This window comes from Paenibacillus sp. J23TS9, assembly GCF_018403225.1.
In the GTDB taxonomy this organism is placed as follows: domain Bacteria; phylum Bacillota; class Bacilli; order Paenibacillales; family Paenibacillaceae; genus Paenibacillus_AQ.
The window spans coordinates 57672-115342 of sequence record NZ_BOSG01000005.1; the positions used below are offsets into that span (position 1 = coordinate 57672).

The window sequence follows — 57671 nt, forward strand, 5'->3', positions numbered from 1 at the left end:
TTAACACGCTGCAGGGCATTCAGGGACAGCTCCACATCTTCTTTAGGAAACCAGCCAAGCATGGTGCGGAGCGTGGAATGATAGCCGACCCTGCCGGATAGTACATTGCGCATAACGGTCGAACGTTTAATCAGATTGAAGCTCTGGAAAATCATGCCGATATCACGCCGGATATGGCGGAGCTGGCTGCCGGAGGCATGGGTCACGGATTTGCCGCCGACTCTGATCTCTCCGTTGGAAATATCGGTTAAACGGTTGATGCTTCGTAAAAAGGTGGATTTCCCTGCACCGGATAGACCGACGATGACGACAAGCTCCCCTTCCTTAATCGTGAGATTAATGTTGCGTAGTCCGACCGTTCCGTTCGGATAGACCTTGGATACTTTATCGAATTCAATCATGATCGAGCCCACTTTCTGTGAATGGTTTCCAAAGGAATATTTTTCCGTGTCACCCGCAATGGGAAACAACACCGCCATAAAATATCATGGACGGTGCTGCCCCGGTTACTGCTTGGATTGTCAGGAGTGTATGATTACTTGATTTCTTGGCCTACAGCTTCCGCATATTCACGAACCGGATCGAAATTTTTGTCGTCACCGGCAACATAACCTACATGCGTGTAAATGTCTTTGATGATTGTCGCGCCTTCAGTATCATTGGTGATATCGATGAAAGCTTGGCTGATCTTGTCTCTCCAGCTTTGGTCCATATCATTGCGTACACTGACGGTGTCATTCGGGATTTTAGCGGTATAGTGAAGAACACGGGTCTTTTCAAATACGTCTGGAACGTCTTTTTTAACGGTATTACGGGCATCTTGGAAAACGGCGACAGCATCTACTTGACCGTTCAACAGTGCCATAATGGCGGCATCATGTCCCTTGAGCGTTACGCCTTGTACGTCCTTGTCCGGATCAATACCTTCTTTTTTCAGCTCAGCAGCCGGGAAAACATAGCCAGCTGAGGAAGTCACGTTCTGCCAGCCGATTTTTTTGCCCTTCAGATCCTTCAGGCTTTGAATCGGAGAGTCTTTTTTCACCACGATCATCGCTTTGTAGAAATCGACCTTGTCCGTTGTATCTTCGCCGGTTTCATCCTTCACGCCATAGCGCTGTGCCTGAAGAAGCAAGTCGGCTGCTTTTTTCTTATCATGAGCCAGTACATAAGCATTTGGCGGCAGGAAGCCAACATCAACCTGTTTGGAAGCCATGGCTTCAACGATCGTGTTATAGTCCGGCGATACGGTCACATGAACCGGAATGCCAAGCTTGTCTCCGAGCAGCTTTTCAAGCGGCTTGGTTTTGGCTTCGAGCGTATCCGCATTCTGGGAAGGTACAAACTGTACATTAAGCTCTTTCGGCACATATGCCGAAGATGCTGCTTCTGCGGTTCCGGATGCTGTGTCCCCGCCGCTCGTGCCGGCATTCTTGGATCCGCAAGCTGCAAGACTGGCTGCGAGCGCTAAGGTCATACTGATCGTGAGTACTTTTTTAAACATGATGGTCCCCTCCACGTACTTTTCTTTTTTTGGTCAGAGCACACTTGCCTGACAGGAATGAGCGTAACATAGGCTTGAGAGACAAGGGTCAACGGAAAGGGTTACTTTTGTTGATTCTACGTTAATTTTGTGGAGGTCTTAAATTGAGAATAAGCATTCAGAAGATGAAATATCACATCCTTATATATGGAAGAAAAGCGATTATCAGGATTTTACGCCGGTTTAATGTTTGAGCGGTATAATGGGCGTAATCATGATACATCGAGGAAAAAAAGGGAGTGGTTTCAGGTGAATGGCAGTCAAAATGAATCATTGGTGAATAAGCAAGCAGATGCTGACCCTACCATAATGCTGCGGATTATGTCGACGACGGATGTGCATGCATGTCTGATGGATTACGATTATTACCGGGATCAGCAGGATCCTTCCCTGGGATTGGTCCGTACGGCTTCTCTGGTAAAACAGGCAAGGGCTGAAGCGGAAAACAGCCTGCTCGTGGATAATGGGGATTTGATACAAGGCACCCCGCTGGGGACATTTGCTGCACGTATAGCTCCCTCCCGCGATTCCGAAGGAGAGCCATTCATTCACCCTGCCGTTCAAATGATGAATGCGATGGGCTATGATGCGGCGACGTTTGGAAATCATGAATTCAATTATGGACTGGACTATTTGGATAAGGTTATCGAAGGTGCCGATTTTCCTTATGTCAACGCGAATGTGTATATAGATGAAAAAGGAAGTGACGGCGGATATACGGTAAACCGTTATTTGCCTTATGTGATTTTGACCAAAGCCTGTACGGATAGCTCCGGAATGCCGCATGATGTTCGCATTGGCTTCTTCGGATTGGTGCCCCCGCAGATTCTGGACTGGGATCAGACGCATTTGAAAGGCAGGGTGCAGGTGAAAGATATGGTGCTATCCGCACTGGAATGGGTTCCGCGGATGAAAGAGGAAGGTGCGGATATTATCATTGCTCTTGCCCATACGGGATTTGATGGCAACGTATCGCTGGTGGATCATAACGCTGAAAACGCGGTGCTGCCCCTCAGCCTGGTACCGGGCATTGATGCCATCACCTTTTCCCACACGCATCAAATTTTTCCGGCTGCGGATTTTGCGTCCCTGAATCCAGCCTTTAAAGGAGAGCATGAGAGTCCGCTGCCCGCCATTCGTCTGGAGGATGGGACGATCAACGGATTGCCGGCCGTGCAGGCCGGGTACGGCGGTTCAATGCTTGGAATCATTGATTTGTCGCTACAGCAGCTGGATGGAAGATGGCAGGTGATTCATGGAAAGTCCATGATCCGAGATGTGTATGATCGTCTTCAAGGGAGGGAGCTTGCCGAGGCTGATCGGGAAATGGGGCAAATACTGCAAGAGATACATCAAAATACGATCATGTACGCGAATGCCCCCATTGGCCGGGTCGAAGCTCCTTTGCACAGCTATTTTTCCCTGGTACAGGAGGATGCCTCCGTTCAGCTTTTGAACCATGCCCAGTGTGCTTATGCCCGCCGCTGGCTGGCTTCTTCGGCACCGCATTTGCAGCATCTTCCCGTGCTCTCCGTCGGTTCACCGTTTAAGGCGGGACGGAACGGACCTAAGGAGTATGCGGATATTCCTGCAGGTCCTGTCGCCATCAAAAGCGCAACGGAGCTGTATTTGTTCGACAATACCGTCAAGGGCGTTAAAATGACTGGTGCTGCAGTGAAGGAATGGTTAGAGATGAGTGCCGGCATATATAATCATATTGATCCGGATGAAACGCAGGAGCAGCCGCTGCTGAATCCGCTGTTTGCGGTTTTTAATTTTGATGTGATCGGCGGAATCACGTATCAGGTAGACATTACCCGGCCTGCAAGATACAATCCGGACGGTACTCTGCATGACCCTTGCGTGAACAGAATTGTAAACCTTTGTTACCAGGGGGAACCGGTTGATCCACAGCAGGAATTTATCCTGGTATCGAGCAATTACCGCATATTCGGAGGCGGCAACTTCCCGGGTCTCCGGGAGGCAGAACTGGTACTGGACTCAGCCGATGAAAACCGCCAGGTACTAATTGATTATATTGCGGAGCAGGGATGTCTTGATGGACTTGCGGAGGAAAATTGGAGCTTCGTTCCTATTGCCAATCCGGTGAATATCACTTTCACCTCTTCTCCGGATGCAGTTAAATATATAAAAGACTTCCCGCAGCTTGAGTATACAGGGCGGGTCAACACGCAGGGCTACGGCATTTACAGGATCGATCTGTGTAGACAGGGAACAGAAGCCGCAGCATCTTCCAGAGAAAAGGTGTATCCATATTAAAATCCAAGAACTGACAGGTTGGACTGTAAGTCATATATACAATAGTTAACATATCCCATTTTATAAAGAAAAGCAGAGGCTCAGGATGACCTGAGACCTCTGTATTTTTTTTACAAATATAAGGAAAAAGGCGCTTATATGATCTCATTTTCTATTATAAAATCCTACTACTATAGCGCTGGAGGCGGTCTTATGAAAGTATTATAAGATTTTACAGATTCAGCTAATTGCAATAATAGAGGGATGCTACCTTTAAGGGGATCGTGACTTTTAAAAGAATGAAGGAGGAAGTGAAAGGAATGAATATGGCCAATCATTTGAAAACCCGTAACAGGAAGCTTGCTGGTTCCTTATTCGCACTCATTTTGATTTTATCCAGCGCATTTGGCTACATACCGGCCCAAGCTGCGGCTTCTGCGCTTACTGTCGCAGAGGCTCTTGCCAAGAACAACAGCGGAGAGGCAGCTACGGTTGAAGGCTATATTGTCGGTGAGGTATACAATTCCAAGCTCATCTTCTCAGGTTTTCAGGATGACTTAAACGTATTGATCGCGGATTCATCGAGTGAAACCGATAAAAACAAGCTAATTGATGTTCAAGTGTCCGCTTCCTATCGCCCTTCAATTGGGCTGAAGGCGAACCCTGCTAATCTGGGCAAAAAGCTTCAGGTCACGGGAACGTTGGCTACATACAGCGGCATGTCGGGCATCAAGACGCCAACGGCGATGTCCGTATCTGGTGAGTCTGGCGGAGAAGATCCAGGCACCGGCGGCGGTACTCCGAATCCGGCAGATCCTGGCAGCGAAAATATCGGCGTTCCAACAACGCTTCCAGACGGCAGCGGCAAAAAGGTACTCTTTGACGAGACTCATGGCCAGACGGCAGGTGCTGCGGATTGGGTCATTGATGGTGCCTTTTCCGATTTTGCGGATGGTCTGAAAAAAGCGAATTTCCAGGTGGACGCGCTGCAAAGAACGCTTCCGATGAATGCACAATCCTATGATAATCCGACCATAACGCTCAGCAAGCTGAAGCAGTATGACGTGTTTATCATTGGCGAAGCTAATATTCCTTTTAAAGCCTCCGAACAGGACGCGATGCTGCAATATGTTAAGGAAGGCGGCAGTATCTTCTTTATCTCGGACCATTATAATTCCGACCGGAATCTTAACCGCTGGGATTCCTCGGAGGTTATGAACGGCTACCGCCGCGGGGCTTTCGGTGATCCAGCCAAAGGCATGTCGACGGCAGAGGCAGCTTCCGGTGCAATGCAGGGCGTAACCAGCACGGATTGGCTGGGACAAAACTTCGGCGTCCGTTTCCGTTACAACTCTGTGGGTGATGTGACGAAGACGGATGCCGTGAAATATGATCAAACCTTCGGTATCACGGCAGGTGTTAATGACGTTGAAATGCACAGCGGCTCGACTATGGTGATTCTTGATCCAAAGCGGGTCAAGGGTGTAGTCTACCTGCCGAAAAACGTTCCCGGCTGGAGTAATGCCGTCGAAGCCAGCGATAAGAAAAACTTTCCGAAAGGCGGCGTATACCAGAACGGCGGTGTTGAAGAAGGACCATACGCAGCTATATCCAAACTGGAAAAAGGCAAGGCGGCTTTCATCGGAGATTCTTCGCCGGTAGAAGATTCAAGCCCTGCTTATGTACGTGAAGATAACGGCGGTAAGAAAACCACATTCGATGGATTTAAGGATGAGGGGCAGGATGGGGTTTTCCTGGTCCAAACCGTAGAATGGCTGGCTCAGCATGAGGATTACACGACTTTTGAAAATAAAGGCATCACGCTCGATTCGCCAACGCCGCTGCTCGGTACGCTTGAGGATCCGGCGACTTCGGCTGAAATTCCGGGTACGGAGCCATGGACAACACCGGCAGCCGGATACAAATGGTACGACCCTTCCACGTATAAAGCCGGATCCTATGGATCAGGTCAATCGGGTCCGGTCGTAACCATTCCCGAATTGACCACGATTGCCAGCGCCAGAACGGCGGCAGATAGCAGTTATGTAACGGTACAAGGCGTTATTACATCCGAACCGGGCGCATTTGGCGGAAACGGATTTTACCTGCAGGACGCTACTGCCGGTGTCTATGTATACCCGGGCAAGGCTACGGGTTACCATGTCGGCGACAAGATCAAAATCACAGCCCAGAAAACCGTCTACAACTCTGAGGTGGAGCTGATGAGTGAAGTACAGGTCTCCAAGCTGGATAACGGGGCAGACATTCCGGCACCGACACCTGTCGTTCAAGACGCTGTCAATGACAGCAACCAGGGCAAGCTGATTACCCTTAAGAACGTTACGGTTCGCAATTTTGCGACTGTGACCGGATCGCTTGAATTTGATCTGGTGAACGGAAGCACAACAAGCCGTGTGCGTGTGGACAGCCGTACAGGCGTGAATGCGGACACATTAAAGCAGTCGTTTCCGGAAGGAACGAATGTCGATATTACCGGTATTTCGTCTATCTTTAAAACAGCATATCAACTTAAGCTGCTAAATCTGAGTGATATCCGCGTGGCTGCGACAGGATCAGAGAACCATCCTCCTGTTTTCACTGCAGTTAATCCTCAAACGGTGCAAGCGGGATCGGTTTTATCTTTTACAATCCATGCCGCGGATGCGGATCAGGATAGTCTTGTCTATTCAGCAGTTACGCTGCCTGAAGGGGCAAGCTTCAATGCTGCAATTCACAGCTTCTCATGGACACCGCAAGTGGAGGGCAGCTATACGGCTTCCTTCAAGGTTGAGGATGGCAAGGGCGGCAGCGACCTGTTGAATGTCGGGATTACTGTAACGGCAGCGACAGGCGGAGAAGCTGACAATACGGCGACGCTGACAGGCCCTGCTTCCGCATATGCCGGCTCACCGGTGGATCTGTCTGTAGGTACAGGCAAACTGACCAATGCCTCCACAGCCTTGGATGTTACGATCCAATATGATCCTTCCAAATTTACCTTTGATACGGAAACGGATCAGGAAGGGAACCTTGCCCTGGCTGAAAATGCGGTGACTACGTCCCGGGAGGGGCTGAACCTGCTGGCTACAGGCATCAAGCAGGAAGAAGGCCAGATTCGCCTCTTGCTGGCTACGACAGGAGAAGAACATGCGGTAAAGGACAGCGGAGAGCTGTTTAAGTTTCATGGCAAGCTCAAGACGGATGCATCCGGAACCGCGGATATGTCCTTTGTTTCATTCAAGGCGTCTTCGGAAAGCTCCTCGCAGGAGATTGCCGGCGGAGCAGATGCCGTTCATATTGAGGTCATATCCGCTGACCGAAGCGCACTTCTCACAGCCATTCAGGATGCGCAGAAGCTGGCCGATCAATCGGTTACCGGAACAGAGCCGGGACAATACCCTGCTGCAGCGAAGACTGACCTGCTGGCAGCCATTCAAGCGGCAAATGGGGTATACGGCAATGCATCCTCATCCCAGGAACAGATCAATTCGGCGCTGGCGGCTTTGACACAAGCGGTGAATACGTTTAGAAACGCCGTCATTCCGGTTCCATCCGTTCCAACGGACAAAACAGCATTAACGTCCACGATCACCACTGCCCAAAGCCTGTATGACAAGGCAGTCGCGGGTGACAAGATCGGGCAATATCCGGCCGCAGCCAAGTCAGCACTGCAAACTGTGATTCAGTCGGCCGTATCGGTTAAAAACGATGCTTCCGCTACCCAGTCACAGGTGGATACGGCGGTTTCCGCGCTGAGCAGCGCAGTGGCAAGCTTCCAGTCCAAGCTGATTACGCTGGTGCCGGGCGCAGGTAAAATCTCGGTTCAGGACCTCTCCATCCTGGCTAAATATTTTGGCATTAAATCGACCGATAGCAACTGGAGCCGGGTAGCACAGGCTGATCTCTTCAATGAGGGTGAAGTCTCAATACGTGCACTGGCTGCTGTAGCTCAAATGATTATCGGAGACTGGTATACCAAATAAGCATGGATTAACATGTTCTGAAAAAATGGATCGCAGGACGCAGCTTAAGGCTGTTTCCTGCGATTTGCATTCTGAAAGGAAGAGTACTAATGCTGAAAAAATTCGCCGCAATATTCGGTTTAGTGATGTTACTCGGATGGCTCGCTTCAGGAACGCCTGCATTGGCAGCTGATGCTGATCCTTCCATCTCTTTAAAGTCTACTTCCAGCGGAAGCGAAGTTAAGATCGTTGTGACCGGTGAGCATCTTAAAGATTTATACGCCTACGACCTCATGCTGACTTATGATGCAAAGAAGCTTGCCTATCAAAGCGCCACTTCAGGAGCTAGCGGCTTTTCCATTGATCCGATCGTCAAAAATAGCGACATCCGGATTGCTCATACCAAGGTTGGCAAAACCGCTGGGGATAACGGTACGCTTCAATTGGCTGTCGTCAAGTTTAAGAGGCTGCAGACCGGAGCTGCGCAGCTGTCCATCCATGATGTCAAGCTGGTGGATTCCAAGCTGAACACAGCAGGAACGAATGTCAAAGCCTCGTATACCGTCGAAGAAGGCTCAACATCCACCGAAGTCACTCTGAAAGATATCAACGGTCATTGGGCACAAGATGCTATCATTCAAGCGGTGCAGCAGGGCTGGATTACTGGATATTCGAATGGCATATTCCTTCCGAACAAGGAAGTCACGCGGGCTGAGTTTGCAGCGATGCTGATCCGGGCCATAGGAACCGACGGGGGCGCCCATCAGCCGGTACAGTTTACGGATGCGAAACAGATTCCGGCTTGGGCGCTCGCATATGTAGAAGAGGCAGTCAGCCGCAGCATCATGAACGGTTATGAAAATGGTGCATTTGGGCCCAACAAGCTTATTACTCGCGCTGAAATGGCAGCCATGGCCATCCGTTCGCTGAATGCGGCTGAAGTCGCAAAAGACTCCAGTAAGCTGAGATTTGCTGACAGCAGCCTCATCCCTGACTGGGCCAAGCCATATGCTGCGGAGGCGGCGAAGAAAGGCATTATGAACGGAAGAAGCGGCAATCTGTTTGCGCCTAGTGCCCACGCGACCCGCGCGGAAGCGGTTGTAGTTATTCTGGCTTTGCTGCAGCAAAAATAAGTTTGATCGAATGTTTCTATAAGATGGAAAAAAATCCTTATTGAAATAATCCGACACCGGAGCTATGATATGTGCTATACTATCGTAAGTAACCAATGTGATGGCTTTAACATACGATGATGTGAAATCATGGTATGATCTGTTTAACAAATACTAAAAATATGAATATGGATCTTCGGGGTAAGGTGAAATTCCTGACCGGCGGTGAACGTCCTTTGCGATTAAAGCAGACAGACGTCAAGCCCGCGACTCGCTGTTTTGTGGTTTGAAGCAGCGACTGACCTGGTGAGATTCCAGGGCCGACGGTAAAGTCCGGATGGGAGAAGATCAAAAAGATAGGTTTGTTCGAAATTTTACAATTTCGACAGGCTTATTTGATCAACCCCCGCCTTTGTCGATGTATGTCGATGAGCGGGGGTTTTCCAATGTTGACTCCGTATTCAGGCAAGGGGATCAAGAAAATGGAAAACGTAGGCAGCAAGATTAAGTTGAATCCCGCAGCGAGCAAGCAGGCGGATCGGCCGAGAACCGGCTTTTGGCTGGTAGTTCTCGGTGCGGCGTTATGGGGAGCAGATCCGCTCTTTCGCATTATTTTGCTTCGGGAGCATATCACTCCGACGCAGATTGTATTACTGGAGCATGTGGTGATTGCTTTGTTTGTCTTCCCTGTTCTCTGGAAACATCGTTCCGAAATGAGAGGTCTCAAGCTGCGCCATATCGGTGCTCTGCTGTTCCTGTCATGGGGTGGCTCGGCCATTGCAACGATACTTTTCACCTTGGGGTTGACCCACGGGAATTTGAATGCCGTATTGCTGCTTCAAAAGCTGCAGCCGATATTCGCCATTCTGATGGCACGCATGCTGCTGAAGGAAAAGCTGCCGAATCAATTCGGATGGCTGCTGGTTTTGGCTTTGGGAGGCACATACCTGCTGACCTTCGGATTTACATTCCCATTCGGACATTTGAATGAATTCGTGAAAGTGGGAAGCCTGCTCTCCCTTGGTGCTGCGGCACTCTGGGGCGGCTCTACAGTAATGGGAAGATTGATGGTGGGTAAAATGGAGTACGAGACTGTAACCTCCCTCCGGTTTATTCTGGCTTTGCCGCTGCTGATCGGTATTACCCTCAACCAAGGCGATCCTTGGCAGATTCCAACGGGTGCTGGACCGCTTGCGGCAGTATCAATCAATCTGCTGGGTCAGGCGCTGCTTCCGGGACTGTTTAGCCTGCTCGTCTATTATAAAGGTTTGACTACGACCAAAGCATCGGTAGCCACACTCGCGGAACTGAGCTTCCCGATGGTGGGCGTGCTCATTAACTGGATTGTATTTAATGAAGTTGTGACCATAGCCCAGGCTTGCGGGTTTGTGCTGATCTGGGCCGCATTGTTCGCTATTTCGCGCAGAAGCGCAGCGTAAAACCGTCTATATCTATTCTTGCTTAAAAAGGTCGCCCTTACTGATGGGGCGGCCTTTTCTGCGCTTGCTCAAACCATGGAAATGCTAGATCACGAGACTTGCTGGAATGCTAAAAATATTTCAGTCATGATTTACAGGAGGCGACATACATTTTTACAAGAAAGCGCTTGCAGAATACGTTTTAGGTTCTGCACAACTTCCAATATGAGGTTGTGAATGTGATGAATGGAGGAATTCACATGAAGCTGAAAATTGCTTCCAAGCCGCTGGTCGCATTGTTTATGGCAGCGGTTCTCATCGCAGGCTGTGAAAGCGTGCAGCCGCCATCGGCAACGGAAACACCGAAGACGCAGGATGAGAACAAGACACCGGCAGATACGACAACGAAAGAACCGGCCAAGGAGCCTGCGGCTGAACCGGCCAAGGGAGACGCTAAGGAAACTCCGAGAAATGAAACGCTATACATTAATGGCCTGCAGTGGGGAGCACCAACGAACTTCAATCTGCTGAGCGGCAACCCGGCATTCCCGATTAACTACGGCAACTCCAGAGAACTTGTGTATGAGACCCTCTTTATGATCAACGAGCTGGATGGCGCGCTTGAGCCGCTGCTCGGCAGCAAGTATGAATGGAAGGACGATACGCTGCATGTAGAGCTGAACAAGGATGCCAAGTGGAGTGACGGTCAGCCGTTTTCTGCGGATGATGTTGTGTACACTTATCAGCTCGGCAAGAAATATGACATCAACTGGAGCAGCTACTGGACCTATATTTCCGATGTCACGGCTGATGGTGCAAATGCTGTCAATATTAAGCTGAACAAGGATAACCCGAATAAACTGACCGTTCTGGACAGCATTGAGCTTATTCCCATGCTGCCGAAGCATATCTGGGAGGAAATCGAAAAGAAATCGAATAATGATCTAACTGCCATCCGCAAGGAAGTGAATGCGGATCCGGTCGGCACAGGTCCGTATAAAATGTACTTCTACAACGATCAGAAGATCACCATTGCCAGAGACGACAATTATTGGGGCAAATCGCTGTTTGGCAAACTGCCGGCTCCTAAATATATTACGCATGTGATTTATAAGGATAACGCGGCCGGAGACCTGGCATTCAAGAGCGGTCAGGTGGATGTGTCGCAGCAGTTCATTCCGCAGGTGTGGAATATGTGGAAGAATGGGGCGCCGATCAAGACTTACCTGAAGGATGCTCCGTACTATGTACCGGGCTCCATGCCATCCATCTTCTTTAATCTGTCCCAGAAAGGACTCGATAACGCCGATGTCCGCCGCGCGATTGCGATGAGCATCGATTACAAGAAAATTTCAGATCTCGCGATGAGCGGTTATTCGGCAGCCATGGAGCCTTCACTGACGCTGAATACCGATGCGGAATCGAAATATGTGGATAAGGATGCCATCAAATCGCTTCAATGGACCACCGATGTGAAAGCGGCAAACGAGCTGCTCGACAAAATTGGAGCGAAGAAGGGCAAGGATGGCATTCGTGTGCTGAACGGCACCCGGCTCGGGCCATTTGAAGTGGAATGTCCTTACGGATGGTCCGACTGGAACGCGGCACTGGAAATCGTCGCTCAAAGCGCCAAAGCAATCGGCATCGAGATCCGCACCAAATTCCCTGAAGCTCCGGTATGGACCAATGATCTGCAAACCGGCAAATTCGATATTATCATGAACACGCCTGCGGGCAGCGTTAACCCAAGCCAGCCTTGGAACCGTGCCATGACCATCATGTACTCCAAGGGCGTTGCCCCTATGGGCGAGATGGCTTTCTGGAACTGGGGACGTTATAAAAATGAAAAGGCCGATCAAATTATTGATAAAATTCCGACCGTCACGGATGAGACGGAGCTGAAATCCCTCTATACCGATCTGACGAAAATCTGGCTGACGGATATTCCTTCTGTACCGTTGATGTACCGCCCGTGGGTATTCCATACCGTGAATGAGTCCGTATGGAAAGGCTTCCCTGTTGATGGGGACGGCAGTAATATTCCTCCGCAAATTGCCATGGATGGTGCGGGCGTTCGGGCATTGTACCAAATCCATAACTAATTGCTGTCAGCCTGCATAAGGGAAGCATACAACTGCCGCCCCTTATGCAGGCTCTCTTTCACGGGCTGCATGATTATACTAATTCTGCCGGATTGTCCGAAGGGGGGAGCTTCTTGAACGCCTATTCGAGATATTTTATCAAAAAGCTGTTTTGGTATCTGTTGACGCTGGTGATCGCCATCGCGCTTAACTTCTTCTTGCCCCGCATGATTCAAGGAAATCCAGTAAGTATTATTGTGTCACAAATGTCCCAAGGCATGACGGACAGCGACACCATTAAGCGTGTATATGAGACCTTTATGAAGGAGTTCGGCATCGACAAGCCGCTGTGGCAGCAGTTTGTGATCTATATTAAGAACCTGTTTACAGGTGACCTCGGAACTTCCTTTGGCCTTTATCCGAAAAAAGTAACGGACATATTGGCTTCCGCCATACCCTGGACTATTGGTCTGCAGCTGCCTGCCATCCTGGTTGGCTGGATTCTGGGGAATGTTCTCGGAGCGGTTGCCGCTTACAAAAAAGGTGTATTTGATAAAGCTATCTTTCCTGTGGCACTGTTTATCAACTCGATTCCCTTTTTTACGCTCGCGATTATTATGCTGTATCTGTTTGCGCTCTCACTGGGCTGGTTTCCGCTGTCTGGAGGGTATGATTTTCAGAAGATTCCAAGCCTCAGCTTCGACTTTATCGGCTCGGTCATCCGGCATCATACGCTGCCGTTTCTATCTATCGTGCTCGTGACGATCGGCGGGCAGGCCATCGGGATGCGTGAAATGTCCATCTATGAGCTGAATGCTGATTATGTATTGTACGCGAAGCTGCTCGGCATTCGGGATTCGAAGATCGCAAGATATGTGTTCCGCAATGCCATGCTTCCGCAAATCACGGGACTGGCTCTCTCCATCGGCACCATGGTGGGCGGGTCGCTCATCTGTGAAATTGTCTTCAGCTATCCGGGGCTTGGCACCTGGATGTTTACGGCGATCCGCCAGCTGGATTATCCGTTGATCTCCGGCTGTACACTTTTGATTGCCGTGACTGTACTTCTGGCCAATTTCACCATCGATATGATCTATGGCCTGATTGATCCAAGAATTAAAGCTGCGCAAATGGAGGAAGAGTAAGATGAAAAATTCCTTCGTTATTCTCCTCAAATCGCCCAAGTTCATGATCGGAGCACTTCTGTTCCTGCTCATGCTGGCTCTCGTGCTGATCTATCCCCAAATCAACCGGAAGGATCCGCTGGAGATGATGGCTCTTGCTTTCCAGCCGCCGGATGCGAATCTATGGCTTGGCTCAGATAACTTCGGACGCGATCTGTTTCTGGAGCTGATGTACGGCATTCAGACCTCCATCCGGGTAGGATTGATCGCAGGGGTGTTCGCAACAGTCATCGGTCTCATCATCGGTCTTGCTTCGGGATACATCGGCGGCATGGTCGATAATATTCTGACAGCCATCACCAATATTTTTATCGTCATACCATCCTTTGTCATTCTGATTCTAATATCGGTAAGTATCAATTCGCGCAGCTCACTGGTGACGGCGATTATTATCGGCATTACCAGCTGGCCGTGGACCGCGAGGGCCGTGAGGGCACAAACCACGTCACTCCGGGGACGCGACCATGTTCATATCGCCAAAATTTCCGGCCACAGCACACCAAAAATTATCGTGTTTGAAATTCTTCCTTATATTGCATCATATGTCGTTATGGCCTTTGTTCTACAGACGGCATCAGGCATCCTGTCGGAGGCGTCGATTTCCATGCTGGGCCTTGGTCCTTACAATACCATTTCGCTTGGCATCATTATGAACTGGGCACTGGTGTTTGAAGCGCCGGTGGCAGGGGCATGGTGGGCATTTATTCCTGCGGCGCTGTCGATCGCGCTGATCACGTTCTCCCTGTATATGATGAATACGGGCATGGATGAAATATTCAATCCGAAGATAAGGAGTTAGGCGTATGAGCACTCATATTCTGGAAGTCAGCGGCCTCAAAACATACTATAAAACCAGACTCAAGGAAAAGGTATTCGCTGTAGATGGTGTCGATTTTGAGCTGGAGGAAGGAAAAACGCTGGGGATCGCAGGCGAGTCGGGATGCGGGAAATCCACGCTGGCTCTCAGCCTGATGGGCTTTTATTTCCCGCCACTGCATTACGGAAGCGGGTCCATCCGAATCCACGGAAACGACATTATGAAGCTCAGTAAAGAGCAGCTCCGCTCGCAGGTGTCAGGCCGCGAAATCGCATATATTCCACAGGCAGCCATGAATGCGCTGAATCCGACGCTGCGGATTATCCGCTTTATCGAGGATATTTTGAAGGAGCATCGCCCTGAATTATCCAAAAAGCAGGTGTGGGAGCTGGCGGCAGAGCGCTTCAAGACACTCAATTTACCCGAAAAGGTGCTGAAGTCGTATCCGAATGAGCTATCCGGCGGGATGAAGCAGCGGACCGTCATCGCGATTTCGACCATTTTGAATCCCAAGGTATTGATTGCGGATGAGCCGACCTCTGCTCTTGATGTTACTTCGCAAAAGGCGGTCATCAAGCTGATGAAGGATTTGCTGGATAAAAAGTATATCCGTTCGCTGGTCTTTATCACGCATGAGCTGCCGCTTTTATATCATGTCACGGACGACATTATGGTCATGTATGCGGGTGAAATCGTCGAGAGAGGGACGGCGGAGCAGATGATTTTTGATCCGGTCCATCCCTATACGAAAAAATTAATGGGCTCCATTCTCGTACCGGAGGAAGGCATGAAGGGGCAGAAGCTGGCGGCGATTCCCGGTGCTCCTCCGAACTTGAAGCAGGTCCCCCCAGGCTGCCGCTTTGCGGAGCGCTGCACGTATGCACAAGATGAATGCCGTGTCGGAAAAGTACCGGTTCATACGAACGGAAGCAACCAATACCGCTGCCATTTTGAAACGGAAATTCTGAAGGAGTGGTATGCGCATGAGCAATCGTGAGCTATTGATCCGGGGTAAGGACCTGACCAAGGTGTTTGGTTACGGAACTCAGAAGACAACGGCCGTTGATGCGGTGGACTTTGACTTTCATAAGGGGGAGATCATTTCCCTTGTTGGGGAGAGCGGAAGCGGCAAAACCACCTTGGCAAAAATGATGATGGGACTCCTTAAGGAATCAGGCGGCAGCATCGAGTATAAGGGAAAGCCTCGACGCTTGAAATCCCATTCCGACCGGAAACGGTACTGGAAGGATATCCAGGCGATTTTTCAGGACCCGTTCTCGTCCTTTAATCTCTTTTACAGAGTAGAGAAGCTGCTGATAGACTGCATCAAGCTGCAGGGACTGAAGCTCAGCAAGGAGGAGCAGTACCTCAAAATGAAGGAGGCTTGCTCCTTCGTCAATCTCAAATTTGAGGAACTGCACAACAAGTATCCGTTCGAGTTGTCCGGCGGACAGATGCAGCGGCTGATGATTGCCCGTATCTTTATGCTGCATCCCAAGGTACTCATCGCTGACGAACCGACCTCCATGGTCGATGCCTGTTCCAGATCTACGATTCTCGATATGCTGCTGAAGCTGAGGGATGAGAATGAGATGACGATTATTTTTATCACTCATGATGTGGGTCTGGCCTACTATGTGAGTGATACGATTTATATTATGGAAAAGGGGAAAATCGTAGAGAGCGGTCCCGCGGAGGAAATCATTCTGAACCCGCAGCACAGCTATACGCGGCAGCTGATCAGCGACGTGCCCAAAATCCACTCGGCCTGGGACCTGGGCTCATAGGATGCTGACCCGTAGCACGGAACATGTAAAAAAGGATAGAGCCGGAAGGAATCCGGACCCTATCCTTTTTATCATTTTGCAGAAACCGATGCTGCAGATTATGGCGCCATATAGCGGCCGTTTTCCTGTACAACCCGGAACTTTGCGCCCTTTTGCTGGATAACGGTCAGGTTACTGCCTTCTGCACCGTACCATTCCACACCGAGTGCATAACCGGCCTTACTGTATGATACGAACAGCAGATTGAAATCATCCGCGCTAATTTGGCCGCCGTCATCCACACGCCATGTCGACTGCGAATCATTGTTTCCAACGAAGTCCTCGAATACCATTCCACCTTTATCGACAAGCACGAGGCTGGCGAGCGGTTTGCCGCTTCCTTTCACAAATTTCACGAGACCGATCTGGATACCGGAGGTGGTCGTAGCGATCAGGCCTTGACTGGCAACCTTGCGGTTTTTCGTTTTTTCGATAGCCTGGATTGTTTTTTGGCTGAACTTGCCTTTTTGGACCGACTTAAGAGCCAGGAAGGTATGACCCTGGAATGCGTTTTTTGCAGCGAGAAGAACACTGTCATTGCTGTTGAGCTTGTTTGACGCGTAGGTCAGCTTAAACAGCTCGCCTTCATCGTTTTTAAAATTGTTGGCGTTTTGTCTGCCGTCACTTTTGCTGGACATTTTTTGATGCTTCAAGTAACTCACGTTAAACTGCTTCCCGGGAGCATACAGCACAGAGGTGAGCGTTTTAGGACTTGGATGGCTTTTGCCGGGATCTCCGATGAGTCCGAGGATTTGTTTACCCGTTTGATCTGTATATCCAAACATCAGCTGGTCAGCGCGCAGTTCACCGACAGGGGCCTTGATCGGGTTGGCTTTACTTTTTGCGGTTGCGGGCGCCGCAGAGGCTCCGGCGAAGGAGGCAAATACAGCCACACTTAATAATAGGCTCAATAGCATGGCGGAAATATGTTTTTTCATTTCATTGATCTCCTTTGAGGGAAATTTTTACTGTAGTGTTCTTTTATTCAGACGCTTAAAATTCCAATTTGTTTCATTAATTCCATGGAATTGACTGTATCTTGCGGGTGTTTTTCTTTTTCGAAAAAAATTTATTGAGTGTCTCCAGACTATTAAAATCCAGTATATCCCATTATATATTACTCCTCGCCGGAAACATGTTATCTCCCGAAAGGCGGTATAAAAGAAAAAAGGCTGCAGGGAAACGGTGAGGGGGGCTGGTAATTATTGCTGTGCAGCGCTTACAAAGCGTATATTTACAGATGGCAGGTTCTGATTTAAAATAATGAAGTCCGAAAGTTGTCGACAAGTATACCTGCATGCAGCCATGAATGATTGGAGGACTTAAACTTTTTCCGGGATGTTGGTATGTCATTGCATCGATATGATAAAATCCTATTATAAAACAGGATTTGCAAAATTCGATTATTAGCCGCTCCGGCTGCATTACATAGACGAATGAACTCGTTTCGATCTATCTACTGCTGAAGACAAGCTGCTATTTGGTGTTTTTGCAAAATCTTCAAATAGGAGAGTTGAGTCATGTTGCAGTATCCTTCAGCCTGGTTGCAAAATGCGTCTCTGGGAGAAACGATTGCCTGTGAACTCAGGCTGCGAATAATAAATGGAACGATTAAGCACGGCGAGGTCATATCGGAGAACTGGGTGGCTTCAGAGTTCGGAACGAGCAGGTCCCCTGTCCGGGAAGCGTTAAAAACGCTCTCCAGCGAAGGACTGATCCGTCTCGAACGGATGGGGGCTGTTGTGATCGGTCTGAATATTACGGATGTGGAAGAACTGTATGATGTCCGATTTTTAATTGAAAGCTTTGTTCAGCAGCGGTTGACCCAAACGGATGTCGAAGGGCTGCTCGAGAATCTTCGGCGGATTGTCGACAAAATGGAACTGGCGATGAGGCATAATGACGCTGTAGAGTTTTCATATCAGGATCTGTCATTCCATGAAGCCATCATTATGGCAGTTGATCATAACCGCATTTTGCATTTGTGGAAAAGCATACGCCCGATCGTCATGACCGTGATGCTGATTACGACGGAAGAGGTTTTTTCCAAAGGCGAAAAAAAGCTGCATACGGTTATTGATAAACACCGTACGATTATGAAGGGACTGGAATCCCGGAATAGAGATGTGGTGAAGCAGGTCGTTCAGGATTATTTTGCTGACTCTAGGAAAACGCTTCATAGCAGTATCTCCAGTCAATAATGCTGCCTGCAGCGCATGTTCAAGGGAACATGCAGCTTGAAGTTGTCGACAAGTATACCACGAAAAATCAAATGCTGGATAAATGGGTATGATATTCATAATTAAACCAGACAAAGAATAAGGGAGGAAATTTAGATGTCCAGTATATTCGGCATGAGCCACAATTGGACGCTTCTCATTTGGACTCTGATAGCAATTGTATTTCTGATTGTATTTATCGCTAAATTCAAATGGAATCCGTTTGTTACACTGCTGTTGTCAGCTTTGATTCTCGGTTTTTTGACTGGCATGAAACCGCTTGATATTGTTGACTCGGTGACCAAAGGCCTGGGTGGAACGCTGGGCACCATTGCCATCGTTATTGCTCTCGGTACGATGCTCGGCAAAATGATGGCCGAATCCGGTGGCGCGGAGCAAATCGCTACAACCCTCGTGGACCGCTTCGGCGAAAAACGGGTTCACTGGGCTATGATGATCGTCGGTTTTATCGTCGGCATTCCCGTATTTTTTGAAGTGGGCGTTATTTTGTTGATTCCTATTATTTTTACCGTGGCGCGCAAAACAAAGATGTCTCTTCTCCAGATCGGCATTCCGATTTTGGCTGGCTTGTCTACCGTGCACGGCTTGGTTCCCCCGCATCCGGCGCCAATGATCGCGATTGATGCTTATAAGGCAGATTTGGGTAAAACAATCCTATATTCCCTGATTGTGGGACTACCTGCTGCCATCGTGGCGGGACCATTGTTCGGCAAATGGATCGGCAAACGGATTCAGGTCGAACCGCCTGCACAGCTAGCCGACCAGTTCTCGGCAACCAGTACACGCAAGCTGCCGGGCTTCGGGATTACGTTGTTTACGATTTTGCTTCCGGTTATCCTGATGTTAATCGGTTCGATCGCCAAAATCATTGATCCCGAGGGTGTTCGAGGGATCACGGTTTTCTCCGAATTTATCGGACATGAGGTTATTGCACTACTGATTGCCGTCGTTTTCTCCTTTTTCTCGCTTGGTTTTTCACGCGGATTTACAAAGGATCAAGTCTCCAAGTTTACGAGTGAATGTCTTGCTCCGACAGCAACGATCATTTTGATCATCGGTGGCGGCGGAGCATTCAAGCAGGTGCTCATTAATAGCGGTGTAGGTGATGCCATAGCACAGATTGCAACCTCCGCGCATGTAAATATTATTTTGTTCGCATGGTTTGTGGCTGCGCTCATCCGTGTCGCAACCGGCTCTGCTACAGTCGCTATGACAACGGCAGCAGGCATTGTAGCTCCGGTACTCGCGCTGAATCCCGGCGCAAATGTTGAATTGGTCGTTCTGGCAACAGGCGCAGGTTCCATTGTTCTGTCGCATGTCAATGACGCCGGTTTCTGGATGGTAAAGGAGTTTTTCAATATGTCCGTTCCGCAGACGCTGAAATCATGGACTGTCATGGAAACGCTGCTGTCGGTTGTGGGACTTGCTATCATCATGGCAATCAGCCTGTTTGTATAGCCAGATAGGGATACTGTGGGATCCTAAAGTTTTAGTAATGAAGAAAGAAGGTTGAAACATGAGCAGTAAAATGATGATCGGCATCGATATCGGAACGACAAGTACAAAAGCCGTTTTGTTCGAAGAGAATGGAAAGGTCGTGGCCAAGGGCAGTGAAGGATATCCCCTTCATACCCCCACTTCGTCGATTGCCGAACAGGATCCAGATCAGATCTTTACCGCAGTCATACATTCGGTAAAGCAGGCCATGGAGAAAAGCGGGACAAGCCCTGAACAGATCATGTTCGTTTCCTTTAGTTCGGCGATGCACAGCGTCATTCCGGTCGATCCGGATGGTAAGCCGCTGATGAACTGCATTACCTGGGCAGACAACCGCAGCGCCGAGTGGTCGGAGAAGTTGAAGAAGGATCTGAACGGGCATGAGATCTATCTGCGAACAGGAACGCCGATTCATCCGATGTCACCTTTGACAAAACTGTTGTGGCTGCGTCATGAGAAACCGGAAATCTTCGGCAAGGCGGGCAAGTTCATTTCCATCAAGGAGTACGTTTTCGCGAAGCTGTTTAATCAGTACATTATCGATTATTCGATTGCATCCTCAACCGGTATGTTTAATCTGGAGCAGCTGAGATGGGATGAGGAAGCGCTAAAGGTTGCCGGCATCGGGCCAGATAAGCTATCTGAACCGGTTCCTACCACGCATTCGGTAACAGGACTGAACCCTGTATTTGCTGAAGAGATGGGGCTTCTGGCCTCTACTCCTTTTGTTGTCGGAGCCAGTGACGGGGTGCTGTCCAATCTGGGTGTGAATGCTATTGAACCGGGTGTGGTCGCTGCAACCATCGGGACCAGCGGTGCAATTCGCACCGTAGTAGACCGCCCCGTGACGGATCCCAAAGGACGCATCTTCTGCTATGCCTTGACGGACAAGATGTGGGTGATCGGCGGACCGGTCAATAACGGAGGCATGTTATTCCAGTGGGTACGAGATGAGTTTGCTGCATCTGAAGTGGAGACGGCGAAGCGTCTTGGCCTGGATTCCTATGACCTGTTGACCCGGATCGCAGAGCAGGTGAGCCCGGGCTCCGATGGACTGCTCTTCCATCCCTATCTGACCGGGGAACGGGCTCCACTGTGGAATCCGGATGCACGCGGTTCCTTCTTCGGCCTCACGATGCATCACCGCAAGGAGCATATGATCCGCTCCGTTCTGGAAGGCGTCATTTTTAATATGTATACGGTTCTTCTGGCGATGGAAGAAATCATAGGCCGTCCTACCAAGATTCATGCAACAGGCGGTTTCTCGCGCTCTCCGCTGTGGCGTCAGATGATGGCCGATATTTTCGATCAGGAAGTGATCGTGCCGGAAAGCTATGAAAGCTCCTGTCTGGGAGCGGTGGTCCTTGGGCTGTACGCCCTTGGCAAGACAGATTCATTGCAAATCGTGTCCGGCATGGTTGGATCTACTCACCAGCATAAGCCAGTAAAGGCAAATGCACGTATTTACCATCAGCTGCTGCCGATCTTTATTCGAATATCGCGCAAGCTGGAAGAGGAATACAAAGCGATTGCTGATTTTCAGCGACAGATTTTCTAAAAACATATCATGACTCACATCAAGCCTGCATGACGATCGAAATCGTCATGCAGGCTTTTTCGCATACCCCACAAATTAATGGAGCATTAGAAAAAAATGGTTGCCAAAACAAAAAACTTGAAAGATAATTAATCACACAAAATATAGGCCTTGAGATGTAGAACCAAAGGTTCTGTAATGGGGCTGGAACAAGCTTTATATAGTACATAAGATGTAGAAATTAATTCAGACAGGAGAGTATGTAATGAAAAAGATTTGCCCGAAATGCCATCATGCCAATGACTACGGGAATTTTTGCGAGGAATGCGGGACGAGGCTGCTCGACGGCGAAGCATCCGCCCGGACAGAGTCTGCCCCGGCATCAGAAGGACCGGTATATCCCGTGTATGGAGGCCATGCTCCCGGATCTGCCGGGCAGCCGTCTACCGGACAAGCTTACCTGCAGAATGCGAAGCATGTATCGAAGCTGTATTTCAGCTATTTCGCTGATGTGATGAAGAAGCCGTTTGCCTATGCGCAAAATACGGGCCGCGAACAGTTTGTTAATGGATTAATTACGATTATGATCTTCTCGCTGATCATTCCGCTGATGATTTACCTGGGATTTCATGACTATGCCGAATTTATCGGAAGAGGCGCTTTTCTGACAATCGTTCTTAAGCCATTTGTCGGATATGTGGTGTTTATGATGCTTCTTGTAACCTATACCTTTCTGGCCGTGAAATTTTCCAAGGTGAACGCCAGCTATCAGGATGTAGCCGGAAGATTCGGAGCATTGCTGGTGCCGTTCACATGCAGCTTTTTGCTTTCTTTCGTACTGACACTGCTCGATGCCAAAATTTTTGTCTATTTTCTGTTGATCGGTTTTATCGGGTCTCTATTCACGGTACCTGCACTTGTAATCAGCAGCTATACTAAGGAGAATCGCACCGGACTTGATACGGTATACGGTACGATTTTAACCTATGTGCTAACATTCCTTACGCTGTACATCATGGGGAAATTGCTGCTCAGCTCGATTGATTATCTGATGAACAGCAGCCTATCGCCGTTCTTCTAAGCAGCATACCCAATATACAAGCGGAGGTTGAAGCAGCATGGCTTTTTGTAAACAATGCGGATCGCAGCTGCCGGAGCAAAGTAAATTTTGCCGGGAGTGCGGAAGCCGGATCGGACAGATGGAGCCGGTAGCCCGTTCTGCGGACCTGTCCACGCCTGGCACTGCCGCCACACCTGTGCGGATGTCGCCTAAAGCGAAAATATGGCTTATGTCCGTGATCGCTCTCATCATTCTGTGCACGGCAGCATACAAGACGGGAGAGCATTTTACAAGTAAAGAGCGCTTGATCAGCAAGCTGGAAACGGCACTGAACCACAAAGATATGAAGAAAACCGCAGCCCTGCTTGTTTCGGGAGATCAGCGGCTGATCATTAATGAAAATACACTCGCGGCATTCAAGAGTTACCTGGACAGCGAGCCGGACGAGCAGAAAAGACTGATTCAGGATTTGAACGAACAGGCCAAGGAGCTTGACCGCAGCAAGGACAGCGGTTCGGATTCCGCTACGTATAAAGGGTTGATTCACCTCGAGAAGAAAGGGAAGAAGCTGCTGGTTTATAATCATTACCGCCTGGTGGTTGAACCGGTATATGTCACGCTGGAAACCAATTATAAGGATACGGCATTGTATGTTGGTGAACAGCAGGTTGGCGCAGCCGACAAGCCGGATTATGAGCATAAATATGGCCCTTATCTGCCGGGGAAATATACGCTTACCGCAAAGTTGAAAACGGACTTGGTGGATCTCGTGCGTTCCGAGGATATGAATCTGCTGGATCAGAACGCGGGGTACACGTCCTCACTTCATCTTGATGGAGAAGATGTGACCGTCGACATGGGACTTGGAGAGATTCAGGATCTGACAGGTACCGTTGTGATTAATGGCAAAGACACCGCCATCAATCCTTATAAGCAGCCTACATTTGGACCGGTTACAACAGACGGCACGATGAAAATGTCCATTCAGTCCACATTTCCATGGGGCACCGTGACAACGGCGGAGGTGCCAATCAGCAGTGATTACATCGAAGTGAATCCGGTCTCGGACAAGGCATTCGAGGAGAGCATCATGGATCAGGTGGCAAAAAATAATCAACAGCAGCTTGTTGCATATACCTCCGGTGATGTGAAAAAGATGGAGGCAGCCACAGATACTCTCAAAGAAAGCGTGCGGCAGCGTATTGTCCAGGACCGTGAATACCGGAACTATTACCAGGGCAGATATATGGGCTCAACTTTTGACCTGGATTCGATGCGGTTATATCAGGACAACGGAAACTGGGAGTGCTCGCTTAACGCCAATATCCGGATGATGGAGGATCATTTCTACGATGGGGACACGCCTTCGCTGGAAGAAAACTCACGTGCAGTGAAAGTAGTACTGGTGTTTGACGCCCAGAAGAAGGGCTGGTATGTGGATTCCATCCGAGATACATACGGCTTTGGAAGCGGACGAACCAAGGATACGGTATCCAAGGATCCGGGCGTATATATGTCTTCCTGGGCACCGAAGTCGGCAGCGGCAGCAGCCTCGGCCAGCGCGCAGGGACTCGATTATAGCGGCACGCTCTGGTTTATGAATGAGTATCTGTCTACATCGGTTGAAGCGATGAACAACCGCCTCTTTGACCAGGTGGCTAATCTGATTGACCCGGCGGGGCCGGCTTACAAGGAATCGGAGAATTACATCGCACATCTCGAAGCGAAAGGCATTACGGAGTATCTGAACAGCTTCGAGCTGCTGGGTTTGAGTAAAAATAGCGACGGCAGTTTCAAGGCTGTAACTTCGGAGAATTATACCATCAGCTATCAGGATGGGTCTGTCAAGAACAAGAGCTTTGTATCGGAGTACAAGCTGGTCACGATTGACGGCATGCTGAAGGTGCATCAGCTGGTCAGCACCAAAGAACAGTAAGAGGATGGTCATGAAGGGGCGCTGCGCTTAAGCAGCGTTCCTTTTTGCATTTGCGGTAACGATGCTGCCAGATCTAAAAATATAAAGTGAAGCGGAAGGAAAAGCAGCCTCCTGAAAATTGGGTAATAACTGAAATAGAATATGGCTTCTGACTTTCAGACCAGATCAAGGGAGGTGCTCCCAGTTCCTGTTACAGCAGCGGGAGCGGGATAACATGTGGAAACTGTGAAAATCATAATGGTTGTTTTACTTATTCTGTTGACTGCTTTTTTTGTCGCTTCCGAATATTCGGTCATCCGGGTCCGGCTGTCGAGAATGAACCAGTTGGCTGCGGAAGGCAACAAAAATGCCAAGGCCGTCAAACATATTATTTCCAAGCTGGATGAATTTCTGTCTGCGTGCCAGCTCGGCACGACACTGACATCCATGGCTCTTGGATGGCTGGGCGAGTCCACGGTCGAGCGGCTGCTTCATCCGCTGTTTGAGCTTTTGCATATCCCGGGCCCTGTCGAAAGTATTATATCGTTTATTATTGCATTTTTGATTTTAACGTATTTCGAAGTGGTTGTCGGAGAACTGGTACCCAAGACGATCGCAATCCAGATGGCCGAACCGATGGCTCTATTTTTTGCCCGTCCGATTATTATCTTCTATAAAATCACGTACCCTTTCAACTGGGTGCTCAGCCGATCCTCGCGTCTAATTACAGGTATTTTTGGCGTTAAAATGTTGTCGGAGGAGGATGCGGCACTAAGCGAGGCAGAGCTGCGCTTTGCCCTTTCCGAAGGTTATCGGAGCGGAGAGATTACACCAACGGAATACCGATATCTGAACAATGTATTTGATTTTGATGAGCGGGATGCACGGGAGATTATGGTGCCAAGAACGTCGATCCATTATGTTTCCCATGATGCCAAGGTAAGTGATGTGATGGCGGTGATTGAAGGGAAAACATTCAGCTATCTTCCAGTCATGATGAACGGGGACAAGGATCAGGTGGCAGGTATTCTGCATATGAAGGAGCTGCTGCATGAGGTGATACGCCAAAACTGCAGCATGGAGGAGAAGATAACCTCCTTCATTAAACCAGTCCTGCAATTGATTGAAACGATACAGGCACGCGATCTGCTGACCCAGATGCAGAAGAAAGGCATTCATATGGCCGTGCTTCTGGATGAGTATGGTGGGACATCCGGATTGGTGACCATGGAGGATATACTGGAGGAAATTGTCGGAGACATCCCGTCCGCGTCTTCACCGGATGCCGTGTCCGATGCTGCGGCAGAACGGATTACCACAACAGGAGAAGACCGTTATCTGCTTGAGCCGCAAGTGCTGATTCATGATATTAACCGGAAGCTGAAGACGCATATACCGGCTGGAGATGAGGTATATACGATCGGAGGATGGATGCTCTCAGAGAAATATGATCTGCAAAAAGGAGATCGGCTTCAGTCCGATGACTGGATCTTCACCGTTCTTCATATGGAAGGGCCCCGCATTATCCAGATTGAAGCGGAGAAGATTGAAGTTGAGGAGCAGGAAGCACCAGCAGAGATACATGAATGATTGTATATTCGGTAGATGAGGCTGCCAGAAAGATGGTGATGCGGGATGCGATACCTGTGTCGCCATTTTTCTTTTTTAGCTGCCTCGTGTAATTGGAAGAAACCATGAGAAGGTCCTCTACAAAAGTTGACAATTGATGTAAATCATTTAAAATAAAACTGATGTCCATTTAATATATAAGTAGGAGAAATATACATGAGTTATAAATCAGATCGACCCACGTTTCATGAACGGCTTGACCATTTCGTGAGCGTGATACGTACAGATATTTTAAACGGAATTAGACAGGAAGGAACCTATCTTCCCTCGGAAAGTGCGCTCGCCAGGCAGTATCAGCTCAGCAATAAATCGATTCGTAAAGGGCTGGATCAGCTGGTGGAGGAGGGGCTGATTGTCAAGATCGATCGGGTCGGCAGTATGGTTACTCCGCATTCCAGGGAATCTGTCACCATTAATTATGGTTGTCCTCTTTCCCTGACCAGTGACTTTATGATTGACGATTTGATTGCAGAATTCAGCCGGCGGAATCCGGGCATTCATGTAAGAAGGATTACCCTGAACCCTTTGGGCTATGTGCGGTCCGCGGAAGAAATGATGCAGAACGGACTGCTGGATGTGGTAGCCTTTAACAGCTCGCAGTTTCAGGAATGGAATGAGCTTGGACTTACACCGCTGCTAGAGGAGCTTGGATCTGATAAGGCTATTTATCCGATCACGGAATCAGCATTTCGCATTGAAGATAAAGTATATGCGCGGCCAGTATCGTTTTCACCCGTGGTGCTCTGCTATAACAAGCAGCATTTCCGGGATGCCGATATTCCTGAACCGGACAGCTACTGGAGCTGGGATGATCTTATTGATGCAACCTCGCAACTGGCGAAAAGCCGCGGCCGGCACGGCATTTACTTCTTGCCGGCTTCAGAGAACCGTTATTCCATATTTCTGCTGCAGGGGGGAAAGGGAAGGAAGGAGCTGCCGGACGGAAGCAGCAGACTCAATATGCTGGAAGGCTTGGATAAGCTCAACGAGCTCATCAACAACCGTCTGATTTTCCCCAACTATTGGGCGCAGGGAAATGATGAGACGATCCGTCTTTTTGCGGAGGGGCAGGTGTCGACCATTCTGGCGACCTATTTTAACCTGAACGAATTCGCGCATATGAATCTGGAGTACGATATTTGTCCGCTTCCGAGTCTGCATAGAGGGGACCCGCAAAAAACGCTGATGCTGTCGATTGGTACTGCGCTGGTTCATCATTCACCTTCCAAGGAAGCGGCCAGCCGATTTATGGAGTTCCTATCCTCCGCAGATGCGCAGATGATGATCCGGGATAAAACGATCAGTATCCCGGCCCGGAAGGAAGCGGCAGAAGCGACAGGAAATCAGGGGGGACTCAACCGTCCATCAAGGTATTCCATGTTCCGTGAGATGCTTCCGTCTTATGCTTATCACAAAGAAATTGGCCTGCAAATGCAGACACTGAGAATGTTCAGCAGGTTCTTAAAGGAATATTGGTCGGGAATGATTGATGTAAATGTACTGTATGAAAAGCTTGAAAATTTAGCCGTTCAGTCCGAAATAGGAGAACAGACAATGCCTGTTGTTAAACAATCGTAGAGATTCGTCTTCATCAGGCAGTATAAGCGGTTATGAATTCGGAAGCCCCAAGCCTCTAGGCGTGGGGTATTTCATTTTATATAATGTAACCGCTTGCAAGTCAAGAGTTTCCGACAATATTTTATTCCGGTTTATTTTCTGATTTAGTGTTGACACTCCAAAAAATGACTGTGTATAATCGGTACATCAGAAATACATCAAAATTGTTATTGGTTATAATTTTGTTCTGGTCATTAATCAGATATAAATCAGGAGGCGCCTATGAGAGCGATTAAAAGCCTGAACGGGGCAGCAGTTATTGCAGAGCTTTCCGAACCGGAGGTTAAACCCCAACATGTCAAAGTTCGAATTGATTATTCTTCTGTCAGCATTGGTACGGAACTGCTCATGATCCGGACGAATCCGGAAGCATTTCTCGGATACAGTGCAACCGGTATCGTATTGGAAGTCGGAGAAGGGGTTACCCATGTGAAGCCGGGACAACGGGTTGCATGCTATGGCACACCGGCGCACCGGGAAATTATGATATCACCCAAGCATCTTACCGCGCTTGTGCCGGATGGAGTATCTGCTGAGGAGGCAGCATTTTCGGGAATCGGGGCGATTTGTATACACGCGCTGAGGCAGGCCAACCTGCAATTTGGTGAAACGGTTGTGATTATCGGTGTTGGTATTCTCGGACAAATCATCGCCCGGATCGCTCACGCGTCTAATTATCGTGTCATTGCAATGGAGCCGTTGAAAGAACGGCGTGACATCCTTGCAGCAGCTGGAATTACGCAGGTATGCTCGAATGATGAGGAAATGAAGCAGGCGCTTGCACAAACGACAGGCGGCAAAGGAGCGGATTCGGTACTGGTTTGCGCAAGCACGCGCGGCGAGAGCTTGATCGATAATGCGATGCATTGGCTAAGAGATCGTGGAAGCGTTGTCATCGTTGGCGACACCGGCTGCGAATTTGACCGTGATCTATTCTTTAGCAAGGAAGCAAGCGTACATATTTCCCGTGCCGGCGGACCAGGGCGTTATGACAAGGACTATGAGCGGGCCGGTTTTGATTATCCAATCGGTTATGTCCGCTGGACAGAAGGCCGGAATATTGAGGACTTTTTACGAATGATTGATGAAAACCGTATCGATATCCAATCACTGATAACCGACCGGCTGGCGTTTAATGATCTGCCTGAGTTTTATATGCGTATCAGCAAGAATCCCCGGCCTACCATGGGTGTTACCGTGAGTATCGATTAAACCGGAAGAAAGGAGTGGCAGACATGAGTGACACCACTGCAGCTATGCCTGTCAAACCAGGTAAGCGATTGAAGCAGAGAACCGGCAGGAAGAGCTTCTGGCGTTACCGCTGGCTTTACCTTTTTATGGTTCCCGGCATTATCTACTATCTGATTTACCAGTATGTGCCCATGCTAGGACTGGTTGTCGCCTTTCAGGATTATAACCTCCTTAAAGGAGTAACTGGCAGCCCTTGGGTAGGATTGGACAATTTCCGGACGGTGTTTTCCTCTCCTGATTTTCCTATCCTGATGAAAAATACGCTTCTCCTCAGCGTTTACCGCATCATTTTCAACATGCTGCCGGACTTGCTTCTGGCATTGATGCTTAATGAAATACGGGTCCGATGGTTTAAAAAGTGGATTCAAACACTGACCTACGGACCGCATTTTCTATCCTGGATCATCGTTTACGGTTTGGTATATGCCTTTTTTGCACCTGGCTCGGGTCTGATCACGACATTCATGCGGGATATGGGTTGGACATCGGTTGATGTACTGACCAATTCCTCCGTATTCCGACCGATGCTGATTTTGACCGAAATCTGGAAAAGTACCGGTTATGGAGCCATTATTTATCTGGCGGCACTTGCGAATATCAACCAGGAGCTGTACGAAGCGTCCGCGATCGATGGCGCAGGCCGCTGGCGGCAATTATGGAACGTTACACTGCCAGGAGTGCGCGATGTGTTTGTGCTTTTGCTCATTCTTCGGCTGGGACATATTCTGGATGCCGGCTTCGAGCAGGTGTACATTTTCCTGAACGTCCGCGTATACGATGTCGGTGACATTCTGGATACTTGGATATTCCGCAGAGGCATTGAGCAAATGCAATTTAGTGTTCCGGCGGCAGTCGGGGTCTTTAAATCTATGATTGGTCTGGTACTGGTGCTCGGGGCGAACAAAATCGCCAAGAAACTGGGCGGCTCGGGGATCTGGTAGCCATGGAGGTGAACGAACATGCCTGTTTTATTCAAAAGATCATGGTCTGACCGTATTGTGGACGGCGGCATTTACTCCATACTCGCGCTGTTCGGTCTATTAACGCTATTTCCGCTCTACTATGTGGTGATTGTTTCTTTTACACCTTATACCGAGGTGCTTCGCAACGGTGGTTTTCTGCTGGTGCCGCATAAATTCACGTTGGATGCATTCAAGGTCATTTTTACGAGTGGTGTTGTGCCGAAGGCTCTCGGAGTTACTGTTCTGGTCACCGTGCTTGGTACCGCGCTCAATTTGTTGGTTACCACACTTCTAGCCTACTCGTTATCTAAAAAGTTTCTGCCGGGAAGGAATGTGGTGCTGATGGGGATTGTCTTTACGATGCTGTTCTCCGGCGGCCTGATTCCAACGTTTCTGACGGTAAAAATGACAGGGCTGATGAACACGATCTGGGCACTTATTATTCCAGGTCTGGTATCCACGTTTAATATGCTCATCATGAAAACCTATTTCGAAAGTCTTCCCCAGGAGGTGGAGGAAGCTGCGAAAGTGGATGGCTGCGGAGATCTGGCCACACTCGTTAAGATCGTCCTTCCGCTGTCCATGCCCATTATGGCAACGCTGGGTCTCTTCTACGGCGTAACACACTGGAACGCTTATTTCCCGGGAATTATGTACCTTAACGACCGCAGTCTGTATCCGCTTCAGGTGGTGCTGCGGAATATGATTATCACGCCAAGCGTCAGCCAGGAGCTGGCCGTACCGCAAACGCAGCTGAGTGCGCTCCCGCCTGAGTCGATCAAGATGGCCACCGTCGTAGTCGCTATTGTGCCGGTGATGATTGTGTACCCGTTCCTTCAAAAGTATTTTATCAAAGGGATGCTGATCGGCGCCGTCAAGGGTTGACCTCTATGCTGCTCAGAGGTTGTGGCTGCTTCAAACGGCCAGATTACATAGAGGGGGGTGCCGCTGGGCCTTGAGGGAAGGATGCTCTGGCCGGAACGTACAACAATCAGCAGCGAGTCAGTCTGAAACATGGCAATAACCGATTACTGTTGACTGTAAGAATAAGGGGAGGTAAATAAATGAAACGAACCGGATTTATTGTACTCATGGTCATGATGCTGATTTTATCCGCCTGCGGCGACAAGAAGGAAACGGCTGGTGGTGATGCGGGAAGCGACAAGGCTTCAAGCGGAGATGCTGGAAAAGATAAAGACAGCGGAAAAATGACTCTGAAATGGTTTATTGTCGCATCGGCTGACGCCCAGCTTCCAGCGAAAGATAAGGATTTTGTGAAGAAAGCCATTGATGAGAAGTTTAATGTGGATCTGACGGTCGACTATATGCCGTTTGGCGCCGATTTCCAAAACAAGCTCAACTCGCTTATTTCCTCCGGCGATACACCGGATGTGTTTTACTCTGATGGCGTTTCTTCCAACCAGTACATCAAGGACGGGGTAGCGCGCGAAATTAAAGACCTGGTGACTCCACAAACGATGCCTAACTACTTCAAGTACTGGATGACTGAGAAAGACTTGAATATGTACCAGGTGCAGGGTAAATTCGCCCGTGCTCCAATTCCATATGCCAAAGACATCTACCGTTCTTATTACATCCGCAAGGACTGGCTGGATAAGCTGGGCTTGAAGATGCCTACCAACTATGATGAAATGATCGCAGCCATGAAGGCTTTTACAGAGCAAGATCCGGACGGCAACGGTAAAAAGGATACCTATGGCTTCACCACGTATGGCGGCGGCACTAACATGTCGATGGATTTCCCTGAATTCGTGAAAAACGGGCTCATCGGCGACTTCATCGTAGAAGGCGACAAATTTATCGATACACGTACCGATCCGCGCGTTGAGCAGGTATTGGATGACGTAAAAAAAGTAATGGCTATGGGTGTTGTCGATCCTGACTGGCTGCTCGCGAAAAATGGACAGCAGCTTGAGAAAGCAGAGCAGGGTAAAGCAGGTATCATTCTCGGCATGGGCAAAAATCTGGCATTCGATAACAATCCGGAAGGTCTGCAGCTGAAAACGAAACAAATTACAGGTAATGACAAGGCGGATTGGCAGCCATTCCATCCGTTCGCGGAAACCGGAACCTGGATTGAGACTGTTCCAGGCAACCCGTTCCTGCTCAGCTCGCAATCTTCAGATGATAAGATCAAAAAATCCGTTGAGATCCTCGACTGGCTGGCTGGTGAAGAGGGCTACTTGCTGACGCACTACGGACAGGACGGTACAGACTATACTCGTGATGGCAGCAAGATCAAAATCAATCAAGAGGCGTTCAAGAAGGATGTTACGGACAACGGCAACTTCCTGTCCGTATACCAGTGGTTTACGCCTGTTCCTGATCCGAAACCATTGGAACTGGAAATTGAAGATCCAAGCATCACCGACCGCGACAAGGAGATTGTCAAAACGATCGAAGGATACAAAATCGTTCCTTCTATCGGCACAAGCGTGGTCGTGAAGGAAGGCATGGACTTGGCGGCACTCCGCAAACGAATGAACGAATTGATGGTGTCTGTCCTGTTCGATGATAAGGACGCTTCCAAGTGGCCTGCACACCGCAAGGAGCTCATGACCAAGTATGGCGGTAACGAAATCTTTGCTTACTATGCAGAACAAGTGTCCAATGCTTCCGGCAAAACCGTTACATTTACCGGAGAATAATCGATAGGATCTGGGGACAACACAGTTTAATTTATATAGAAAAAAGTGAACAGACGGGCCGGCTTATTATTTAAGTCCGGCCCCATCTGTACTAAAAAGGCAATATAGGCTTCATAGGGAGGGACATTCATGATGTACACCGTGCCAGACATAGAATCTTTGATGTTGATTCCAGCTGAGCAGCGGAAGCAGGGGGCTGCGGTATGGGTCGGAGGCTACTATAAAGAAGGAGATCCCGGAGCCAAAATGATGCGCTGGGATGGCCAAAGCACCGCCGCTGATAATGGCGGCACGGTGCATGCACCGGCAGATGGCGGAATAGGTCGCTGGATCATGGTACATAACGGCGTCGGTGATTACAGGTACTTCGGAATTTTTGATGCGGACCGCCCTGCGGATGAGGCATTGGAGGCTTGGATTGCAGATCCATCCGTGTATCGGGTTGAGGCGAGCTCGGATCTGAGGTTTAACAAGCGGCACCGATTACATCGGAGCCACATTGAGCTGGATTTTAACGGTTTTTCCGTCTACACCGACGGTATAGAAGAGGGACCGCCGAATGATCCGTTTGCGGCTGTATTCCAGTTCCGCGGCAGGCCGTCAGGCGAGGAGCAGATTGTAATATTGACAGAGGACGCTGCGGAGATGTCCGAGGTTTACGAAGTTGAGGACTCTTCGGTCTTTGCCATCGGGGAGTGGTGGACGGCTCAGGTGAGCAAGGCTGAAGGCGGGGGCAGCACCGAGCGTGAGCTCGACAAGCTGATTAGGGTCACGGAAATCATGGACGCGAAGCATGTGCGTTTTAACTATAAAAACGGCTGGTTGATCCGGAAGGGGCGCAGCATCACTTATCGGAAGATAGCTCCTGTTGTGAGAGCCCATGTGAAGAACATGGTGTTCCACGGAGCGGGTGTGACCGACATGACCGGCTCGCATCCACTGGTATATGAATATGCCGTGGAATGCAACGTTTCAGCAATTGAAGCATTCCGCACCTTTTGGCCGGTTATTATGCGCAGACATTGTACGCATTTTGTAACTGAAAGATGCCGATTGACCAATCCGACCGAGGTGGTCATTGGCGGCACCGGCTATATGACGCAGCAAATTTATTGTCTCTATGGTCATGTCCGTGACTGCCATACCAGCAATGCCCGCCATTTGAATGACTTTACAGGTTCTGCGTATTGTCAGGTGGAGAACTGCCACGGTGACGGCGATGAGCACGGCACCTTCGTCACGCATGGTCAGTACGATCATGACCTGGTTTTCACCGGAAATTCGGGCCTGCTGTCTTTTGGAAACAGTGGGCCGATCTGGGGAGAAAGCGCGAAACGGATCACGGTCAAAAAGCATGTTGGCAGCCGATTTATCTCTTTTCGTAAAGTAACCGACATCACGCTGGAGGATGTACATATCTTTGAACAGAAAGGCATTCCTGATTCCGGCTCAATCTGGGTCAATACGGACGGCGTGCAGATGAAGAACTGTACAGCGGAAAACACGCTGGCATTCTTTCAGGCTGCGAGTCGTTCGGGTCGTCCCAATGTGGTGGAAAACTGTACATTCAAGCTGGTGAAGGGCCAAAGTCTGAACCGGGAGCCGGTGCTGCAGGATATTTTTTTCCACAACTGCGATTTTCATGGGCTGGACGATCTCCGCTGGAGTGCGGCGGGGGGATTATACTTCCGTGACTGCCGTTTATACGGTGCACAGGATGCGGAGCCCATTCGAATGGAAGGCAGCGTGTTCAGCTTCCAGGGAGGAAGGATGGAAAACACCGGTATTTCGCTTTGCGGAGCTCTGAATCAGAGGGTCGAATTACGCTCCGGGGCACGTTTCAGGGGAACCAACCGCGTAAAATGCTTTTTTACAACCGAAAAGGAAAGCGGCCATGTGGAATGGAGGCTGTCCGATATCGTCAGTCAGGCGGCGGATGCGGAGACCTCGCACTTCAGGTTAACAACCGGTCATGGTGAGTACACGTCTAGCGGTTCTACCTTTGAAGGAGGATGCTTCATTGTGACGGAGGATTATTTCAGGGATGGATACATGCTTCATCATGGCAATGTCGAGAGGGCGGTTAACCGCAGCGGTCTGCCGGCAGAGAACGATTCGGTGAAGCATCGGCTGGGCAATTTGTTTCTACGTTAGAAGGTGGTTGGCATGATAAAAGCAGCAGTGTTCGGCTGCGGTGGTATGGGCGCGATCCATGCGGAGCGGTATGCATCCGGTACAGGGGAAAATTCATGTGATCTGCGGGAAGCCAATCGCACTTCTGTGTCAGAAGCTGAGGAGAATCTCTGACGTGTACGGATAGCCATTGATATTTGATCTTTTTGGGAATGTCAGGGTGTAAGGATCTTTATAGGACAGGTTGTTCGAGATGAATCGATATCGAAGGATGGTGCTGAAGAATGAAAATCAACTCTATCGAAGAATTGGAAACCAGGCTCGCTGAACCATCAGATGAGCTGCTGACCGACTTGGGTCAGGTGGACGGAGATATCATGCTGCTGGGTGTCGGCGGAAAAATGGGTCCGAGTATGGCCCGGTTGGCAATGAACGCTATCGCCAAAGCCGGTATTAACAAGAAGGTCATCGGAGTATCCCGCTTTTCCAGCGGCACACTGAAGCAGGAGCTGAAGGAGATGGGGGTCGAGACAATCTCGGCCGATCTGCTGGATGATGAGCAGCTGCAGGCACTGCCTGATGTGAAAAACGTCATTTTTATGGCGGGCAATAAATTCGGTACGACTGGCAACGAGCACTTCACCTGGGCGATGAATGCCTATTTGCCAGGCCGTGTAGCAGAGAAGTTCAGAAATTCCCGAATGGTTGTCTTTTCAACAGGTAATGTATACCCTCTTACTCCGGTAGGAGCAGGGGGAGCAACGGAAGAATTCACTCCAAATGCCAATGGAGAATACGGCCAGTCCTGTCTTGGGCGTGAGCGTGTGTTTGAGCACTTCTCACATAAATATCAGATCCCGATGTTTATTTACCGTCTAAACTATGCCATCGATCTCCGCTACGGTGTCCTCCTGGAGCTCGCCAAATCGGTCAAGGAAGGCAGACCGGTCGATATTTCCATGGGGCATGCCAATGTGATCTGGCAGGGGGACGCCAATGAAATTGCCCTTAGAGCTCTGCGTATCTGCAATTCGCCGGCAGTAACGATGAATGTCACCGGACCGGAGACGCTTTCGCTGCGCTGGGTTGCCGGGGAATTCGGCCGCAGATTAGGCGTTGAGCCAGTGCTCGTTGGCCAGGAGGCACCGACTGCGCTGCTAAGTAACGCATCCAAGGCGATGCAGACATTTGGGTATCCGAAGGTTTCGGTTTTACAAATGATCGACTGGATATCGGATTGGGTACTCCAAGATGGAGCGACCTGGAATAAGCCGACACATTTTCAGGAACGGGAGGGGAAATATTGATGGACAGCTCATATAAGCTTATGACTCCTGAGCTCCAGAAAGCTCTGCATGACGGGCTGGCAATTCCTGCGCATCCGCTTGCGCTAAATGCGGACCGTCAGCTAGATGAACGCCGCCAGCGTGCGCTAACAAGGTATTATATTGCATCTGGAGCAGGCGGCATCGCTGTAGCTGTTCACTCGACACAGTTCGAAATCCGTGACAAGGGCATTGATTTGCTGGAGCCGGTTTTGCGTATGGCGGCCGAAGAGGTGGACCGCGCTGATCTGAAACATCCTTTCATGAAGATCGCCGGAATTTGTGGACCGACTGAGCAGGCAGTTGCAGAAGCCAAGCTTGCCGCGGGGCTTGGTTACGATGCCGGACTCCTCAGAATGGGTGGGCTCGGCAGCTGGACAGAGGATCAGCTGCTGGAACGGGTCCGCCGTGTGGCTGGAATTATTCCGGTATTTGGTTTTTATTTGCAGCCTTCAGTCGGAGGAAGAACGCTCAGCTTTGAGTTCTGGCGTGCATTTGCCGGAATCGAGGGTGTCATTGCCATCAAGATGGCCCCCTTTAACCGATACCAATCTTTGGATGTCATTCGGGCTGTTATGGAATCGGAACGCCGTGATGAGATCGCCTTATATACGGGCAATGATGATAATATTGTGGTTGATTTGCTGACGAAGTTTCGTTTTAAAGTTGACGGTCAGACGCTAGAGAAGCGTATCGTGGGTGGGCTCCTGGGACACTGGGCAGTCTGGACTCATCAAGCTGTCGAGCTGCTGAATGAGATTAAGAAGGTGAGGGATGAGGAGCATATCCCCGCAGAGTGGTTGACATATGCGGCCGAGATTACGGACAGCAATGCTGCCTTTTTCGATCCTGCTCATCAGTTCCATGGCTGCATTCCAGGTATTCATGAAGTACTGCGGCGTCAAGGGCTGCTCGAAGGGCGCTGGTGCCTGAACCTGCAGGAGGAGCTGTCTCCGGGACAAATGGAAGAGATTGACCGTGTGTATGAGAGCTATCCGCATCTGAATGATGATGACTTTGTAAAGACGAATATACACCATTGGCTCGGATAATTTTAAAAAGTGGCATAACCCAATATTCCAAGAGGCTTTAGCATAACCGCTGAAGCCTCCTTTTTTTATGCCTTGTTCTTCTTTTAAATAGACTCGAAAATAGTATTTTTCTAGGTACAGCAGCCTGGAGCGGCTAGTGACATCCAGCGTTAAATAGAGATGATTGACAATAGTAGATTTTGATAGAAGCGTGTTGTTGACCCTGTCGAAGCTTGTTCACTATACGTATATATATAGTATTACCAAAGCAATAGTTTCACTGGGAAAGGAGGAATGTGGATGATTTTTTCATAGAGCACGGAATTTCAGATCTTTGACGCAAAGGAGAGTTGTGCACAAAGAATAAACTTTTAAGTTAAGAGATGAGGGTTTGACATGCATGATTTAATGGTGTTGATTACGGTTTGTTCCTTCCTGTTAACCATCGGCTTCATCTTCTGGCGTCCCCATGTAAATGAAGCAATTCCTGCAACCATCGGTGCACTCCTTGTACTGCTCAGCGGCAGCGTTTCAATGGCAGACTTGGGCGAAATCATGCAAACAATCAGCGGTGCAGCGGTAACAATTATGGCCACCATTGTCATGGCAATTGTTCTGGAAAGCTTCGGCTTTTTTCACTGGGCAACCGAATTACTGACGGCGAAGGCCAGAGGTTCGGGAATTCGGCTATTTTGGTTAACGAATCTGTTCTGTTTCATGATGACGCTGTTTGTGAATAATGACGGCAGTATTCTGATTACAACTCCAATTTTACTGATGATGCTGAAGAATATGGGTCTTAAAAACCATCAGAAAATTCCATACTTGATCTCCGGGGCGATTGTCGCCACAGCATCCAGTGCGCCGATCGGGGTAAGCAATATCGTTAATCTGATCGCGCTCAAAATCGTTCATATGGATCTCTATATGCATACGGCCATGATGTTTATCCCCGCTACGCTCGGACTTATCCTGCTGACTACCCTCTTGTTTCTGTTCTTTTACCGAACCCTTCCGAAGAAGCTTCCAACTCCAGCCCAATGGAATCTAAGACCAGGGCAGCATCCCCTGCAGGATTCGCTGCAGCAGGACAACCCGGGCAAATTCATGAGAAATATTTTAATCTTTGTTCTGTGTGTCCGAATCAGTTTATTCGCAGCTTCCTTTATTCACTTTCCTGTATCTTTGATGGCTGTGATCGGATCAGTATTTTTGCTGGCCTGGCGTTGGTATCATCTCAAGATCCCTCCTACGGACATGCTGAAAAAAACACCTTGGTATATCCTTATTTTTGCTTTCAGCATGTATGTGATTATCTACGGCCTGAACAATATCGGTTTGACTGAATGGCTGATCCGGATGCTTCAGCCGATTGTGTCGGGTAGTTTATTGTACGCCAGCGTTCTGATGGGCGGATTGATCAGCATCTTGTCCAATATATTCAACAATCACCCGGCACTGATGGTCGGCACGATCACTCTGACCCATATGGGACTAGATCCTCTCACATTAAAAATCTCATATTTGGCCAGCGTTATTGGGAGTGATATCGGTTCACTGCTGCTGCCTATAGGCACACTCGCAACCTTAATGTGGCTGCATATTGTGCGAAAAGGCGGTGTCAAAATCAGCTGGGCCCAATACTTGAAAGTAACCATCGTTGTCATTCCCGTCACCGTGCTGTTTACGCTGATTCTTCTTTCGTACTGGGTATCTTGGATGTTTTAAGATCATAAGATTCTGGAGGCTGCCGATGAGCATAATTTCGACGTCAAGACGACAAAAAAAGACCCCCGCTTGTTAAGAAGGTCCAAATTAAAGAGATAATATGCATTTTATAGATTATGATATTCGGCTGCAAAATGAATGGATGATCGTCTACTGCCTTAATAAGGATAATATAATTCGCATATGTGAAATAATCTGAACTTCAGCAGGGGGATGCTGGAGTTCTTTTCGTAATCATTAAGGAAAATGATGGAATTTGTCGAAAATAAATAATAAGACCATCTTTGAGAGGATGAAATTGAAGTGCATATAAAGGATGATAATCAGACTAGATATTTTTTTCATCGGCGTATCTTGGTTTCGGTTATTTCGGCTGGCATGCTGCTGGGGGGAGTTACCTTTGCACACCAGGGCTATGCGGCTGCAGTCAGTGCGGGGACGGGGATTAACCAGGATCAAAATGATGCCTTAGCTTATTTGAATAGTATCCGGGCAAAACTCGGGCTGCAGGCTCTGAAGTACAATGGCAATATGTCCAAAGCAGCTCAGCTTCATGCGGTATATTACAATATGAATCATGAGAAAGCATCGCAAAGCGCTCATAGTGAAAGCAAAGGATTGCCCGGGTTTAAAGGGAGCACGATTGTTGATCGCTTGAAAGCATCCGGCTGGTCACCCGGCCCAAATGGGTATATGACAGGGGAGGCCATGCATTACGAGCAGACAACCATTAAGGGGGCTATCGAGGAATGGTTGGACACAGCCTATCACCGGGAAATCATCCTAAGTCACAAATACACTGAGGTCGGAATCGGTTTTGTGAATGGTACGGCAGTATTGGATATGGCCGGGCCTTATGATCCAACCCCCATCAAGAGCGGAATCGCCGTGTACCCTTATGACGGTATGAAGAATGTCGGAGTAGGCTTTTATGGAAATGAGAATCCCAACCCGCTGAGTCAGTTCAATATCAAATCTTCCGGCTGCATTATATCTGCGACCACCGAAAAGGAAATGGTATGGCATCAAGCAAAGATCACCGATCAGAATGGTAAGGAGATTCCAATCTTTGAGGAGCTTCATAACAAGGACACATTGTTTCTATACCCGAAATACGTATTAAAAGGCAATCATACATATCAAATTTCGCTGTCCTACGAAATGAAGGGAAGCCCCGGAAAAAAGAAAAAGATGTGGTCCTTCACCACAGGGGAGAGTCCTAAAGAGGATGTTGAAAGCGAAACTTCCTCCACAATAAAGTAACTTGAAGGCGTCTAAGCAGCAGCACAGCAATCAAAGTGGTGGACACGCATATGGCATCCACGAAAACGCCAAATGTACAACAGTGTATAAATAGATACGGAAGCCGTCCCACTAGGGGCGGTTTTCATTTTCTCCAAGCAGTAGTAAAAATTAGGCTTTACATCATAGATGTTCTAGTGTACTATTCAACTATAACACTAGTACAAAGGAGATGTGAGCATGAACCATCCTAATGATATACAGGCTGAAGACGCAGTACTTTCACTCAGGGGCGTTTCCAAAAAAATAGGCGGCAAAAGAATTGTCGATCAGCTTTCTTTTGATGTCCGTGAAGGAGAGGTTGTAGGACTGCTCGGACCTAACGGTGCGGGGAAGACGACGACCATCCGTATGATCGCAGGACTGATTCAAATGACTGAAGGAGATGTATTCGTCCGGGGCAGCAGCATCCGTCATGAGTGGAAGAAGGCGATCCGCCATGTTGGGGCTATTATCGAGAACCCGGAGTTTTATCCGTACATGACAGGCTACGATAACCTGAAGCAGTACCAGCGGATGAATGACTGGATCAGTAATGATCGCATCAATGAGGTTGTCCGGCTGGTTGGACTTGAAAATGCCATGAAGAAGAAGGTCAAGGCATATTCGCTTGGCATGCGCCAGCGGCTCGGTATTGCGCAGGCACTGCTTCATGAGCCCTCGGTACTCATTCTGGATGAACCGACTAATGGTCTTGATCCGGCAGGCATTCGTGAGATGCGTGATTACCTTAAAACGATTGCCCGCGAGGAAGGCATTTCGATCCTGGTATCGAGCCATCTATTGCTTGAGATGGAACAGCTGTGCAGCCGGGTCGTTGTAATCCAGGATGGAAAACTAGTAACAATCCGTACAATCGGCGAAAACGGTGGATCCGGGCAAGATGAGAAAGATCTTGTTCGCGTCATGTTCCGGGTCGGGCATTTGGAAGAGGCGCAGAAGGTGTTCGGAAATCATGAAAAGGCTGAGATTCTGAAGGTTGAACCTGAGCAGAATGAATTGATATTGTCGCTCCGGTACAAGGATATCCCGGATATGGTCACTGCACTGGGTAGTGCTCAAATTCCGATCTATCAGATCACGGAGCTCAAACAGTCGCTGGAAGATGAATTTTTGAAATGGACAGGGGGAAACCGCATTGCGTAGCTTTAATAATCTGGTGTTAAATGAATGGCTTAAAATGTCCAAAAAACGCAGCTTTTTTATTCCTTATGCGATCATCGCCGCCGTGGCAGCGGTACTCGCTTGGGTATTAAAACGCTGGGCCGGTGATATGGTAGAATCCGCATTCGATTATACGGCCATGATGTCCAGCACAAGCGGCTTCGGACAGTTCACGGCCATGCTTGCTGTTATATTCACTGCCGGCTTGGTATCCGGAGAGCATGGGCATGGAACGATTAAATTTTTGCTTATCCGTGGACAGAGCCGGGGAAAAGTTCTCGCTTCCAAGTATGTTACCGCTTTGCTTTTTGCATTGACGCTCATCGTTTGGATGAACGTGGTCAGCTTTGCTTCTGGTGCCGTCCTGTTCGGGACCGAGCACTCGGCCGGGGCATGGCGTGATATTTTGATCGCAAGCGGAAGCTCGCTGGTTTATAGCATAGTCTTTATGACGCTGGGATTTATGATGGGTGTGCTGACGCGTTCCACGGGAGCAGCAATGGGCGTAGGTATGGCTGCTATCATGCTCAGCGGCATCACGATTCCAAAAAACTTTTATAAATATGTGCTGTTCCCGAATGCGGATTTGTCGATATACAGTCATGGTGGACATCCGCCGATCGAAGGGATGACGCTTCCGTTTTCAATTGTGATTATAGCGGTATATATTGTCTTGTTTCTTGGCGCAAGCTTTGTTACGTTTAAGAAACGTGATATTGCCTAATGCAGCCAGGGAGCCGAAGCTGACGGCGAAAGGAGTCTATTCCCATTGAGCATCGAATTTGACAACAATTTGCCGATCTATCTCCAAATCATGAACCATATCAAAAGGCAGATCGTATCCGGTCTGCTTCAGCCCGGTGATAAAATTCCGTCGGTAAGGGAGCTTGCGGCGGATTTACAGATTAATCCGAACACGATCCAGCGAACGTTTCAGGAGCTCGAACGCGAGGAAGTAGTGGAGACAAAACGCGGGCTGGGAAGATATGTGACAAGCGAGGGATCCAAAATTATGGCGATTAAAAAGGAAATGGCTGGCGATTTGATTCACCAATTCATACATGGTATGCAGGAGTTGGGGTTCAAGAATCAGGATATCGTCACCATCGTAAAGGAAGCAGTGGCGGTCAAAGACAACACGGACCGGAAGGGGGCTTCTCCGGATGGACACATTGCTGAAGGTTAACGGCGTATCCAAAAAGTATGGTTCCAAGATTGCCTTGGATAACGTAAGCTTCGACATCAGACCAGGAAAAATCACCGGTCTGCTTGGCTCCAATGGAAGCGGTAAGAGCACGCTGATGCAAATCATTGCAGGCCTTACCCCTGCTACAGCCGGTGATATCTCTGTCATGGGAAAACCCATCGGCAGAGAAACGAAAAGCCTGATTTCCTATATGCCGGACCGTCCGCTAACAGAGAGCTGGATGAAGGTGAAGGACGCCGTCGCCTTTTATAAGGATTTTTATGCGGATTTTAATGTGGAAAAGGCACGTGAAATGCTCGATTTTATGAATTTGAACGAAAAAAGCAGCGTCAGCGTGCTGTCCAAAGGCATGAATGAACGGCTGCAGTTGACCTTGGCCCTCTCCCGTAACGTCAATCTGTATTTGCTGGATGAGCCGATTGGCGGGGTAGATCCTGTGGCCCGAGGTAAAATTCTGGATGCCATTGTGCGCTTTTACAGTGAAGAAAGCAGCCTCATCATCTGTACCCACCTGGTAAGGGATATGGAAAGGATTTTCGATGAAGTCTTGTTTTTAAACAGTGGAAGCATCGTACTCAACGAAGAAGTGGAGAGCATCCGCCTGAAGCACGGAAGGAGCGTCGACGACATGTTTAAAGAGGTGTTCGGCGAATGATCAAGCTGCTTAAATATGATTTGCGGCGGAATGCGAATCTTTTACTCGGGGTAACGGTGGTCCTGATCATTGGTGAGCTAGTACTCCTATGGTCCCGTGCCGCTCTTGAAATTAAGCTGGTCTTAACTGTGTTCTTTTTTATCGCAGCTGCTGTTATCTTCACGATATCCAGCCTGAAGGTTTTTGATTATAACATCAAATCGGTCAGCCGAAGGCTTTTGCCCGTCCATGCCTTCTCTTATGTTTGGGCGTCTCTGTTGTACGGATTGATCAATACCTTGGTTCTTACCTTGATTGGAATAGGGACCGCGTTCTACTTTTTTGCAAAAATCGATACTTCCCTAATAGGTGACATTTTCCGTATCCCTGTGCCTGTTATGGCCGGAATCGTGGTGGAGTATATTCTGGTGCTTGTATATGGGTATTTCACGATTTATGTGACCATTGCTTTAGCACGCAGCATCACGAGAAAAGGCGTATTCTGGGTTGGTCTGATCATCTTTTTGATCATTACGAACGTCACGGGATGGCTTGAAAACCTGATGTTTAACCGCGACTCTTCGCAAATCTTCAGCTTGGTGACCTTTCATGCGGAGGTGAGTAACGGTGTGTTGTCGCATGACATGGCAAACTCCAGTATGAACTTAAACTCTATAGGAACGCTGATATTCGAAGTCCTGCTCTGCGCAGTGTACCTTCTTGTCATTAAGTGGTGTGTGGAGAAAAGAATTGAAGCCAAGTAAAGCATAACTATTTAAATTTGGATGGCACCACTTGCTTCTCGTCCCTTCGGATGAGGAGCTATTTGTATATTATTATCAAGTTTTAATTCTAAGGCGCGGTATCTCAGTTGGTAGAGCATAGAATGACCTCTGTCAGGGTAGCCCTAAACAATGAGGACTCGAATCACAACACATAATGATCAGCAAATGGTCGTCATTTAAGAAACTTAGGTTATCATTGACAATCATTTTAAACATGATAGCTTGAACATATACCTGCAGTTTAAAGAGAGGGTGATTCAATATAATCATTAAGCAATGCTCTTTCGTTGATGTTCAGCAGCAATGAAAGAATACCTTCATACATTATCCTCGCCTTTCGATTCTTTTTTGGAAAATCACATTCTTTCGTCTACGTATTACATGATCTGTGAGGAGACGAAAGAGATCGGTTACTACGCAATATATCATCACGAGCTACTTACACAGTTTTATATCCATCGATCCTTCCAAATGCACTCGCAGATGCTGTTTAATCAAGTGCTTGAGCAGCATGCCATAAAATCTCTTTTTGTACCTACTTGTGATGAACTTTTCACCAGCTTATCGCTAGACCATGAGTTTATTATCGAGAGACAGGCTTACTTTTTTCAAGACAGTCAAAAAGACCTGAATGGAAGCGATGTGCGGAAAGATGAGGTATTTCGCCCTGCGAATTTGGAGGATCTTCAAACAATCCAGCATATTTGCGGTGATTTTCTGAACAACTACGAAGAGAGTATTACAAGCGGACAGCTTTTTGCTTATTACAGAGGACCTCAGCTATTAGGGATTGGAATCGTCGAGAAATCTAAAATGTTCGAGAACATGGGGAGCATAGGCATGTTCACCAATGGAGCGTTCAGACAGCAAGGCGTTGGAAGGACCATTATTACGCAATTAAGAGAATGGTGTAGCCAGCAAGGGATTAAGCCCATTAGCGGATGCTGGTACTACAATGAAGCTTCCAAGAGAACCTTGGAAAGCGCCGGTATGGTGACCAAGACAAGACTCTTACATATGAAGACAACTTCTTGAAAATTGAAGCTCATACGATGAATCTGAAAGTAAAACTCTTTAGGAGATGAGATCATGACCAAAGAAATTTGGATCAATTTGCCCGTAAAGGATATCCAAAGATCGAAACAGTTTTTTACCGAGATTGGATTTTCACTGAATCCGCACCTAGCAGATAGCGAAGATAAGGCCGGCCTGATCATTGGAGATAAACAGGTTGTAGTGATGCTTTTTCCCGAACCTACTTTTAAAGGTTTTACAGGCAATGAAATCCCAAATCCGGTACATGCAACCCAAGCTTTATTCTCCATTGATGCAGAGAGTAAGGAAGAAGTGGATGAACTGGTTGAGAAGGTCGTGAAGGCAGGTGGGACCATATTCGGACAGCCTGAGGATCGAGGGGGAATGTATGGAGCGGGCTTCGCGGATTTGGATGGTCATCGGTGGAATGTATTGTACATGGATCTGAGTGTGATGCAGCAACCAGAAGAGGCATAAATATGCCCAGGGAATGGCATCCGGAGCCTTTTGCAGACGCTTGCAAACCGTACTTCCAACCGGGTACAATAGGATTAACTTACAGGCGGAATTAACCTTCACATTAATATTTAATGGAAATAATCTCCCAGATAAGCAACGGTTTTTGGAACGTTGATGTGAAACAGGAAGGGGACGGAAAGCTTTGCAAAGCATGCAGGAAATGGGAAAAACACTGCTCAGTATCCGGAGCCATTTTAATGGGTTGACCAAGACCGAGCAAAAGGTCGCACAGTATATTTTGGAGAATGCTCAGGATTTGATCTATGATTCGGTTACGGAGCTTGCGGAGAAGGCAGATGTTGGAGAGACGACCGTGCTGCGTTTTTGCCGGAAAATGAAATTTCAGGGGTTTCAGGACTTTAAGCTCTCACTCGCACAGGATTTGGTGAAACCAACCGATCATATTCATGAGGAAATTGCGGAAGACGATGATCCGCTCACCCTCAGTCATAAAATTATCGGGACGCATCTCCGTACGCTGGAGCAAACGCGTGAACTGGTCAATGAGGATCAGTTAACCCAGGCGATTCATGCGCTGACTGAAGCTTTAAACATCCACTTTTTTGGTGTAGGCTCCTCAGGCTTAACGGCAACACAGGGAGCGCACAGCTTTGCCAGAATCGGCAAGAATAGTATGGCGAATACAGATACCCATTTTCAGGCGATGCAGGCTTCGCTGATGAATAAGGGGGATGTGGCCGTCGGACTGTCAATCTCGGGGAGCACGAAAGATACCATCGATAACCTTAACATTGCCAAAAAAGCGGGTGCCCGCATTATTGCCATTACGAGTAATGCCCGCTCGCCAATTACGAAAGTTGCGGATATCGTCCTTATTATGGTGGGTAGGGAAAATCCGCTGCAGGGCAGCTCACTTGCGGCTAAAATCTCACAGCTCGCAATTATTGATATTCTGAATGTGGCCGTGTCGCTGAAAATGAAGAGTGAGGCCATTAAATACAGAGAGATTACCGCCAAAGCGACCTCGGACAAGCTGTATTAAAAAAGTACGGATTCTACAAAACCAAGTGATGCCATTCGACTCTCATCCGGGAGTCTTTTTTCATGGTTCCAAGGTGAAACAATGGCCGGAAAGATAATGAAAAATGGATACTGATTACATTCCTATTCCCGGAGGTTCGGATGAACAGCTCACGGGTAACTACTATGGGGTGTACGATGATCGCAAGCTTAATGTCACCAACAATATATATAGGGGGTGGTCTTAATGCCGGAAATACCGGATCATCTGGATTATGGATTGTCGGTCTTGTTTATTGGCTTTAATCCAAGCCTGCTGTCTGGGGAGACCGGTCATCATTACGCCAATCCGCGCAACAATTTTTACCGGATTCTGCATCGTGCGGGCCTGACACCGCGGCTTTATGAGGCATCCGAGGATCAGGACCTGCTGAGACTTGGCTACGGTTTTACCAACATCGTCGCCCGCCCAACGCGGGGAATTGACGATATCGACCGCAGCGAGTATGCGGAAGGGAGAGATATTCTGCATGCAAAACTGAAAGAATATCGACCCAAGATCGCTTGCTTTGTCGGAAAAGGCGTATATACCGAATACAGCAAAAAGACTAAGGTGAACTGGGGCTTTCAACCAAGCCCGGTCATCCCTGAGATACACGAGTTCGTTGCCCCTTCCTCCAGCGGCTTGGTGCGGATGCCAATGGAAGAGATCGTGGGCATCTACCGTCAGCTTGCGGGGTATATAGCGCAGAATGAAGAGTAGCTGAAGATGGGAACAAATCGGGTGACAAGAAGTCAGGGAGGCCGGACATAGCGCCCAGCCTCTTTTTGAAGGAGCGAATGTTGGATCATAAACATGACTCCAGCGGAGAGGGCTAACGATTGCAGCAACGTTCAGCCGCAAAGCGCTGCCAGCTGTATAGGTAACTACGCCCGTCAACAGGGCGCCGCACAACACAAAAAAGCTGTCCCGTGAGGGACAGCTTTTTTTCTCTTACCATCAAACTTATCTAAATCCCCAAATCATCGTAAACAACGTACCGAAAACCGTAACGACGCCAACGAATACCGCATAACCGATATTGAGGTACAACTGCTTCTTGGAAGAAGTCTCACCGATGTGCATGAACAGCACCAGCTGCAGAGATGCCTGAATCAATGCACAAATCACCAGAATAACGATGCCTGCGGTGAACGTCAGATCCCAGTAGATAACGCCCAGTGCCACAAGTGAAAGGACTAGCGAGAAGATATATCCCATCACGTGACGTATCGGGAATAATCGTGCCATATTACATCAATCCTTTCAGGTAGACAAAGCTGAAGATGAAGATCCAGACCACGTCGAGAAAGTGCCAGTACAGGGAGAAGATAAACGACTTGTTGGTCGTCTCATCCGTAAAGCCCTGGCGTTTGATCTGAATCAGGATGCCTGCACCCCACAGGAAGCCCATGGTCACGTGAAGACCGTGAGTACCCAGGAGGACGAACAAGCTGGACAAGAAGGCACTGGTTTGCAGCGTCGCACCTTCATGCACATAATTTACGAACTCGGTAATCTCAATGCCGAGGAAGCCAAGGCCCATCAGCAGAGTGATACCGAAGAAGATCATCATCGGCTTCTTGAGCCCGAGGCGCATGGCATGAATGCCAAGGCCGCAGGTGAAGCTGCTGGTCAAGAGAAGAACTGTTTCCCAGATGACACCGTTGATCTCGAAAAGATCTTTGCCGGTCGGGCCGCTGCCCGTACGGTTCCAGAGAACCAAATATACGGCGAACAGCGTCGAGAAAAGGACAATTTCAGCGCCGAGGAAAAGCCAGAAACCGAAGATCTTATTGCTATTCTCTTCCGTTCTGTACTCCAGCGGCAGTGCATCATTTATTTTCATACGGAATCACCCCGCAATTTCTGTTCGGTAGCGGCAATTTCCTTCGCCGAGATGTGATAGCCGTGATCGCGTTCGAAGGAACGTACCGCCAGCATGATTACCACGCCTATGCCTGCAATGAGGGCAGGAATGAACCAGCTGAAGACCAGGAAGAAGCCGGCGAAGAACATAATTACACCAAGAATGAATGGCTGCCCGCTGTTGCTAGGCATATGAATCTCTTCATAAGGGCCCTCTTTAAACAGAGGAACATTATGTTTTTTAGCATGCCAGAAGGCATCCTGGGATTCAACATGTGGTACTTTAGCAAAGTTGTAAACAGGAACCGGACTCGGTATGCTCCACTCCAGCGTACGTGCATCCCATGGATCTCCGTGCTCATCGCGTGGGCTGTGACGGAAGCTGTAGTAGAAGTTGTAGCACAGAACGACAAAGCCAATAGCCAGAACAAATGCACCAATGGTTGCAATCATGTTAAGCGGACCAAAGCCTGTGTCTGCCGAATAGGTATACATCCGGCGCGTCATTCCTTGTAGTCCAAGGAAGAACAGCGGCATAAAGGCAACGTTAAAGCCTACGACAATCAGCCAGAAGGCTGTTTTGGCACGGCGTTCGTTCAGACGGAAACCAAAAATCTTAGGGAACCAGTAATGAAGACCGGCGAGTACCCCGAACACGGTACCTGGAATAAGTACGTAGTGGAAGTGGGCAACCAGGAACATCGTATTATGGTACTGGTAATCGGCACTTGCCATTGCGAGCATAACGCCCGTAACGCCGCCGAAGGTAAAGATCGGAATAAAGGCCATCGCGTACAGCATTGGAGAGGTGAATGTAATTTTACCTTTCCTTAGCGTAAACAGCCAGTTGAATATTTTAACCCCGGTCGGAACGGCAATCAGCATCGTCGTGATGGAGAAGAACCCGTTGACCATGGCTCCGGCGCCCATCGTATAGAAATGGTGAGCCCATACGAGGAAGGACAGGAGCGAAATGATGACCATACTGAACACCATCGATTTATACCCGTACAAATTCTTTTTCGAGAAGGTAGAGATAATATCACTGAATATACCGAAGGCCGGCAAAATAACAATGTATACCTCAGGATGGCCCCAAACCCAGAATAGGTTGGCCCATAGCATATCCATACCGCCGTTAGCCATGGTGAAGAACTGGCTGCCGAAGACGCGGTCGAACATCATCAAAGCGAGGGCTACGGTCAGAACCGGGAATGCGAACAAAATGATAACGTTCGTAATCAGAACCGACCATGTGAACATTGGCATACGCATCAGCTTCATGCCAGGTGCACGCATTTTCAGGATCGTCACGATGAAGTTAACGCCTGTCATCAATGTACCGATACCGGAAATCTGCAGCGCGAGCGAGTAGAAGTTGTTACCTACCGTCGGGCTGAATTCAAGACTTGCAAGCGGGAAGTACGCTGACCAACCGGCATCCGGTGATCCCCCGATGACAAACGAAATGTTGAACAGCATAGCTCCTGCGAAGAAGAGCCAGAAGCTGACAGCATTCAGTCTTGGAAAAGCAACGTCACGCGCGCCGATTTGCAGCGGCACGACAACGTTCATAAGTCCAATAACGAACGGCATCGCCATGAACAGGATCATAATAACCCCGTGCGTTGTGAAAATTTCGTTATAATGCTGGGAGTCCAAAAATCCGGATTCCGGTACCGCAAGCTGCGTACGCATCAACAGTGCGTCAACGCCGCCGCGGAACAGCATGATGAGAGCTGATAAAATATACATGACGCCAATACGTTTATGGTCAACGGTGGTCAGCCATTCACGCCATAAATATCCCCATTTCTTAAAATAGGTCAATCCGACGAGGATGGCGATGGATACGAGCACAATACTAACCATGGCTCCGTAAATCATCGGCTCACCGGTTACAAAAAATTCGTCCCATTTCATGCAATTGAGTCTCCTTTCTCCATGATCTTAATGTCCACTTTCCATGGACGAACTGTCATTCATGTCTTTCATATCCATATCGCTCATATTACTATGATCCATATTGCTCATATCGCTATGATCCATAGGCTTGCTGGAGTCTGTGCTTTCAGACTTGCTGTCTCCGCTATGCCCGTGTTCGGACATATCCATCGGAGCAGGCGCGAAGCCAAGGTGCGTGGAAGTAAACGATTTGCGGCCGACAATCTCGGTCTTAAGCAGCTTGTTAAATTCCTGCTCGGTGAGCTTTGGTGCAGTATCCTTAACGTCTTTAACCCATTTGCTGTATTCGGCAGGTGTTTGAGCAAGCACCTCGAATTCCATTTGAGCAAAGCCTTTACCGGAGAAGTTCGAGTTTTTACCCATGAATGAACCTTCATGTTCGGCAACGAGATTCAGCTTGGTCACCATATCGCTCATGGCGTATTTCTGACCACCGAGCTGCGGAACCCAGAAGCTTGTAATCGGACCGTAAGAGTAAAGACGGAACTCAACCGGACGGTTCGTTGGAATATTAACGTAGTTCACCGTTTCAATATTCTCTTCGGGATAGCTGAAGTGCCATTTCCAGTTCGAAGAAGCAGCATAAATGACAAGCGGCTTTTGAGTTTCGTAGCCGGCTGGCACCTTTTCAACAGCATTGGTCGTGCGCACTGTTACAACGGAGAGAATAGCTACGATAATGATCGGGATCACCGTCCAAATCAATTCCAGCCATTTGTTTCCCTCCATGTGGGGTGGTTCATAATCATCGCTTGTTTTGCTGGAACGATATTTGGTCAGCATAAAAACGAATAAGATGTAGACAACAAGTAAAACAAAAGCCATCATCAGGATCGAGAAAATAATGGTATCGGACTGCGTTTTGGCAACCGGACCTTTTGGATTCAGTACTACCATGGAGTTACATCCACTGAGCAGCATGATGATGGAAATAAGTATGGTAGTTAATAGCCATCTTTTTTTGTTTTTCACGGGAAACTCCTTTCTAGCATGTCGTTATTGCTGAGTTGGATTATTCGCGAATCCTCATAGCCCTAGCATAGTAACCTGCGAAATCGAAAACAAATACAAGAACATACATAATTACCATAAATATACATATATTCTGTGACAAACTTCACATTCTTCTGAAAAAAGCTTCAAATATCATGATTAACAGCGGAAAAGCGGCAAATTCAGCGATTTTCATTTTTGTTCATAATTGGACATGACCGGAACGGTTGTGCCAGTTCTGTCACAATTGGAAGGGCTTTTAAATCGATGAAACAAGCCTGTGTCAAAAATGCAATTTCACTGAAAGCCGCTAGGACAAAGAAAAAATGTGCTAAAATAGACAAAGATCAAATACTGTAACAAAAATCACAATCACGAAGAGGGAACGGAATGAGAGAAATTCAAGATAAGCCCAAAGGGATTTTTTTTGATGTGGATGATACGTTATACGATCATTTGGAGCCGCTGAGACAGGCGCTGAGAAAAGTATTGTCCACCGGAGAGGACTTTCCGTATGAGGCGGTTTACCATAGATTCAGATTTTACAGCGATGCATTATCAGCCCGCCATGGCGGTGTAAATGCTGCGGGGGCAGACCAGGATCTGCAGGAAATGAGAGTAAAGCGCGTCATGCTCGCCCTTGCGGAATTTGGAGTACAAGTGACAGAAAAGGAAGCCGCACGGATTCAGGAGATATACTTGGAGGGGCAGTTTCGAATCAATCCATTCCCTGGCGCAGTTGAACTCATCCGTACACTACAGACAGCCGGTCATGTGGTCGGATTGATTACGAACGGACCCGCAAAGCATCAGATGGCTAAAATCAAAGCGCTGGCAATGGATAGAATTATAAACCCGGGGAGTATCTTCATCTCTGGAGCCGTTGGTTATGACAAACCGGATCCGCGCCTATTCATGCATGTGAATGAAATAACGGGAACAGAAGCCTCACGCAGCTTTTATATCGGAGATTCCTGGCGAAATGATGTCGTGGGTGCGCTTGAAGCCGGCTGGACAGCCATATGGTTCAACCATCGCCAAGTGAAGCCTGAATCGGATCATCAGCCCCATTATCTTGCGGTCAGTTACCGGGAGCTTGCCAATGTACTTCTTCCATAAAGGAAGAGGGAGGAAAATAAAAAGCAGATGCTTTCCCTAGGGGAGAGGCATCTGCTTTTTACTTGGTTCAAGAAGTGAAACATTTTAAGGATCTATGGCCGTTTCGTCAGGCACAGGAGCAGGTGGTGTACTGTCCTTACGTTTGTACAGCAGCCGGGAAACGAACATGCCCAAAGCGCCCAGGCCGATAAACAGGATCGCCCGGACGGCTACCGATACATCCGGCAGATCCACGATAATGACCTTTACCAGTGTAAGGAAGAGCAGTCCAATCCCTGCGATCCGGACCATCTGTCTTTGGAAAATCATGCCGCAGACGATAACTGCAATCGCGTATAGTGCCCATACCGCCGAAAGAACGAGATGACGGAAATCATATGTGAGATCAGCCGTCAACACATTGGTGATCTGTGTGATAAAGATGATGGCTAATAAGGCATCCGCCCACATCAGAATATCCGGCAATCGGCCGAAGATTATAGGTTCGGACATGTGGCGGATAACGTAAGAAAGAACCGCGATGCTGATCAGCAAAATGAGCCAGGAAAGGCTTGGGGCTGAGAAAAGATCATGTATGATCAGGAAAAGCGTCCCGGATACACCGTACAGAAAGACCGCGGCGGCTGTAATTTGCTGCATGTAGTTTTTCAGCTTAAAGCCAAGAATTAATCCAGCAGTGCCTATTACGATGGCGGCTGCAGGAGAGTAGCTTTGGTTCAGTATATCGAGTGCCCAGAGGAACCAGGCAGCCGTCGCAATGGATATATACACGGGAGGGCGTTCTCCCTTCACGTACTTCCCTAAAGCAGCAAGGCTGTAGATCAGAGCCCAGCCAATCAGCATCAGCGGCCGCCAGTGGATGGAATCCCCTGTAAATGGATACAGTGCATAGATCCACAGTGCCATGAGCCCGTATACTGGAAACAACGACAGGGTTTCATCGAGCTTACGGCGGACTGGGCCGAAGTAGGCATAAGCCAGCAGAACCGCATGCTGAATAAATACAGCTGCAATAAAAATATGGCGGCTTTCACCGAAGTCACCTGCAGCATAACCGATCAGAAGCGGAAGATGAAGCACCCCGACAGCGACGTAATAGGCTGCACGATAATCAAATTTCAGGGCAACGGCGATCATCGCAAGTGAGAAGATGGCTTCATAGCCCGTGAACACCCAGGCATTCGGATGGGTCGAATGGACGAGGAAGGGAATCAGATACCCGGCTACGGTTGCAATGATCATCAGTGTCTGGGAACGGCGCCGCTGCGCTGTAAACACACAAAGTGCGATGGAAAGGATATATAACACAAACGCCAGAGCTGAAGGAATCAGGCTGTACAGCTCATGTGCAGCGAACACGGATAAAATCAGCACACCGATGGCGCCGCCCAGCAGCACTTGTCCCAGCGCCTCACGTTGGTTCCGGATCTGTCTCTCACCGAGCCAGTACATGCTAGCTGCGACAACAACGCCGAGAAGGCAGCGTACAGGTTCGGTCAAATAACCCGCGCTGACAGCGGCTGTAAAACCCCACAGCACACCGAGCAGCAGAACAACAATAAAGACGCGCGGAAGCCACACTCGGGCGATAAGATGCTCCCAGTCCTTTGGTGGTTTAGGCTCTTGCGGAATATTCGGCCGCTGCTGATTGTAAGCATACGGATTCATTCCCTGCGGATTGGGCTGTCCCGTCCCTTGATTTGGGTAGTACCCTTGGGGCGGCGATCCCTGATAAGACGGACTCTGGCTAGGGTAACCTGATATTCCCTGCTGCGGGTTATGCTGCATGCCGGCCTGCCCGTATGCAGCATAACCTTGCTGTCCTCCGGCGTACGGTGGAGGACTGGTATTACTCGGCGTTGTCTGAGCCTCAGGGTTCCGGTCCGTCCCTCGCCTTTCTTGGCGCAGCTCGGCTAACTCCTGCTGCATTTCCTTCATGTTAGCCTCAAGCTGTGCAATTCTCTTTTCCAATAAATCCAATGGATATTCACCCCTGGCATTCCAGATTTATGTACTTTTGACTGCTGTACATAATATACCATAGGAGGCCCTATAATGAATCTTTTGGAGATTTAAAACATTTTGGCGAGCGATATCAATCCTGTGATCGTAACGACATTAAACAGGGTGGAGAGCAGCACCGTTTGCGCGGCAAAGTCAGGCTCGTTAGCATATTCCTCGGCAAGAATGGATGTATTGACGCCGGTCGGCATGCCGGATGCAATCAGCAGCGCCTGAGCAGGAATTCCCTTCAGGCCCAGAGCAAATACAAGGGCGCAGCCGATGGCGGGTCCTATAATGAGCCGGAGGAACAGGCTGATATAAATATCGAGCCGATAAAGACGGAGAGGATACTTGACGATCTGGGCCCCGAGTGTGAGCAAAGCTATGGCGACCATAGACTGCTGGGCATATGTTAAGGGCTGAGAAACAAAAATGGGGAGGGGAGCATGCAGCGCGTGCAGCAGCAGTCCCAGTACCAAGGCATAGGGAACAGGCATTTTTAGAAAACCGATGATCATACTCCGGTAATTCCCCTTCATCTTGACCCCCTGAATGGCGATGACGCCGTAGGTGAAGGTCAGCAGACTCTGCAGAGACATGATCAGCGCCTGCATGGATGCAGCCAGCGGATCTCCTTTAAATACAAGGGCGTTGATTGGCATGCCGTAATTTCCGGAGTTGTCGAGCATAATACTGTTGTTAAAAGCGGCTTTCATACTGCTTTGGAATTTCATGGTGCGGGCCACGATCGAGCCTATCAGGTACAAAATCAGTACGTATAGCGCATAAAATACAATGACGGTGCCAAGAAGACCGCCGGACATATCCGAATGATACATACTCATAAAAACAGCTGCGGGAGTAATGCAGTAAAAATTGATTTTGGCCAGCGTATATAAGTCCAGACGAAAAATGCGCTGCATGAGGGAACCGAATCCGATCAGCACAAAAACAGGCAATACAACTTCAAGTAAAATCGTAGTAATCATAAGCTCAGCTTCCTTTAATGGTCATGATGTCTTTGGAACTTATTTATTATAGCATCACTTGGAAGCGAGCAGGGGTGCAATTCCTCACGCTTTTTTAATGGAATTATCTTCATTTTTTAGGAAAGAAGTCCGAAATATATAACATAGGAAAATCGGCTCAACTCGGTATCAGGTCCTATAAGTATCAGGACTACGGGCCTATGTCTGGCGTTCATTTAAAATGTTTTACACTGTGATTCGGATCCGAATAAATAGAGAATTAAAGCGATTCAACTGGAGGGGATTGTATGTTATTCAATACTGAGTATCTTCAGGGCCGTGACGAGGGCAGTCATCACAGACCAGATGTCTACGAGCTCTATTCAAAAGCCCGCAACTGGAATGATTTGTCCCAAAGCCATATGAATCTAGCCCATCTTCTGATGGAAGAGGGGCTTTGCAGGGCATCCCTGATCGTTGGGCATATGGCCGTCAAGGCCAAACTAAAACAGGTCTACCTGCAGTCGGAGGGCATGCTTCCTCTGGAAGATATCTGCTACGATGAACTGATCAACAGGATTCGTGACTTTGCGGAAATTGATCTGGAAACAGAGCTGTTTCTGAATACACTCCAATATATTGCCGAGACTGAAAATGCCACCTTTTTACCGCGGATTGATGACGGACATTTGGAGAAAATGCTGGAGCGAATCGAAGGCATATTATCATGCCTTGACGTGCATTCGGTCAGCGATGCTGTGAAAATCCGGATCGAGAACTAGATTCTTGGTTAGATCCGCTGCAGGTCCCCGGCCTTCTTCTCATCTAAAACCTGCTCCACTTTGGAAATATGAAGCTCCATCCGGGCTGTTGCTTCCCTGGAGTCCTGCTGCGCAATGGCTTCATAAATCCGCATATGCTCCTGAAGCAGGCGTTCCGCAGAGGAACGTTCAGCGTAAAACCACAGCGCGCGCATATCCTTCATGCTCTCATGGAGCTTGAGGGATAAGGATTCCATCAGGTCAAGAAGCAGCGGATTATGGGTTGCGGCCGCAATCTGCTGATGGAACTTGACGTCGGCCTGCTCAATGAAATGCTCATCATCCGACTGTTCCATATCTTCCAGCAGTTTCTTGAAGACGCTAAGATCATCGTCTGTACGATGCTGCGCGGCAAGTGATGCACAGCCTGATTCAAGCACGCGCCGAACCTCCAAAATATGGCGCAGCGACGCGGCCCGTCCCTCCCATAGGTCGGCATAATGCTGCATGGGATGTATGGGAGTCGTATCAACGGGAGGCGCTTTGACAAAAGTGCCCCCGCCTTGCTTAATATTCAGCATCCCCATCGCTTTCAGCGCACTGAGAGCTTCCCGAATGGTCGATCTGCCTACGTTGTATTGTGCAGCCAGGTCGACTACAGAAGAAAGACGGTCCCCGGGCAAAAGCTGCCCATCATCCATCTGCTTTTTTAAATCATTCATTACCCACTCGTACTGCTTAAGCGGCCTTTGCTGACTGGTCAAACGACTCAACGCCCTTCCTTAAATACCTTCATTTACCTTATTTTACCGCAATTGCGGATAAGTTAAAATTTTAATTTTTCGATTAAGTTCTATTTTCGATTCATATATTCTAGTGTATACTTGTTCACAAGAAAAGTCATCAGATGACCTGACTAATTTAATCTAATGCGATCAAAGGAGTGCTTTCCTTGCTGCAAGAAGAAGTAAGACGCGAACTCATCTCCATATTGGGCAGCGAACATTACAAAGACGATCCGCAGTCCCTTGTAACTCACTCTTATGACGGAACTCCGATGCTCCAATCTCTGCCGGATGCAGTCGTGTATCCGTCGAGCACGGAGCAGGTGTCACAAATTATGAAGGTGCTGAGCCGCTTCAAAATCCCTGTCGTAGGCAGAGGCTCAGGAACCAATCTATGCGGAGGCACCGTGCCGGTTCATGGCGGTGTGGTTATGGTTATGCACCGGATGAATCAAATTCTTGAAATTGATCTTGAGAATCTGACAGCCACTGTTCAGACGGGGCTAAACACCAAGCAGTTCAGTACCCATGTCGAGAGTCTGGGCCTGTTCTACCCACCCGATCCCAGCAGTATGTCCATTTCCACCATTGGGGGAAATATTGCGGAATGCTCAGGTGGACTGCGCGGTCTGAAATACGGGACAACCAAAGATTATGTGATCGGCCTGGAAGCCGTTCTGGCGAACGGAGACATTATCCGGACCGGCGGCAAATTGATGAAAGACGTGGCAGGCTACGACCTGACAA

At 48.6% G+C, this 57671-nt stretch carries 48 protein-coding genes and 1 riboswitch (2 of these 49 cut by a window edge); of the genes, 38 read left to right on the plus strand and 10 right to left on the minus strand.

Translation table 11 applies throughout. From position 1 onward, the window contains the following. Together phnC and KJS65_RS24280 are read right to left on the minus strand one after the other, a co-directional pair. Positions 1-401 carry the 5' portion of a phosphonate ABC transporter ATP-binding protein gene (phnC, locus tag KJS65_RS24275; RefSeq protein WP_213652422.1) on the minus strand. It extends 367 nt beyond the left edge of the window, so 401 of the gene's 768 nt are visible here — the first part of the coding sequence; the start codon lies at positions 399-401; its stop codon lies off the left edge, out of view. 134 nt (positions 402-535) lie between these two features. Then, a complete protein-coding gene (locus KJS65_RS24280; RefSeq protein WP_213652423.1) occupies positions 536-1501 on the minus strand; it encodes a phosphate/phosphite/phosphonate ABC transporter substrate-binding protein in 966 nt (321 codons plus the stop codon). 288 nt (positions 1502-1789) lie between these two features. Between KJS65_RS24280 and KJS65_RS24285 the strand changes: the two genes are divergently transcribed. From KJS65_RS24285 to KJS65_RS24325, 9 genes are all read left to right on the plus strand, one after another. Then, entirely contained in the window at positions 1790-3820 is a 2031-nt protein-coding gene (locus tag KJS65_RS24285) for a bifunctional 2',3'-cyclic-nucleotide 2'-phosphodiesterase/3'-nucleotidase (protein ID WP_244864784.1), read from the plus strand. Positions 3821-4125: 305 nt separating this feature from the next. Further along, a complete protein-coding gene (locus KJS65_RS24290) occupies positions 4126-7782 on the plus strand; it encodes a DUF6359 domain-containing protein (protein ID WP_374706219.1) in 3657 nt (1218 codons plus the stop codon). A gap of 89 nt (positions 7783-7871) precedes the next feature. Beyond that, positions 7872-8894 (plus strand): S-layer homology domain-containing protein, encoded by a 1023-nt coding sequence (locus tag KJS65_RS24295; protein ID WP_213652426.1) that lies wholly within the window; start codon positions 7872-7874, stop codon positions 8892-8894. Between the two features lie 167 nt (positions 8895-9061). Next, positions 9062-9226, plus strand: a riboswitch (FMN riboswitch). Positions 9227-9355: 129 nt separating this feature from the next. Next, a complete protein-coding gene (locus tag KJS65_RS24300) occupies positions 9356-10312 on the plus strand; it encodes a DMT family transporter (protein ID WP_213652696.1) in 957 nt (318 codons plus the stop codon). 239 nt (positions 10313-10551) lie between these two features. Beyond that, positions 10552-12393 (plus strand): ABC transporter substrate-binding protein, encoded by a 1842-nt coding sequence (locus KJS65_RS24305; protein ID WP_213652427.1) that lies wholly within the window; start codon positions 10552-10554, stop codon positions 12391-12393. A 113-nt stretch (positions 12394-12506) separates the two neighbouring features. Further along, positions 12507-13517: an ABC transporter permease gene (locus tag KJS65_RS24310; protein WP_213652428.1), complete on the plus strand. Its 1011-nt coding sequence runs from the start codon at positions 12507-12509 to the stop codon at positions 13515-13517. 1 nt (position 13518) lies between these two features. After that, positions 13519-14355 (plus strand): ABC transporter permease, encoded by an 837-nt coding sequence (locus KJS65_RS24315; RefSeq protein ID WP_213652429.1) that lies wholly within the window; start codon positions 13519-13521, stop codon positions 14353-14355. A 4-nt stretch (positions 14356-14359) separates the two neighbouring features. After that, entirely contained in the window at positions 14360-15370 is a 1011-nt protein-coding gene (locus tag KJS65_RS24320; protein ID WP_213652430.1) for an ABC transporter ATP-binding protein, read from the plus strand. Then, positions 15357-16160 (plus strand): ABC transporter ATP-binding protein, encoded by an 804-nt coding sequence (locus tag KJS65_RS24325; RefSeq protein ID WP_213652431.1) that lies wholly within the window; start codon positions 15357-15359, stop codon positions 16158-16160. Before KJS65_RS24320 ends, KJS65_RS24325 begins: the two co-directional genes overlap by 14 nt. A 98-nt stretch (positions 16161-16258) precedes the next feature. Here the strand turns inward: KJS65_RS24325 and KJS65_RS24330 are convergent, their stop codons facing one another. Continuing rightward, entirely contained in the window at positions 16259-17137 is an 879-nt protein-coding gene (locus KJS65_RS24330) for a hypothetical protein (protein WP_213652432.1), read from the minus strand. Between the two features lie 585 nt (positions 17138-17722). Between KJS65_RS24330 and KJS65_RS24335 the strand changes: the two genes are divergently transcribed. The 26 genes from KJS65_RS24335 to KJS65_RS24460 all read left to right on the plus strand — a co-directional run bounded on the left by KJS65_RS24335 (position 17723) and on the right by KJS65_RS24460 (position 47183). Next, positions 17723-18400: a GntR family transcriptional regulator gene (locus KJS65_RS24335; protein WP_213652697.1), complete on the plus strand. Its 678-nt coding sequence runs from the start codon at positions 17723-17725 to the stop codon at positions 18398-18400. A 135-nt stretch (positions 18401-18535) separates the two neighbouring features. Further along, complete coding sequence (locus tag KJS65_RS24340) at positions 18536-19897, plus strand: GntP family permease (protein WP_213652433.1); 1362 nt, start codon at positions 18536-18538, stop codon at positions 19895-19897. 58 nt (positions 19898-19955) lie between these two features. Continuing rightward, positions 19956-21494, plus strand: a complete 1539-nt coding sequence (gntK, locus tag KJS65_RS24345; protein WP_213652434.1) for a gluconokinase — start codon at positions 19956-19958, stop codon at positions 21492-21494. Between the two features lie 244 nt (positions 21495-21738). After that, on the plus strand, positions 21739-22554 hold the full coding sequence (locus KJS65_RS24350; RefSeq protein WP_213652435.1) for a zinc ribbon domain-containing protein: 816 nt from the start codon (positions 21739-21741) through the stop codon (positions 22552-22554). Positions 22555-22591: 37 nt separating this feature from the next. Beyond that, positions 22592-24469 carry a zinc ribbon domain-containing protein gene (locus tag KJS65_RS24355; protein ID WP_213652436.1) on the plus strand — a complete coding sequence of 626 codons (1878 nt, stop codon included), beginning with the start codon at positions 22592-22594 and terminating at the stop codon, positions 24467-24469. 216 nt (positions 24470-24685) lie between these two features. Next, positions 24686-26038, plus strand: a complete 1353-nt coding sequence (locus tag KJS65_RS24360; protein WP_213652437.1) for a hemolysin family protein — start codon at positions 24686-24688, stop codon at positions 26036-26038. A gap of 195 nt (positions 26039-26233) precedes the next feature. Continuing rightward, positions 26234-27655, plus strand: a complete 1422-nt coding sequence (locus tag KJS65_RS24365) for an extracellular solute-binding protein (RefSeq protein WP_213652438.1) — start codon at positions 26234-26236, stop codon at positions 27653-27655. Between the two features lie 261 nt (positions 27656-27916). Beyond that, a complete protein-coding gene (locus tag KJS65_RS24370; protein ID WP_213652439.1) occupies positions 27917-28906 on the plus strand; it encodes a zinc-dependent alcohol dehydrogenase in 990 nt (329 codons plus the stop codon). A 23-nt stretch (positions 28907-28929) separates the two neighbouring features. After that, positions 28930-29886, plus strand: a complete 957-nt coding sequence (locus tag KJS65_RS24375) for an ABC transporter permease (RefSeq protein WP_213652440.1) — start codon at positions 28930-28932, stop codon at positions 29884-29886. A gap of 18 nt (positions 29887-29904) precedes the next feature. Continuing rightward, positions 29905-30792 carry a carbohydrate ABC transporter permease gene (locus KJS65_RS24380; RefSeq protein WP_213652441.1) on the plus strand — a complete coding sequence of 296 codons (888 nt, stop codon included), beginning with the start codon at positions 29905-29907 and terminating at the stop codon, positions 30790-30792. A gap of 179 nt (positions 30793-30971) precedes the next feature. Further along, positions 30972-32576 carry an extracellular solute-binding protein gene (locus KJS65_RS24385; RefSeq protein ID WP_213652442.1) on the plus strand — a complete coding sequence of 535 codons (1605 nt, stop codon included), beginning with the start codon at positions 30972-30974 and terminating at the stop codon, positions 32574-32576. Positions 32577-32705: 129 nt separating this feature from the next. Further along, the gene (locus tag KJS65_RS24390; protein WP_213652443.1) at positions 32706-34730 is read left to right on the plus strand and encodes a hypothetical protein; all 2025 of its coding nucleotides are present in this window, start codon (positions 32706-32708) and stop codon (positions 34728-34730) included. 12 nt (positions 34731-34742) lie between these two features. Then, positions 34743-34883 (plus strand): hypothetical protein, encoded by a 141-nt coding sequence (locus KJS65_RS24395; RefSeq protein ID WP_213652444.1) that lies wholly within the window; start codon positions 34743-34745, stop codon positions 34881-34883. A 116-nt stretch (positions 34884-34999) separates the two neighbouring features. Next, complete coding sequence (locus tag KJS65_RS24400; RefSeq protein WP_213652698.1) at positions 35000-36016, plus strand: NAD-dependent epimerase/dehydratase family protein; 1017 nt, start codon at positions 35000-35002, stop codon at positions 36014-36016. Then, positions 36016-37086 (plus strand): dihydrodipicolinate synthase family protein, encoded by a 1071-nt coding sequence (locus KJS65_RS24405; RefSeq protein WP_213652445.1) that lies wholly within the window; start codon positions 36016-36018, stop codon positions 37084-37086. The genes KJS65_RS24400 and KJS65_RS24405 overlap by 1 nt, the downstream gene beginning before the upstream one ends. Before the next feature lie 375 nt (positions 37087-37461). Continuing rightward, entirely contained in the window at positions 37462-38793 is a 1332-nt protein-coding gene (locus KJS65_RS24410; RefSeq protein WP_213652446.1) for an ArsB/NhaD family transporter, read from the plus strand. 303 nt (positions 38794-39096) lie between these two features. Next, complete coding sequence (locus tag KJS65_RS24415) at positions 39097-40056, plus strand: CAP domain-containing protein (protein WP_213652447.1); 960 nt, start codon at positions 39097-39099, stop codon at positions 40054-40056. Positions 40057-40275: 219 nt separating this feature from the next. Next, positions 40276-41241 (plus strand): ABC transporter ATP-binding protein, encoded by a 966-nt coding sequence (locus KJS65_RS24420; RefSeq protein ID WP_213652448.1) that lies wholly within the window; start codon positions 40276-40278, stop codon positions 41239-41241. Beyond that, positions 41234-41983 (plus strand): ABC transporter permease, encoded by a 750-nt coding sequence (locus KJS65_RS24425; protein ID WP_213652449.1) that lies wholly within the window; start codon positions 41234-41236, stop codon positions 41981-41983. Before KJS65_RS24420 ends, KJS65_RS24425 begins: the two co-directional genes overlap by 8 nt. 45 nt (positions 41984-42028) lie before the next feature. Then, positions 42029-42445, plus strand: coding sequence for a GntR family transcriptional regulator (locus KJS65_RS24430; RefSeq protein WP_136608513.1), 417 nt, complete (start codon positions 42029-42031; stop codon positions 42443-42445). Further along, the gene (locus KJS65_RS24435) at positions 42423-43121 is read left to right on the plus strand and encodes an ABC transporter ATP-binding protein (protein ID WP_213652450.1); all 699 of its coding nucleotides are present in this window, start codon (positions 42423-42425) and stop codon (positions 43119-43121) included. The genes KJS65_RS24430 and KJS65_RS24435 overlap by 23 nt, the downstream gene beginning before the upstream one ends. Continuing rightward, positions 43118-43864 (plus strand): hypothetical protein, encoded by a 747-nt coding sequence (locus KJS65_RS24440; protein WP_213652451.1) that lies wholly within the window; start codon positions 43118-43120, stop codon positions 43862-43864. Before KJS65_RS24435 ends, KJS65_RS24440 begins: the two co-directional genes overlap by 4 nt. A gap of 324 nt (positions 43865-44188) precedes the next feature. Next, the gene (locus KJS65_RS24445) at positions 44189-44920 is read left to right on the plus strand and encodes a GNAT family N-acetyltransferase (RefSeq protein ID WP_213652452.1); all 732 of its coding nucleotides are present in this window, start codon (positions 44189-44191) and stop codon (positions 44918-44920) included. Positions 44921-44974: 54 nt separating this feature from the next. After that, on the plus strand, positions 44975-45397 hold the full coding sequence (locus KJS65_RS24450; protein WP_213652453.1) for a VOC family protein: 423 nt from the start codon (positions 44975-44977) through the stop codon (positions 45395-45397). Positions 45398-45590: 193 nt separating this feature from the next. Beyond that, positions 45591-46442 carry a MurR/RpiR family transcriptional regulator gene (locus tag KJS65_RS24455; protein ID WP_213652699.1) on the plus strand — a complete coding sequence of 284 codons (852 nt, stop codon included), beginning with the start codon at positions 45591-45593 and terminating at the stop codon, positions 46440-46442. A gap of 225 nt (positions 46443-46667) precedes the next feature. Beyond that, on the plus strand, positions 46668-47183 hold the full coding sequence (locus KJS65_RS24460; RefSeq protein ID WP_213652454.1) for a mismatch-specific DNA-glycosylase: 516 nt from the start codon (positions 46668-46670) through the stop codon (positions 47181-47183). A gap of 243 nt (positions 47184-47426) precedes the next feature. On the opposite strand, the gene qoxD is transcribed toward KJS65_RS24460, so the two are convergent. Genes qoxD through qoxA form a run of 4 tightly spaced genes read right to left on the minus strand, consistent with a single transcriptional unit; the run spans position 47427 to position 51215 of the window. Further along, entirely contained in the window at positions 47427-47711 is a 285-nt protein-coding gene (qoxD, locus tag KJS65_RS24465; protein WP_136608508.1) for a cytochrome aa3 quinol oxidase subunit IV, read from the minus strand. 1 nt (position 47712) lies between these two features. Then, entirely contained in the window at positions 47713-48309 is a 597-nt protein-coding gene (gene qoxC, locus KJS65_RS24470; RefSeq protein ID WP_136608507.1) for a cytochrome aa3 quinol oxidase subunit III, read from the minus strand. Beyond that, entirely contained in the window at positions 48306-50252 is a 1947-nt protein-coding gene (gene qoxB, locus KJS65_RS24475; protein ID WP_213652455.1) for a cytochrome aa3 quinol oxidase subunit I, read from the minus strand. The genes qoxC and qoxB overlap by 4 nt, the downstream gene beginning before the upstream one ends. A gap of 27 nt (positions 50253-50279) precedes the next feature. Continuing rightward, entirely contained in the window at positions 50280-51215 is a 936-nt protein-coding gene (qoxA, locus tag KJS65_RS24480) for a cytochrome aa3 quinol oxidase subunit II (protein ID WP_374706220.1), read from the minus strand. 462 nt (positions 51216-51677) lie between these two features. Here qoxA and KJS65_RS24485 point away from each other — a divergent pair, with 462 nt between their 5' ends. Beyond that, on the plus strand, positions 51678-52406 hold the full coding sequence (locus KJS65_RS24485) for an HAD family hydrolase (RefSeq protein WP_213652457.1): 729 nt from the start codon (positions 51678-51680) through the stop codon (positions 52404-52406). Between the two features lie 84 nt (positions 52407-52490). On the opposite strand, the gene KJS65_RS24490 is transcribed toward KJS65_RS24485, so the two are convergent. After that, positions 52491-54386: a DUF2339 domain-containing protein gene (locus KJS65_RS24490; protein WP_213652458.1), complete on the minus strand. Its 1896-nt coding sequence runs from the start codon at positions 54384-54386 to the stop codon at positions 52491-52493. A 92-nt stretch (positions 54387-54478) separates the two neighbouring features. Continuing rightward, positions 54479-55399, minus strand: coding sequence for an AEC family transporter (locus KJS65_RS24495; RefSeq protein ID WP_213652459.1), 921 nt, complete (start codon positions 55397-55399; stop codon positions 54479-54481). A 287-nt stretch (positions 55400-55686) separates the two neighbouring features. On the opposite strand from KJS65_RS24495, the gene KJS65_RS24500 reads away from it, so the two are divergent. After that, positions 55687-56160 carry a hypothetical protein gene (locus KJS65_RS24500; protein ID WP_213652460.1) on the plus strand — a complete coding sequence of 158 codons (474 nt, stop codon included), beginning with the start codon at positions 55687-55689 and terminating at the stop codon, positions 56158-56160. An 8-nt stretch (positions 56161-56168) separates the two neighbouring features. Here KJS65_RS24500 and KJS65_RS24505 read toward each other — a convergent pair whose 3' ends face one another. After that, positions 56169-56912: a FadR/GntR family transcriptional regulator gene (locus KJS65_RS24505; protein ID WP_306432993.1), complete on the minus strand. Its 744-nt coding sequence runs from the start codon at positions 56910-56912 to the stop codon at positions 56169-56171. 179 nt (positions 56913-57091) lie between these two features. Here KJS65_RS24505 and KJS65_RS24510 point away from each other — a divergent pair, with 179 nt between their 5' ends. Further along, a protein-coding gene (locus KJS65_RS24510; protein ID WP_213652461.1) for an FAD-binding oxidoreductase crosses the window boundary here: on the plus strand, positions 57092-57671 show its start. 836 nt of this gene lie beyond the right edge of the window; 580 of the gene's 1416 nt are visible here — the first part of the coding sequence; it begins with the start codon at positions 57092-57094; its stop codon lies off the right edge, out of view.

Excerpts from the sequence above, each read along its gene's own strand:
- KJS65_RS24280 (WP_213652423.1), bottom strand. The coding sequence starts at position 1,501 with ATGTTTAAAAAAGTACTCACGATCAGTATGACCTTAGCGCTCGCAGCC.
- KJS65_RS24290 (WP_374706219.1), top strand. The coding sequence starts at position 4,126 with ATGGCCAATCATTTGAAAACCCGTAACAGGAAGCTTGCTGGTTCCTTA.
- KJS65_RS24295 (WP_213652426.1), top strand. The coding sequence starts at position 7,872 with ATGCTGAAAAAATTCGCCGCAATATTCGGTTTAGTGATGTTACTCGGA.
- KJS65_RS24300 (WP_213652696.1), top strand. The coding sequence starts at position 9,356 with ATGGAAAACGTAGGCAGCAAGATTAAGTTGAATCCCGCAGCGAGCAAG.
- KJS65_RS24305 (WP_213652427.1), top strand. The coding sequence starts at position 10,552 with ATGAAGCTGAAAATTGCTTCCAAGCCGCTGGTCGCATTGTTTATGGCA.
- KJS65_RS24315 (WP_213652429.1), top strand. The coding sequence starts at position 13,519 with ATGAAAAATTCCTTCGTTATTCTCCTCAAATCGCCCAAGTTCATGATC.
- KJS65_RS24320 (WP_213652430.1), top strand. The coding sequence starts at position 14,360 with ATGAGCACTCATATTCTGGAAGTCAGCGGCCTCAAAACATACTATAAA.
- KJS65_RS24325 (WP_213652431.1), top strand. The coding sequence starts at position 15,357 with ATGAGCAATCGTGAGCTATTGATCCGGGGTAAGGACCTGACCAAGGTG.
- KJS65_RS24330 (WP_213652432.1), bottom strand. The coding sequence starts at position 17,137 with ATGAAAAAACATATTTCCGCCATGCTATTGAGCCTATTATTAAGTGTG.
- KJS65_RS24340 (WP_213652433.1), top strand. The coding sequence starts at position 18,536 with ATGTCCAGTATATTCGGCATGAGCCACAATTGGACGCTTCTCATTTGG.
- gntK (WP_213652434.1), top strand. The coding sequence starts at position 19,956 with ATGAGCAGTAAAATGATGATCGGCATCGATATCGGAACGACAAGTACA.
- KJS65_RS24350 (WP_213652435.1), top strand. The coding sequence starts at position 21,739 with ATGAAAAAGATTTGCCCGAAATGCCATCATGCCAATGACTACGGGAAT.
- KJS65_RS24355 (WP_213652436.1), top strand. The coding sequence starts at position 22,592 with ATGGCTTTTTGTAAACAATGCGGATCGCAGCTGCCGGAGCAAAGTAAA.
- KJS65_RS24365 (WP_213652438.1), top strand. The coding sequence starts at position 26,234 with ATGAGTTATAAATCAGATCGACCCACGTTTCATGAACGGCTTGACCAT.
- KJS65_RS24370 (WP_213652439.1), top strand. The coding sequence starts at position 27,917 with ATGAGAGCGATTAAAAGCCTGAACGGGGCAGCAGTTATTGCAGAGCTT.
- KJS65_RS24375 (WP_213652440.1), top strand. The coding sequence starts at position 28,930 with ATGAGTGACACCACTGCAGCTATGCCTGTCAAACCAGGTAAGCGATTG.
- KJS65_RS24380 (WP_213652441.1), top strand. The coding sequence starts at position 29,905 with ATGCCTGTTTTATTCAAAAGATCATGGTCTGACCGTATTGTGGACGGC.
- KJS65_RS24385 (WP_213652442.1), top strand. The coding sequence starts at position 30,972 with ATGAAACGAACCGGATTTATTGTACTCATGGTCATGATGCTGATTTTA.
- KJS65_RS24390 (WP_213652443.1), top strand. The coding sequence starts at position 32,706 with ATGATGTACACCGTGCCAGACATAGAATCTTTGATGTTGATTCCAGCT.
- KJS65_RS24395 (WP_213652444.1), top strand. The coding sequence starts at position 34,743 with ATGATAAAAGCAGCAGTGTTCGGCTGCGGTGGTATGGGCGCGATCCAT.
- KJS65_RS24405 (WP_213652445.1), top strand. The coding sequence starts at position 36,016 with ATGGACAGCTCATATAAGCTTATGACTCCTGAGCTCCAGAAAGCTCTG.
- KJS65_RS24410 (WP_213652446.1), top strand. The coding sequence starts at position 37,462 with ATGCATGATTTAATGGTGTTGATTACGGTTTGTTCCTTCCTGTTAACC.
- KJS65_RS24420 (WP_213652448.1), top strand. The coding sequence starts at position 40,276 with ATGAACCATCCTAATGATATACAGGCTGAAGACGCAGTACTTTCACTC.
- KJS65_RS24435 (WP_213652450.1), top strand. The coding sequence starts at position 42,423 with ATGGACACATTGCTGAAGGTTAACGGCGTATCCAAAAAGTATGGTTCC.
- KJS65_RS24440 (WP_213652451.1), top strand. The coding sequence starts at position 43,118 with ATGATCAAGCTGCTTAAATATGATTTGCGGCGGAATGCGAATCTTTTA.
- KJS65_RS24445 (WP_213652452.1), top strand. The coding sequence starts at position 44,189 with ATGAAAGAATACCTTCATACATTATCCTCGCCTTTCGATTCTTTTTTG.
- KJS65_RS24450 (WP_213652453.1), top strand. The coding sequence starts at position 44,975 with ATGACCAAAGAAATTTGGATCAATTTGCCCGTAAAGGATATCCAAAGA.
- KJS65_RS24455 (WP_213652699.1), top strand. The coding sequence starts at position 45,591 with ATGCAGGAAATGGGAAAAACACTGCTCAGTATCCGGAGCCATTTTAAT.
- KJS65_RS24460 (WP_213652454.1), top strand. The coding sequence starts at position 46,668 with ATGCCGGAAATACCGGATCATCTGGATTATGGATTGTCGGTCTTGTTT.
- qoxD (WP_136608508.1), bottom strand. The coding sequence starts at position 47,711 with ATGGCACGATTATTCCCGATACGTCACGTGATGGGATATATCTTCTCG.
- qoxC (WP_136608507.1), bottom strand. The coding sequence starts at position 48,309 with ATGAAAATAAATGATGCACTGCCGCTGGAGTACAGAACGGAAGAGAAT.
- qoxB (WP_213652455.1), bottom strand. The coding sequence starts at position 50,252 with ATGAAATGGGACGAATTTTTTGTAACCGGTGAGCCGATGATTTACGGA.
- qoxA (WP_374706220.1), bottom strand. The coding sequence starts at position 51,215 with ATGCTGCTCAGTGGATGTAACTCCATGGTAGTACTGAATCCAAAAGGT.
- KJS65_RS24485 (WP_213652457.1), top strand. The coding sequence starts at position 51,678 with ATGAGAGAAATTCAAGATAAGCCCAAAGGGATTTTTTTTGATGTGGAT.
- KJS65_RS24495 (WP_213652459.1), bottom strand. The coding sequence starts at position 55,399 with ATGATTACTACGATTTTACTTGAAGTTGTATTGCCTGTTTTTGTGCTG.
- KJS65_RS24500 (WP_213652460.1), top strand. The coding sequence starts at position 55,687 with ATGTTATTCAATACTGAGTATCTTCAGGGCCGTGACGAGGGCAGTCAT.